Source organism: Geobacillus sp. WSUCF1 (genome assembly GCF_000422025.1).
GTDB classification, from domain to species: Bacteria; Bacillota; Bacilli; order Bacillales; family Anoxybacillaceae; genus Geobacillus; species Geobacillus zalihae.
This window is the reverse complement of record NZ_ATCO01000060.1, coordinates 1-52,986: the sequence shown is the minus strand read 5'-3', so window position 1 is coordinate 52,986 and position 52,986 is coordinate 1. Positions and strand designations below refer to the sequence as shown.

46 protein-coding genes, 4 pseudogenes and 2 riboswitches are annotated in these 52,986 nt (G+C 51.9%); of the genes and pseudogenes, 13 read left to right on the top strand and 37 right to left on the bottom strand.

The window, feature by feature from the left end; translation table 11 throughout:
* On the bottom strand, positions 1-515 hold a 515-nt coding region (locus I656_RS09430), incomplete at its 3' end, for a DedA family protein (RefSeq protein WP_020754730.1).
* A gap of 10 nt (positions 516-525) precedes the next feature.
* Positions 526-1,254, bottom strand: a complete 729-nt coding sequence (locus I656_RS09435) for a polysaccharide deacetylase family protein (RefSeq protein ID WP_033005337.1) — start codon at positions 1,252-1,254, stop codon at positions 526-528.
* 248 nt (positions 1,255-1,502) lie between these two features.
* On the opposite strand from I656_RS09435, the gene I656_RS09440 reads away from it, so the two are divergent.
* On the top strand, positions 1,503-2,603 hold the full coding sequence (locus tag I656_RS09440; protein WP_033005342.1) for an undecaprenyldiphospho-muramoylpentapeptide beta-N-acetylglucosaminyltransferase: 1,101 nt from the start codon (positions 1,503-1,505) through the stop codon (positions 2,601-2,603).
* A gap of 302 nt (positions 2,604-2,905) precedes the next feature.
* Here I656_RS09440 and I656_RS09445 read toward each other — a convergent pair whose 3' ends face one another.
* The 8 genes from I656_RS09445 to I656_RS09470 all read right to left on the bottom strand — a co-directional run bounded on the left by I656_RS09445 (position 2,906) and on the right by I656_RS09470 (position 10,980).
* Entirely contained in the window at positions 2,906-3,727 is an 822-nt protein-coding gene (locus tag I656_RS09445) for an undecaprenyl-diphosphate phosphatase (RefSeq protein ID WP_033005334.1), read from the bottom strand.
* A 164-nt stretch (positions 3,728-3,891) separates the two neighbouring features.
* Positions 3,892-4,833: an ROK family protein gene (locus I656_RS09450; protein ID WP_020754725.1), complete on the bottom strand. Its 942-nt coding sequence runs from the start codon at positions 4,831-4,833 to the stop codon at positions 3,892-3,894.
* 153 nt (positions 4,834-4,986) lie between these two features.
* On the bottom strand, positions 4,987-5,490 hold the full coding sequence (locus tag I656_RS09455; RefSeq protein WP_020754724.1) for a spore coat protein: 504 nt from the start codon (positions 5,488-5,490) through the stop codon (positions 4,987-4,989).
* Positions 5,483-5,659, bottom strand: coding sequence for a hypothetical protein (locus I656_RS18610; protein ID WP_155824518.1), 177 nt, complete (start codon positions 5,657-5,659; stop codon positions 5,483-5,485). The genes I656_RS09455 and I656_RS18610 overlap by 8 nt, the downstream gene beginning before the upstream one ends.
* Positions 5,622-6,605, bottom strand: a complete 984-nt coding sequence (locus I656_RS09460; protein WP_014194671.1) for a sporulation protein — start codon at positions 6,603-6,605, stop codon at positions 5,622-5,624. The genes I656_RS18610 and I656_RS09460 overlap by 38 nt, the downstream gene beginning before the upstream one ends.
* A gap of 67 nt (positions 6,606-6,672) precedes the next feature.
* Positions 6,673-7,311, bottom strand: coding sequence for a sporulation membrane protein YtaF (gene ytaF, locus I656_RS0115305; protein WP_011229724.1), 639 nt, complete (start codon positions 7,309-7,311; stop codon positions 6,673-6,675).
* Between the two features lie 105 nt (positions 7,312-7,416).
* Positions 7,417-9,252, bottom strand: a complete 1,836-nt coding sequence (locus I656_RS09465; protein ID WP_020754720.1) for an APC family permease — start codon at positions 9,250-9,252, stop codon at positions 7,417-7,419.
* A gap of 100 nt (positions 9,253-9,352) precedes the next feature.
* A riboswitch (cyclic di-AMP (ydaO/yuaA leader) is annotated at positions 9,353-9,492 on the bottom strand.
* Between the two features lie 150 nt (positions 9,493-9,642).
* Positions 9,643-10,980, bottom strand: a complete 1,338-nt coding sequence (locus tag I656_RS09470) for a TrkH family potassium uptake protein (RefSeq protein WP_014194669.1) — start codon at positions 10,978-10,980, stop codon at positions 9,643-9,645.
* Positions 10,981-11,430: 450 nt separating this feature from the next.
* On the opposite strand from I656_RS09470, the gene I656_RS09475 reads away from it, so the two are divergent.
* Positions 11,431-13,386, top strand: a complete 1,956-nt coding sequence (locus tag I656_RS09475) for an LTA synthase family protein (protein ID WP_014194666.1) — start codon at positions 11,431-11,433, stop codon at positions 13,384-13,386.
* A gap of 17 nt (positions 13,387-13,403) precedes the next feature.
* Here the strand turns inward: I656_RS09475 and I656_RS09480 are convergent, their stop codons facing one another.
* From I656_RS09480 to I656_RS19100, 9 genes and pseudogenes are all read right to left on the bottom strand, one after another.
* Entirely contained in the window at positions 13,404-14,732 is a 1,329-nt protein-coding gene (locus I656_RS09480) for a S8 family serine peptidase (protein WP_020754717.1), read from the bottom strand.
* A 129-nt stretch (positions 14,733-14,861) separates the two neighbouring features.
* Positions 14,862-15,545: an N-acetylmuramoyl-L-alanine amidase gene (locus I656_RS09485; protein ID WP_033005333.1), complete on the bottom strand. Its 684-nt coding sequence runs from the start codon at positions 15,543-15,545 to the stop codon at positions 14,862-14,864.
* 210 nt (positions 15,546-15,755) lie between these two features.
* On the bottom strand, positions 15,756-16,901 hold the full coding sequence (locus tag I656_RS09490; protein ID WP_020754715.1) for an ABC transporter permease: 1,146 nt from the start codon (positions 16,899-16,901) through the stop codon (positions 15,756-15,758).
* 1 nt (position 16,902) lies between these two features.
* Positions 16,903-18,015: an ABC transporter permease gene (locus tag I656_RS09495; RefSeq protein WP_304412324.1), complete on the bottom strand. Its 1,113-nt coding sequence runs from the start codon at positions 18,013-18,015 to the stop codon at positions 16,903-16,905.
* A 28-nt stretch (positions 18,016-18,043) separates the two neighbouring features.
* Complete coding sequence (locus I656_RS09500; protein WP_020754713.1) at positions 18,044-18,979, bottom strand: ABC transporter ATP-binding protein; 936 nt, start codon at positions 18,977-18,979, stop codon at positions 18,044-18,046.
* 102 nt (positions 18,980-19,081) lie between these two features.
* The gene (locus tag I656_RS09505) at positions 19,082-20,188 is read right to left on the bottom strand and encodes a sensor histidine kinase (protein ID WP_014194660.1); all 1,107 of its coding nucleotides are present in this window, start codon (positions 20,186-20,188) and stop codon (positions 19,082-19,084) included.
* A 9-nt stretch (positions 20,189-20,197) separates the two neighbouring features.
* Entirely contained in the window at positions 20,198-20,863 is a 666-nt protein-coding gene (locus I656_RS09510) for a response regulator transcription factor (protein WP_011229715.1), read from the bottom strand.
* 68 nt (positions 20,864-20,931) lie between these two features.
* Positions 20,932-21,387: a helix-turn-helix domain-containing protein gene (locus I656_RS19875; protein ID WP_369770202.1), complete on the bottom strand. Its 456-nt coding sequence runs from the start codon at positions 21,385-21,387 to the stop codon at positions 20,932-20,934.
* Positions 21,370-21,447, bottom strand: a pseudogene (locus tag I656_RS19100) (transposase); the annotation flags it as partial. The gene I656_RS19875 and the pseudogene I656_RS19100, both read right to left, overlap by 18 nt.
* Positions 21,448-22,027: 580 nt before the next feature.
* Positions 22,028-22,218, top strand: a riboswitch (cobalamin riboswitch).
* Between the two features lie 138 nt (positions 22,219-22,356).
* On the opposite strand from I656_RS19100, the gene metE reads away from it, so the two are divergent.
* From metE to I656_RS09530, 3 genes are all read left to right on the top strand, one after another.
* Positions 22,357-24,633 (top strand): 5-methyltetrahydropteroyltriglutamate--homocysteine S-methyltransferase, encoded by a 2,277-nt coding sequence (metE, locus tag I656_RS09520; protein WP_014194657.1) that lies wholly within the window; start codon positions 22,357-22,359, stop codon positions 24,631-24,633.
* A complete protein-coding gene (locus I656_RS09525) occupies positions 24,624-25,064 on the top strand; it encodes an acyl-CoA thioesterase (RefSeq protein ID WP_014194656.1) in 441 nt (146 codons plus the stop codon). Before metE ends, I656_RS09525 begins: the two co-directional genes overlap by 10 nt.
* 255 nt (positions 25,065-25,319) lie before the next feature.
* Positions 25,320-25,784, top strand: a complete 465-nt coding sequence (locus tag I656_RS09530) for a DinB family protein (protein WP_014194655.1) — start codon at positions 25,320-25,322, stop codon at positions 25,782-25,784.
* A 103-nt stretch (positions 25,785-25,887) separates the two neighbouring features.
* Here the strand turns inward: I656_RS09530 and I656_RS09535 are convergent, their stop codons facing one another.
* Both I656_RS09535 and I656_RS09540 read right to left on the bottom strand, forming a co-directional pair.
* Positions 25,888-26,937 (bottom strand): NAD(P)/FAD-dependent oxidoreductase, encoded by a 1,050-nt coding sequence (locus I656_RS09535; RefSeq protein ID WP_020754705.1) that lies wholly within the window; start codon positions 26,935-26,937, stop codon positions 25,888-25,890.
* A gap of 235 nt (positions 26,938-27,172) precedes the next feature.
* On the bottom strand, positions 27,173-27,877 hold the full coding sequence (locus I656_RS09540; RefSeq protein WP_033005329.1) for a DsbA family oxidoreductase: 705 nt from the start codon (positions 27,875-27,877) through the stop codon (positions 27,173-27,175).
* Positions 27,878-28,016: 139 nt separating this feature from the next.
* Here I656_RS09540 and I656_RS09545 point away from each other — a divergent pair, with 139 nt between their 5' ends.
* Positions 28,017-28,418: a DoxX family protein gene (locus tag I656_RS09545; RefSeq protein ID WP_033005326.1), complete on the top strand. Its 402-nt coding sequence runs from the start codon at positions 28,017-28,019 to the stop codon at positions 28,416-28,418.
* A 50-nt stretch (positions 28,419-28,468) separates the two neighbouring features.
* On the opposite strand, the gene I656_RS09550 is transcribed toward I656_RS09545, so the two are convergent.
* The 7 genes and pseudogenes from I656_RS09550 to I656_RS0115295 form a co-directional block, all read right to left on the bottom strand.
* Positions 28,469-29,689, bottom strand: a complete 1,221-nt coding sequence (locus I656_RS09550) for an iron-containing alcohol dehydrogenase (protein WP_020754702.1) — start codon at positions 29,687-29,689, stop codon at positions 28,469-28,471.
* A gap of 16 nt (positions 29,690-29,705) precedes the next feature.
* Positions 29,706-30,221, bottom strand: a pseudogene (locus I656_RS09555) (aldehyde dehydrogenase); the annotation flags it as partial.
* Between the two features lie 91 nt (positions 30,222-30,312).
* The gene (locus I656_RS0115300) at positions 30,313-30,567 is read right to left on the bottom strand and encodes a hypothetical protein (RefSeq protein ID WP_033005325.1); all 255 of its coding nucleotides are present in this window, start codon (positions 30,565-30,567) and stop codon (positions 30,313-30,315) included.
* Positions 30,568-30,887: 320 nt separating this feature from the next.
* Positions 30,888-32,147 carry a group II intron reverse transcriptase/maturase gene (gene ltrA, locus I656_RS09560; protein WP_020754699.1) on the bottom strand — a complete coding sequence of 420 codons (1,260 nt, stop codon included), beginning with the start codon at positions 32,145-32,147 and terminating at the stop codon, positions 30,888-30,890.
* Positions 32,148-32,743: 596 nt separating this feature from the next.
* On the bottom strand, positions 32,744-33,904 hold the full coding sequence (locus I656_RS09565; protein ID WP_033005322.1) for an acyl-CoA dehydrogenase family protein: 1,161 nt from the start codon (positions 33,902-33,904) through the stop codon (positions 32,744-32,746).
* Positions 33,876-35,939, bottom strand: a complete 2,064-nt coding sequence (locus tag I656_RS09570) for a sigma-54-dependent Fis family transcriptional regulator (protein WP_033005319.1) — start codon at positions 35,937-35,939, stop codon at positions 33,876-33,878. Before I656_RS09570 ends, I656_RS09565 begins: the two co-directional genes overlap by 29 nt.
* Before the next feature lie 75 nt (positions 35,940-36,014).
* Positions 36,015-36,428 carry a hypothetical protein gene (locus tag I656_RS0115295; protein ID WP_235048610.1) on the bottom strand — a complete coding sequence of 138 codons (414 nt, stop codon included), beginning with the start codon at positions 36,426-36,428 and terminating at the stop codon, positions 36,015-36,017.
* A gap of 27 nt (positions 36,429-36,455) precedes the next feature.
* On the opposite strand from I656_RS0115295, the gene I656_RS09575 reads away from it, so the two are divergent.
* The 4 genes from I656_RS09575 to I656_RS09590 all read left to right on the top strand — a co-directional run bounded on the left by I656_RS09575 (position 36,456) and on the right by I656_RS09590 (position 40,247).
* On the top strand, positions 36,456-37,247 hold the full coding sequence (locus I656_RS09575; protein ID WP_033005316.1) for an ABC transporter ATP-binding protein: 792 nt from the start codon (positions 36,456-36,458) through the stop codon (positions 37,245-37,247).
* 6 nt (positions 37,248-37,253) lie between these two features.
* Entirely contained in the window at positions 37,254-38,183 is a 930-nt protein-coding gene (locus tag I656_RS09580) for an iron-hydroxamate ABC transporter substrate-binding protein (protein WP_020754694.1), read from the top strand.
* A 70-nt stretch (positions 38,184-38,253) separates the two neighbouring features.
* Entirely contained in the window at positions 38,254-39,261 is a 1,008-nt protein-coding gene (locus I656_RS09585) for an iron ABC transporter permease (protein ID WP_020754693.1), read from the top strand.
* Complete coding sequence (locus I656_RS09590) at positions 39,258-40,247, top strand: iron ABC transporter permease (protein ID WP_033005315.1); 990 nt, start codon at positions 39,258-39,260, stop codon at positions 40,245-40,247. Before I656_RS09585 ends, I656_RS09590 begins: the two co-directional genes overlap by 4 nt.
* 69 nt (positions 40,248-40,316) lie before the next feature.
* On the opposite strand, the gene I656_RS09595 is transcribed toward I656_RS09590, so the two are convergent.
* The 5 genes and pseudogenes from I656_RS09595 to I656_RS0115285 all read right to left on the bottom strand — a co-directional run bounded on the left by I656_RS09595 (position 40,317) and on the right by I656_RS0115285 (position 46,754).
* Positions 40,317-40,925 (bottom strand): DedA family protein, encoded by a 609-nt coding sequence (locus I656_RS09595; protein ID WP_020754691.1) that lies wholly within the window; start codon positions 40,923-40,925, stop codon positions 40,317-40,319.
* Positions 40,926-41,162: 237 nt separating this feature from the next.
* Positions 41,163-42,400: pseudogene (locus I656_RS0115290) on the bottom strand (Glu/Leu/Phe/Val dehydrogenase).
* Positions 42,401-42,426: 26 nt separating this feature from the next.
* Positions 42,427-43,626: an ornithine--oxo-acid transaminase gene (locus I656_RS09600; RefSeq protein ID WP_033005314.1), complete on the bottom strand. Its 1,200-nt coding sequence runs from the start codon at positions 43,624-43,626 to the stop codon at positions 42,427-42,429.
* Positions 43,627-43,696: 70 nt separating this feature from the next.
* Positions 43,697-45,244, bottom strand: coding sequence for an L-glutamate gamma-semialdehyde dehydrogenase (pruA, locus tag I656_RS09605; protein ID WP_020754687.1), 1,548 nt, complete (start codon positions 45,242-45,244; stop codon positions 43,697-43,699).
* Between the two features lie 96 nt (positions 45,245-45,340).
* Positions 45,341-46,754 (bottom strand): annotated as a pseudogene (locus I656_RS0115285) (amino acid permease).
* A 234-nt stretch (positions 46,755-46,988) separates the two neighbouring features.
* Here I656_RS0115285 and I656_RS09610 point away from each other — a divergent pair.
* Genes I656_RS09610 through I656_RS09620 form a run of 3 tightly spaced genes read left to right on the top strand, consistent with a single transcriptional unit; the run spans position 46,989 to position 49,708 of the window.
* Positions 46,989-48,362 (top strand): sigma-54-dependent Fis family transcriptional regulator, encoded by a 1,374-nt coding sequence (locus tag I656_RS09610; protein WP_033005340.1) that lies wholly within the window; start codon positions 46,989-46,991, stop codon positions 48,360-48,362.
* Positions 48,363-48,411: 49 nt separating this feature from the next.
* On the top strand, positions 48,412-49,182 hold the full coding sequence (locus I656_RS09615; RefSeq protein ID WP_033005313.1) for a TatD family hydrolase: 771 nt from the start codon (positions 48,412-48,414) through the stop codon (positions 49,180-49,182).
* 40 nt (positions 49,183-49,222) lie between these two features.
* Positions 49,223-49,708 carry a DinB family protein gene (locus tag I656_RS09620; protein ID WP_033005311.1) on the top strand — a complete coding sequence of 162 codons (486 nt, stop codon included), beginning with the start codon at positions 49,223-49,225 and terminating at the stop codon, positions 49,706-49,708.
* Between the two features lie 64 nt (positions 49,709-49,772).
* Here the strand turns inward: I656_RS09620 and I656_RS09625 are convergent, their stop codons facing one another.
* From I656_RS09625 to I656_RS09640, 4 genes are all read right to left on the bottom strand, one after another.
* On the bottom strand, positions 49,773-50,675 hold the full coding sequence (locus tag I656_RS09625; protein WP_020754681.1) for a DUF817 domain-containing protein: 903 nt from the start codon (positions 50,673-50,675) through the stop codon (positions 49,773-49,775).
* 16 nt (positions 50,676-50,691) lie between these two features.
* Positions 50,692-50,916, bottom strand: coding sequence for a helix-turn-helix transcriptional regulator (locus I656_RS09630; RefSeq protein WP_013144000.1), 225 nt, complete (start codon positions 50,914-50,916; stop codon positions 50,692-50,694).
* A gap of 10 nt (positions 50,917-50,926) precedes the next feature.
* Positions 50,927-51,406 (bottom strand): DUF2975 domain-containing protein, encoded by a 480-nt coding sequence (locus tag I656_RS09635; protein WP_020754679.1) that lies wholly within the window; start codon positions 51,404-51,406, stop codon positions 50,927-50,929.
* 245 nt (positions 51,407-51,651) lie between these two features.
* The gene (locus I656_RS09640; protein ID WP_020754677.1) at positions 51,652-52,698 is read right to left on the bottom strand and encodes an NAD(P)-dependent alcohol dehydrogenase; all 1,047 of its coding nucleotides are present in this window, start codon (positions 52,696-52,698) and stop codon (positions 51,652-51,654) included.
* Positions 52,699-52,986 lie beyond the last annotated feature (288 nt).

Sequence of the window (52,986 nt, the reverse complement as noted above, 5' to 3'; positions counted from 1 at the left end):
AGCGGAAAAGAAATCAGGGGGATATGGATGCGCTGGCCGAGCCAAAGCCCCGCCGCGGTCAACGGAACGGCCCAACCTGCCGTTCCAAGCGCCGACAGCAACAAAAACGGCCCGAACGGAAACCGGCTCACTCCCGCCATATACGGGCAAATTTGCCGCACCCCGGGAGCATAGCAGCCGAACAAAATCCCCCATTTGCCATAGCGGCCAAACCAGCGGCGAGCCCGCTCCCAACGTTCAGCCGTAATTCCGACGCACTTGCCGTACTTTTGCACAAACGGCGCCCCCCACCACCGGCCGGCGCCGTATGCCGTCACCATGCCGGCCATCGCCCCGCCCCAGCATGAAGCGAGCGACGGTCCAAGCAGCAACTGCTCCTTGGCCACCATCACGCCGACCAAAAAGAGCAAGCTTTCCTCCGGCGCCGGAATGCCGACAATGCCGCAAAACAAAAAGAAAAACAGCATCACATATCCATATGACTGGACATACGGCAACCATACGCTTGTATCCATAGCTCCCCCGCTACATCGCCGAGATTTGTGTATTAGTTTGCACATTTCGCAGTTCCGTAATCGTCACCCAACGCATCTTTTTCGCTGCTTCATCCTTAAACAGCAGCTCGAGCGCTGACAACATTTGCTCTGGCGCGCGTTTGTCAGCACCTAACGCATCCCCATTGTCATGAAGCACAATCACCGCCCCGCCGCGGATGGACGAACGCAAGCGGTGGAACAATTCCATTGTACCAATTTTTTCGTTCCAATCGCCAAGAATATGCGACCATAGCACCGTTGTATACCGCTTTTGCACGATCGGCGTCCAAGCGTTAAAATGCCCCCACGGCGGGCGGTAATACACCGGGCGTTGGCCCGTCGCCCGCTCAATCGCCTTAGCGGCGCGGCGCACCCCCCAATCCAACCAAAGCGGCGGCAACAGCCAATTGCTGATGTGGCGGTAATTATGAATCCCAATTTCATGGCCTTCTTCGGCCATCCGCCGCACAATATCCGGATAGCGCTCGACTTTGCGGCCGACAACGAAAAACGTCGCCTTCACGCCATATTTCTTTAATAAATCAAGCAACTTTGGCGTATAATACGGGTCGGGGCCATCATCAAACGTCAGCGCCAGACAATCGGATGCCGTTCCCTCCCGAAACAAACGCACCCGCTTTTTGCGAATGATGATCGTCGGTACAATCCCATAAATGGCAATTCCCACAATGAAACAAACGAACAACCAAGCCCACATGGCATTCACCTCTTGATTGTACTTTACCAATATTTCTTCTCTCTGAAAATAGAAAAATGAATTTTCTATATTCGAGATCATCACGATGTAGGTGTTTTATCATATAACAAACAAATGAGAAATCGAAAAGAAAATCATGAAAATTTCATGCAGACCGTCCAGTTTTCTTACTATACGAAAAACGCCACCGCTTGGTTTCCTCCCGAAGCTAGGTGGAATCTGCTATAATACATAACGATACACGAGCGATTAAAAAAAAGACAGGTGATCCGCATTGCGAAAAAAAAATCATCTTAACCGGCGGCGGCACAGCCGGCCACGTGATGGTCAACGTCGCCCTCATCCCGAAATTGAAAGAGCTGGGATGGGATATCGTTTACATCGGATCTCATCAAGGGATTGAACGGGAGATCATCGGCCGCATCGACGGCGTCCCGTACTATTCGGTTTCGACTGGAAAACTGCGCCGCTATTTTGACTGGAAAAACTTTAAAGATCCATTCAACGTGCTGAAAGGCGTTTGGCAGGCGTACCGCCTGATCCAAAAAGAAAAACCGGACGTCGTCTTCTCAAAAGGCGGATTCGTCTCCGTTCCCGTCATTCTCGGCGCTTGGCTGAACGGTGTGCCGTCGGTGATCCATGAATCTGACTTAACCCCCGGGCTTGCAAACAAAATCGCCATGCCGTTTGCGACAAAAATCTGCCTCACCTTCCCGGAAACGAAGCAATACGTCAATGCCGATAAAGCTGTCTACGTGGGCGCCGTCGTCCGCGAAGAGTTGAAGGATGGCAACGCCGAACAAGGGAGGAAGATGTGCCAGTTCGACGGAAAAAAACCGGTCTTGCTGGCGATGGGCGGCAGCTTAGGCTCGAAAAAAATTAACGACGCCTTGCGCGCCAACCTATCGACGCTTCTTGCCGAATTTGACATCATCCACATTTGCGGCAAAGGGAACATCGACCGAAGCCTCGCAGGCCAAAAAGGATACAAACAGTTCGAATACGTCAACGAAGAGCTGCCCCACTTACTCGCCTTAGCCGACATCGTCGTCTCCCGCGCCGGGGCGAACGCCATTTTCGAACTGCTCTCCTTGCGCAAGCCGATGCTGCTCATCCCGCTCTCGAAAGCGGCAAGCCGCGGCGACCAAATCCTTAACGCCCGTTCGTTTGAAAAAGCCGGCTATGCGGAAGTGCTGATGGAAGAGGACTTGACGAACGAATCGCTGCAAGCCGCCATTCACCGCCTATACGAAAACAAAGACCGCTACCGAAAAAACATGGAGAAAGCCGGCGCAAGCGATCCGCTGCAAACGTTGCTTGCAATCATTCAAGACACCGCCCGCCGGTAAAAACAGGCGATGCCCGATGCGGCCAACCACGGCCGTTTTTCGGCATCGCCTCGTTTTGTTTTCATCACCACACAACGAGCCTTCTCTCCTTTACACCGGCTCAAGCCGATAACGGTTGATACGGAACACATGGTCGCACAAGAGATCGATATCTTCTTGATGTTGTACTGGAATTGTGATGCTGGCTCAGTCTTAGCACTCAGCTAGCACTACGGGTTATTTTTATTCAAATTTTTTCGTTTGCCATTTCCTTCCCCCAACCAGAAAACCGCCCGGCGGAACAACCCCGCCAGGCGGCACGACTAGAAGTATAAGAAATAAATGACAATGGCCAGCACGATCCGATACACGGCAAACGGCACGAGGCGGATGCGGTTGATGAGCTCAAGGAAAAAGCGAATCGCGAGCAAGGCGAAGACAAAGGCGCTCAAAAAGCCGGCGATGAAAAACGGAATATCGGCGGTGGTGACGTATTGCCAGTTTTTCAACAGCGACAGCCCGCTCGCCCCAGCCATGATCGGAACAGCCATAATGAACGTGAAATCGGCGGCGGCGCGATGGCTCATGCCGACAAGCACCCCGCCAGAAATCGTCGAGCCGGAGCGGGAAAAGCCGGGCCACAAGGATAAACATTGCATCAAACCAACAAAAAACGCCTGCTTGTACGTAATTTGGTCGACCGTCTGCGTCCGCGCGGCTTTTTTGGCGAATTTGTCGGCGGCGATCATAAGCAACGCGCCGAGCACAAGGCCGATCAGCACCGTTTTTGTCGAAAACAAATGTTCATCGATGTAATCTTCAAACAAGACGCCGAGCACCCCGGCTGGAAGCAGGCCGACGATGACGTGAAGAAGCGTCAGCCGCGGATGTCCGCCCGGATGGCGGCCGCGGAAACCAAGCAAATCGAGAAATCGGTCTTTAAACACCACAACAGCGGCCAAAATCGAGCCGAGCTGGATAACGACTTTAAACGTATTCGCCGCGTACTTGCCTAAAAACTCGGTCGATTTCAACCAAAGATCGTCCACAATGATCATATGCCCGGTCGAAGACACAGGGGCAAACTCGGTCAGCCCCTCGACCATCCCTAAAATAACCGCCTTCAACAGCTCGATCCAGTGCATTCGTTCCATCCTTTCTGCGCGGGGTCGTCCTTTTTATACATATGGGCCGGGCGGGCGAAATAACACCCTGCTTCGGCCGTGCCTGCTCTATTGTACTACAAATCATTCGTTTCTACTACCCGCACGTTTTTGGATGGGTGTGATGCCGGGAAGAGCGTCAGTCATCAGTCAGCGGGCGGAAATAGGCCTGCCCCCAGCTCCCCGCGCCGTTCTAGGTAGTGGTACAAAGCGCCGAGCAAGTTCGCATCGTTTTTGAAGCGGCACGCCTCCACAACGGGGCGGACTTTCGCGATCGAAACAACCGACAGCAGCGCAGAAAGCCGCTTGTTGATTTCACTGATGAAATCAGAACGGCTGCTAATGCCCCCGCCGACAATGATTTTTTCCGGATCGTACGCATACTGCAAATTAAAAATGCCTTGCGCCAAGGAGAAGTAAAATCGATCGATCGCCTTTTGCGCGGCTTCATCGCCGCCCTTTGCCAACGCAAATACTTTTTCTCCGTCCAGCTCCCTCTCCGGCATCCCCTTTTCCTCAGCCGCCATCCGGATCAACGCGCTTGTCGCCGCCAGTTCACTCCATGTTTTGCATTCGATCCTTCCGTTCTCATAGCGGACATCCATCAACATATAGCCAAATTCCCCGCCGTGCAAATGCGCCCCTTTATGGATGCGTCCGTCTTTCACGATCGCCCCTCCAATGCCGGTGCCGACAATGACAAAGGCGATGTCGCGGCAGCCCCGTCCCGCCCCTTTCCATAATTCACCGAGCGCCGCGCAATTCGCGTCATTTTCCATCTCCACCGGCAGGCCCGTCGCCCCGCCGAATACGTCTTTAAAGTTGGGACCGTGAATACAAGGCAAGGCGCTGCTTCCGCCGATGACGCCGATGTCGCTATCCACGCTTCCTGCGGAACTGATCGCAATGCCGGAAAGTGGATAGTTGGCCTGCGCCTGGCGGACGACGTTAAGCAAGTCATCGCGAAATTGATGAAAGTCATGCCGCTCCGAACGGTAACGCCCCTTTTCGAAAAAGTCGCCATGCTCGTTCATGACGGCATGTTTGACATATGTGCCGCCAATATCAAAAACGATATAGTAACGCACCGATGACGCCTCCTTCGTTTTTTATCTTTCCTCTCTTCTAGCTCCATTAGGCTTAGCTGTTTCTCCGCTTTTATGTATTCGCCGTCGGTCCATCCGCTCCTCCCCGCTGCAAGGAAAGAGGCCGCCCCGTTAGGCGGGGGCGGCTCGCCATCATCATCGTTCATATCCCATTGACAACGCCTTTTGCGCATTGCGAACATCGTTGTGAAGGAGCTGGACGAGATCGTACGCTGGATAATCACTTCGTTCATACATATAGTTGAACGCTTTTTCGTGCGTGTCAATGGCTTTAAGCAGATGTTTGACAAACGTTTTGCGCAGCACCGGCGTCGCCGCCTCGGTAATGGCAGCAGCATAATTGCGCACTGCCGTTTTTGAAAAGCCAAGCAAGTCGCCAGCGTGCAAGGCGCGGTCGCCATCATCATGGTCGCGGCTTTCTTCCATCATAGGTGCCGCCGGAATGAAGGCAAGCAGCTCGCGCAAATTCGTTTCCAGCCCTCGAATCGTCTCAAGGTACAATCCTTTTAATTCAGGACAGTCGATTTTGCCGACCGCCTTTTTCATTTTTATGAGCCCGTTTGCTTGAAAAGCGATCAGTTCATGCAACTCCAACGTTTCATGCCAAGCCAAATGGCGATGACCGTACGTATCATTCATTTTGTTTCCTCCTTGTTTTATTTTTCCATTTATTGTATATGCCCACTAAGGAGAAACGGTCACCGTTGTACAAGACATCCGCATCAGCAAAAAAGCGCTTCGCGAAATGCGAAGCACCTTCCATATCATCATTACAGCCAATCCCCGCCATCAAATCCATCGCCGCCATCAAACCAATCATCCACGTCCAACCCGTCAGCGACATCATCGATCACATCGTCAAGCAACTCTTCCGCCACCATTCCCGCCAACATCCCGGCCGCAAATCCTCCAATGGCGCCAGCCCACCCATGTCCGCCATGATGCGAATGATGGACGGGTGGATAATGGCCAACTGGATGGCTATAAATAGGCGAATGCGGCGTTGCCAACGGATGCCCGCTCAGCTGGCCGAACGCCCCGGCCGCCCACACCGCCTCTTCGATGGCTTCCCGAAGCAGACGGGCTGCCGTCGCCGAATCGCGAAGCTGTTCGTGAGTGATCAACAGCTCCCGTTTCATTTCGCGTTCCCCGCCAAAGCCGTGGCGGACGTCGATCTCCATATACAAACGCACCCCTTCTCCCTCGACAAGGGCAAAAAACTCGACTTCTTGGACGATCCCTTGAAATTCGCTCGTCGGGAAGAACGAAAATTCCTGGCCATGCGGCGTAATGCTTCCGGATGTCGCTTTCTCCCGGAATCCCAGGGCGGCCAAAGCGGAAAACACTTGCTCCAAGGCCGTCGGCGGCAAAATGTGAATGGCGTCTTGGTCATATGCATCCGCCCCATCGGCAATATCGAGCCGGGTGACGAACGTATAACGGACCGTTGGGCGGCTGATCGGCAAATGGAGCGGCAGTGCGTACGAAAACGGGAGCACTTTCCGCTCACCGGGCTGAATCGTAAACGAGGAAGCGACCGGGATCACCGCTGCGGTTCGGCGATATGCCTTTCCTTCCGCGTGCACCTCCAATTGCAATACGACATCTAGGTTCCGAATGTGTTGGGCGACCGAACCACCTTCCAGCAAAAATTCCCCTTCCAACGTTTCACCAAGGCGCACATGAGGGCGATGCAGCACGAGATCCACTTTGGCAGCGCCAATGCCGAATTTCGATAAAAACTTTTTCCACATCGGACCTCTCTCCTTTTTCATCAACCTATTTTCACATTTGAATTACGAACGAGCCGCCAAAATGGTGTCACCGAAATAATTTGATCAACCCTAGGACAATCAACACAACCCCAGGCAGCATTGTCGCCTTTTTCATGATTCCCGTTTTCGACACCATGTACCCCAACGATAAGCCGACTCGGATGAACATGAGAGTAAATACGCCAACCAACAGGGAAAACGAAAGCGGCGGGAAATGCAAAAGCGACGAACTGATCCCGGCGCCAAATGAATCCATCGACAAAGCGATCCCGATCAACAACGCTTCTTTTTGGCTGATCGTGCCTGAACGATCAAGATCCCCAAGTTCAGGCCGTTTCAATACTTGAACAGCGCCGCTGAATCGGTTAGCCTCCCCTGTTCCATCACATTCCATAGAGGAATCGCTTCCGTCTCCCTTTGGCTTATAGACGTTATAAATCGCCCAACCGCCAAGCGCCATGAGAATGACTGAAGCAAGCCCTCTCTCGACTTGCAACGGCAAAACAAGCGCCAACAGACGGCCGATGTTCATGGACACAAACACCATCATTCCAGACATGCATGCAATAAGCGCCAACGAAAAGCAGGAAAAACGGACACCACCCATTCCATACGTAATGCCTACGCTCAAGCTGTCCATGCTCACGCTGAAAGCGAGCAAAATCATGGACACCCATAACCACATATGAATCCCCCCTGCCGTACAATATGCAATTCCGTACGGAGAGGGGACTTTCTTGCCATTCGACACGCATCGATTTCCGGGGAAATGTTTCCCCTTTTCTCGACATTATTCCCGCAAATGATACGGCAGCGTCGCAATGACAACATCTTTTTTCATGATCAAGAAAAAGCGCAAGATGATGGCTGTTTGGTTATGCAAAAATGTATGCCACCATTTTTTCACGATAAATTGCGGCAAGAGCACCGTCACCGGCGCGCGGTCTGCTTCTTTTTCCGCTTTCGTGATGTATTCTAACAATGGCGACAAAATGGTTCGGTACGGTGAATAGATGACTTTCAACGGAATGTCCGGATAAAACTTCTCCCACTTTTGCCGCAGCTTTTGTTCGTCTTTTTCGTCGAAAGTAATCGACAGTGCCGTAATGTCGTCGGAAATGCTGCGAGCGTACTGAACGGATTGGGCGACCACTTTGCTGACGCCGGAAATGGGAATAATGACTTTTGGTTTCAACAGTTTCTCGCGCTGTTGCCACTCCCGTTCGTCAAGCCGCAATTGCTCGCCAAGTTTTTTGTAATGCTCGTGAATTCGGATGAACATCCAGACAAACAACGGAATCGCCACGATAACGATCCACGCTCCTTGCGTAAATTTAGCGACCATCGTGACGAGCGTGACGATCCCGGTGACCACCGCTCCCGTTCCGACGGTGAGCAGCACGCCGAACTTCCGTCCTTCTTCCCGTTTCCATAATTTTTTAATCAACCCGCTCTGACCGATGGTAAAGGAAAGAAAGACGCCAACCGCATAAAGCGGGATGAGCGAATGAGTTTTGGCATGAAACGCGATGATCAATACGATCGCCAGCACGCTCAACAACATGATGCCATTGGAAAACACGAGGCGATCGCCCCGGGCCGCCAAGCTTCTCGGCAAAAAACCGTCCTTCGCCATAATCGACGTCAGCTGCGGAAATCCGGCAAAACTCGTATTCGCCGCGAGCACTAAAATGACCATCGTGGCCAGCTGAAACAAGTAAAACACAAGACCATTCCCAAATACATGACGCCCGATTTGCGAAATGACCGTTTGATGCTCGGTCGGAGTAACGCCGAATCCCGCCGCCAACACGGTGATGCCTAAAAACATCACGCCAAGCAATGCGGACATCCATCCCATCGTAATGGCAGCGTTTTTTGAACTGTCCGGCCGGAACGCCGGCACGCCGTTGCTGATGGCTTCGACCCCGGTCATCGCCGAACATCCCGACGAAAAGGCGCGCAGCAAAATAAACAAACTGTAACCGGACGCAAACATGTGAGCTGAGGAAGCATGCTCATGCATCGTAAACCCATGCCATCCTTCATGCCACAACTGCCACCCGCCGACAGCGATCATCACGAGAACGAAGCCAATGAACACATACGTCGGGTAGGCGAAAACTGTTGCGGATTCGGTAATGCCACGCAAATTGAGCACCATCAAAAACAAGACAAGGGCGACAGCGAGCTCCACTTTCCACGGCAGCAACCCCGGAAACGCCGATGTCAGCGCGGCGACGCCGGAACTGATGCTGACAGCGACCGTCAAAATATAATCGATCATGAGCGCCGCCCCGGCCACTAAACTAATTTTCGTCCCCAAGTGGTCGCGGGCAACGACATACGCTCCGCCGCCAGATGGAAACGCATAAATGATTTGCCGATACGACAACGTTACTAACAACAGCAGTACTAAAATCGCCACCGCGATCGGCAGCGAATAGAAAAAGACGCTTGTCCCTAATAAAGCAAGCACAAGCAGAATTTCTTCCGTCGCGTAAGCCACCGATGACAGGGCATCGGAAGAAAAAACGGCCAATGCCTTCCATTTGGGTAATTTTTCATGCTTCAACCGTTTCGTTTCCATCGGTTTCCCAATCAACAAACGTTTTAACGAAGCCATGCTTCCGTTCCTCCCAAAAGCATAAGAGTTGACTCATCGATTCAAAAGAAAAAACCGCTGAGGACGCACTCAACGGCTACAAATGTTCTAAAGCCATACTCGTCCCTCCCCAAAGCGCTTGCGAGGTTAGCTGTCGGGTTCGGGCTTGGAGAGATGCCCGTCCTTTCGGATTCACCCCTAGCAACGAGCGTTGCAACGATTGGGTCCCCCGCTCCATGCCGGATTCAGCGCATCGAATCAAGTGATTGTTGCTTCCATATGTTACCCCTTTTCTTGTCCCTCCGCCAACCTTGAAAAAGGAGGAAAACAGCGAGTTTTTAGGCTTTTGGGCTTATTTTTTCTTTATTATTTCCCCTTCGCTCACGCTCCCGACATTTTTCTGTTTTTCACTCATCCAATCATCATTTTCCCTTTCGGATAGCGGAACGGATCGGGCTGACGGCGCAGCGTGACCGCGTACGCGATCGTCAACGGGCCGACGCGGCCGGCAAACATCGTCAAGGCAATGATCACCTTTCCGAGCGGAGACAACTCCGGAGTCAGTCCCATCGACAGCCCGACGGTTCCAAACGCCGACGTCGCTTCGAATAAAATCATGAGAAAGTCTTTTCCGCGCTCGGTGATCGTCAGCACCATCGTCACAAACATGACGATAAACAGCCCGCTCATTGTCACGGTCAGCGACTTGTACACCGTATCGTACACGATCCGTTTCCGAAATAAAATGACATCCTCTTTCCCGCGGATTTGCGACCAAACCGCGCCGAGCAACGTCGTAAAGGTCGTTGTTTTGATTCCTCCGCCCGTCGAACCCGGGGAAGCGCCGACAAACATGAGAAACACGATCAAAAACAGCGTCGGTTGCGTCAAATCCGGGATGTTAAGCGTATTCGAGCCCGCCGTTCTCGGAGTGACCGCTTGGTAAAACGCGGACAAAAACTTGCCTGAGAGCGACAGCGGCCCCATCGTCTTCGGATTGTTCCACTCCAGCAGCAATATCAGCGCCATGCTGGCCAACACCAGCCATGCCGTCGTGATCACCACCACCTTCGTATGAAGAGACAGCCGCCGTGTTTGCCGGTACTCATACACTTCATTCATGACAATAAATCCGATGCCGCCCAGTATAATTAAAATCGGCACGACAAGGCTCACGACCGGATCTTCCACATAGCCGGTCAAACTGCGAAACTCGCCCATCAAGTCAAAGCCGGCGTTGTTAAAGTTGGAAATCGCATGAAAGAACCCAAAGTACACGGCTTTCCAAAACGGCATATCGAACGAGAAACGAATCGCCAACAGCAATCCGCCGATGCCCTCAATGACGACGGTAAAAACGAGAATGCGTTTCACGAGCCGAACAATCCCTTCGATGCTCAGCTGATTGAGCGCCTCTTGCAGCAACAACCGCTCTTTCAAGGAAATCCGCTTGCCGAGCAAAAAGGCAAACAACGTAGCAAATGTCATAAATCCAAGCCCGCCCACTTGGATCAGCGCTAAAATGACCAGCTGGCCGAACAACGTGAACGTCGTCCCCGTATCAACCACAACAAGTCCGGTCACGCACGTAGCAGATGTCGCCGTAAACAAGGCGTCTAAAAACGGAAGTCCTTTTCCGTCAACGGTCGCCGTCGGCAGCATCAACAAGAAAGCTCCAACCAAAATAATCAAGGCAAAGCCGGACACTAATACTTTCGGCGGATCGAAAAATTTACGGTTCGTATTCAAAGCCCCATCCCTTCCCCCTCGCTCACATAATCGCCTCTTTATAGTTGTGGATGATGCATAGAAAAAATATACCAAAAACAAGCTTGTTCGGGTACTCTAAACCATTTTCATCATAACATTCTTTCTGCATAATAAAATGGATAAAGGGCATGGCCACCGACTTCAAGAATGTGGATGCATTGAAACCTTTTCCGTCTCCGTTCGTCTATATGAATGGCAAATGGCAGTCCGACTGGGACCACACAGGCATTGAAGCGCGGAAGGGGGCTTGCACCAGTCCCATAAAAACATTCCATTGACTTTTGGCAACAGACGTATTATGCTACTTGACATGGAGACGTTCCGATGTAAAATCATGTAAGAATAAAACGTTTGTTGCTGTGGGCAACGGCTGTTGATATAAACATAGAAGCATCGTTAAGAATACGAGGCAAAGGAGGAGAAGAGGACGTGAAGGCAATTTGGGAAAAATGGTTGAAAAAATGTCGTTCTCTCCCTAACCAATACATTGGCTTTTTTATTTTTGCCGTGCTCTTATTTTGGTTGAAGACGTACGCCGCCTATTTAGCGGAATTTAACCTTGGCATCAGCAACTCCATGCAGGAGTTTTTATTGTTCATCAACCCGATCAGCTCGGCGGTATTCTTCCTTGGGTTGGCGCTGTTGGCCAAGGAAACGCGTGTGTACAAATGGCTCATTATTATTAATTTCGTTTTATCGTTCATTCTATACGCCAATATCGTTTATTATCGTTTTTTCAGCGATTTTATTACATTCCCGACGTTGACGCAAACGAAAAACTTCGGCGATCTCGGCAGAAGCATTTGGGAGTTGCTCCGCTGGTATGACGTGTTCTATTTCTTGGATACGATCATTTTGGCGGTGATCGTTTTCTCGAAGCGATTCTCGCTCCCGGAAGTGCAGGCCGGCCGATTCAAAAAAGGCGCCATTTTCGCTTCGGCCATTCTGATGTTCAGCATCAACTTGGCGCTCGCTGAGACCGACCGCCCGCAGCTCTTGACAAGAACGTTCGACCGTAACTATATCGTCAAATATTTAGGCGTGTACAACTATTTGATTTACGATGCATTCCAAAGCATGAAATCATCGACGCAGCGGGCGTTCGCAAACAAAAGCGACATCACGACTGTGCTGAACTATGTGCAGGCGACGTATGCCAAACCGAACCCGAAATATTTCGGCGTGGCGAAAGGGAAAAACGTCATTTACATTCATTTAGAGTCGCTGCAAAACTTTGTGATTAACTATAAGTTGAACGGTGAAGAAGTCACCCCGTTCTTAAACTCGCTCACCCGCGATCCGAACACATTCTATTTCGATAACTTCTTCCATCAAACGGGTCAAGGGAAAACATCGGACGCAGAGTTTATGCTCGAAAACTCGCTCTATGGCCTGCCGCAAGGGGCTGTCTTCACGACGAAAGGGCAAAATACGTACCATGCGGCTCCTGCCATTTTGCGCCAATACGGTTACACAAGCGCGGTTTTCCACGGCAACTACAAATCGTTCTGGAACCGCGATGAAATTTACAAATCGTTCGGGTTCGATCATTTCTTTGACGCCAGCTACTATGATATGAACGACGAGGACGTCTTGAACTACGGGTTGAAAGACAAACCGTTCTTCCGGGAGTCGATCCCGCTGTTGGAAACGTTGAAAGAGCCGTTCTATGTGAAATTTATTACACTGTCGAACCACTTCCCGTACCCGATCAGCGAGGAAGATGCCACAATCCCGCCGGCAACGACGGGAGACGACTCGGTCGACCGTTACTTCCAAACGGCCCGCTACTTGGATGAGGCCGTCAAAGAGTTCTTTGATTACTTGAAAAAATCCGGTCTGTACGACCGCTCGGTCATCATTTTGTACGGCGACCATTACGGCATTTCGGAAAATCATAACAAAGCCATGGCGCAAATTTTAGGAAAAGAAATTACGCCGTATGAACATGCGCAATTGCAGCGGGTGCCGCTGTTCATCCACGTGCCGGGCATAAAAGGCGGCGTCATTCACGAGTTTGGCGGCCAAATCGATTTGTTGCCGACTTTGCTGCATTTGCTTGGCATCGACACGAAAAATTACGTCCACTTCGGAACGGACTTGTTGTCGCCGGACCATCAAGAAATCATCCCGTTCCGCAACGGTGACTTCGTAACGCCAACCGTGACAGCGGTCAACGGCAAGTACTATGATACGAAAACGGGCGAGCCGCTTGAAGAAACGCCGGAGATTCAACGTCTCGAACAAATCATCCGCACGAAGCTCGACCTGTCGGATAAGGTTGTTTACGGCGATTTGCTCCGGTTCTATACACCGAAAGGCTTCAAGCCGGTCGATCCGTCAAAATATGATTACAATAACCGTGAAGAGGGAAGCGATCAATGATCGCCTCCCTCTTTTTTCTAGCGCTGCAGCAGTTGCTCAATGGCCCGCTTCGCATTCACGTAACCCGCCCCATATACGTTCGGGTCGCGCCCTTTCCACAAATCGGCGCCGTCTTTTAACGCCTGCTTGATTTCATCCGGCGTTGCATTTGGTTTGGCCTGAAGCATCAACGCGACAATGCCGGCGCAAATCGGCGTCGCCATCGATGTACCGGACATCGATATATAATGGTCACCGACCCGGCTTTGCTTATTCATCTTGTCAAGAAATGAACGCGGGGCGCGAAGCGATATAATGTTGACCCCGGGAACGACGAGATCCGGTTTTGTCACCCCATACTCGGTCGGCCCTCGGCTCGAAAACGACGCCACCTCATCGTCGGCGCGCGTTGCCGCCGTATCATGATCGTCAAGAGCACCGACGGTAATGATGCGGTCGCTAATGCCCGGGCTTGAAATCGTCCCATAATTCGGCCCTTCATTCCCTGCCGCCGCACAGACGACAATGCCCTGCTCCCACGCCCGCTCCGCGACTTGCACGAGCGGATCATCATTTTCTATCGGAAACGGCTGCGGCTCCCCTCCAAGCGATAAGGAAATAATATCGATTCGTTTCGATGGATGTCTTTCATTGTAATCGATGCACCATTCAATGCCGCGCATGATCGTTTCCAGCGTCCCGCTTCCTGAACGGTCGAGCACCTTAACGCCGATAAGGTTTGCCTCGTACGCCGGTCCAGCATACAGCCCATCGGACATGCGCCCGTTCCCAGCGGCATCACCAGCGCAGTGCGTACCGTGTCCGTTGTCATCATATGGCGTCGTACGCCCATTGACGAAATCTACAAAGGCAGCAATCCTCCCCTCCAAGTCCGGGTGCGGGTAAATCCCCGTGTCGACAATAGCGATCGTCACTCCCTTTCCACTCAACTCCGTCCCGTTGACCGCCACGCGTTTCGCATTGGCCGACGGCACTGCGTTGTTTAATAACGCTTTCACCGTACGGTTAAAATACACTTTCTTCACTTTTGGATGTTCAAGCAGTTGCTCAAGCGCCGCCGGCGTCACCCGTGCGCTGTAGAAGGGAACATGGCGAAAATGGTGGCGTACTTTCATACGGAAATGATCGCGTTCCGCCTTGGCCACTGCCTCCATCCCTTCAGCATTTTCGACTTCAATCAAGACGGAAAGCGTCCGCCATTTCCTCAGCCATCGCTCCACCCAACGATGGAAAATGCACGGCATGCGTGTCATCGGCTTGTACATATTGACAAGCGCATGGCGGAGAGGACGGTCCAGCCGCCCCGCGTGCCGGCGGGCTAACTGCACTATTGAATAGCCAAACATGTCTTTTCCCCCTTCCTTTGTTTCTCGCTATACTCATATGACGGCTGGACAAAGGAGGAGGCGGCCTTTCCACTAGGACGAACGAACGAAAAAACGCTCGCCTAGCTGAAAACTAGGCAAGCGTTCCCGTCATTCCTCGACTTGCTCAAGCACAATCCGCTTCGCTCTTCCTAAATAATGCTCCACTTGGCGCAGCACGTTTTCCCTTTCGGCAAAAACGACGACTTGCGTCCCATCAACAATCACGCGCGTTAATGCTGTTTTTCGCTTTTTCTGCAGGCCAAATGCTCGCGCGATTCCGTTTACATGCCCTCGTGCGACCGTTCGCAGAAACTGGGTGTCATTCAGTTTTTCTGCATCCTCTTCCCGGTCAATAAACCCGTTCTCCGTGAGCACGGCTGGCATCGCGGTCTCCCGCAGCACATGAAAATTCGCTTTCTTTTTCCCACGATCGCGAAATCCCGTAGCTTTGACGACTTCTTCATGAATGGCATCACGAATGCGGGCTGTTGCCGAATCGTCATCGAGCCGATTATAAATATAATCTTCATACCCCGTGCCGCCGCCAGCATTCACGTGAATCGCGACGTATACATCCGCCCCCCATTGATTGGCACGGTCCGTCCGCTCATCAAGTGACACCGTTTCATCTTTTGTTCGGCTTAGCTGCACGGAAACTCCTTCATACTCATTTTGCAACAGACGATTGATTTCGAGAGCGATAAACAACGTAATGTCTTTTTCCAACAACCCGTTGCCGACCGCGCCGGCATCGTTCCCACCGTGACCTGGATCGAGAAAAATTTTAACCATCTTTCTTCTCCTTTCACATCCTTCGTCGTTTCGGAATATGGCACTGTTAGCATAAGCGTGGCACTCCAAAATGCCATAGATACTTCCCCAAGGCCAACAAATAAGGCGCAGTCAAAAAAACGACTGCACCTGACATTCCCGCTGATCGACTTGTTCGATATGATGAAAGCCCCCCACACAGCCATACAAGAAAACATAGACCGCTAGGCATTATACAAACTGTCCACTCTGTTGGCTTCGACTGAACTTGTAAACAGCCAGAAGGAAAAAGGTCAGCGCAAAGGCGAGAAGAATCAACAGATGCCAATACAAACTTCCGAAAGAGCGCCCCTCCTGCAGCTTTACCAAACAATCGAGCGCCCACCGCTGCGGTATAAAATACGCCGCTTTTTGCAAAAATTTCGGCATCAGCTCGACCGGCCAAAAACAGCCGGCCAGCATACATGTCGGCACGGTAATCAATGGCTGCAGCGCCCCGGCGGAAGCAGAGCTGTTCGCAAACATCACGGTAATCAAAGACAAGCCGATCGCGGATAAAGAGAAAAGCAGGAGCACCAGGGCCATTTGCCACATCGGAATATGAGGATCAATATGAAAGATGTTCTTCATGGCCGCGATTGTCACGATGATTTGTGCCGCCATCATCAACAAATTCACCACGATATTCGATAACACATACGTTCTCGCCTGAATCGGCGTCGTCAATAAGCGGGAATAGGTGCGCTCTTCTTTTTCTTTGATGATGATCTCCGTCAAATTTCCCGCTGACATCAACATAATCATGACCAAATAACCGATCGTTTGATACGTGACCCCTTTTTGTTTGGCTGTGTCGGACAGCGAGTGAACGGACAGGCGGAACGGCGCTTGTTGATACCGTTCATACATCTTCCAAAAGAGATCGCGATCCCCATTGGCCAATCGCCCCAATGTCGCCAAATGATCGATGTATTCATGCAAGTACGACTTGATGAACATCGTGATTTCCGCTCCCTTGAGCGAGACAAGTTCGATCGGCCGGGGCTGGCCGTGCTGAACGCTTTCGGAAAACCCTTGGGGGAAAATCAGCACGCCATCCACCTTTTGCGAGGTGATTTGGTCGTCCACCGCTGATAACTTCACGCTTTTCACGGAGAGATGATCAAGGCTTTTCAGAAAACGGATCGTATCATCGGAAATCCGCCCATGATCCTCATTGACCACCCCGATGCGCACATCCTTGGCCGGGGAGCTTCCGTAAGCAAACAAGGACAACAGAATCGCGGCCAAAGGGGTGCCGAAATAGAGCAAAAAATTGATTTTCCGACGAAACGTTCGCTTTAACGTATATCTCACCAACCAGATGACGTCATTCACCTTATAATCCCTCCCGTCTCGCCATCGACACGACAGCGATCATCAAAAACAACGCCGCTATACCGATATTCAGCAGCATAGTAGGAACGACGCTTGACAAATCGTTCGCATACACGATTTTGAAAATCGTGTCATTCATCCAAGAAAGCGGAGACAAATGGGCATACCATGCTGTTTCATCGATCGGAAAATAAGCGCCGCCGAAAAAGGAAGACAGCTGAATGATCACCATCGCAATCGTTCGCGCCGCTCCTTCCGTCCTTGCCATATAGCTCATCCCTAGACCAAAGCTGATGGCCAATACCACCTCGGTCAACATAAGCAACCATACGAGGCTTACGTGATGCCCCCAATCGGCATGAAACACCCATTGGCTGAACAACATGACGACCGCAACACAAAGAAAATTCGCCGCCACGTTCCCGGTCAGCTTTCCAATAAAAATCTCGCTTTTGCGAACAGGAGCAGCCAAAAGGCGATCAGCCGTCTTCCGCGTCCGCTCCCCCCGCAGCAACGAACTGCCCGGCAATGCGCTGTATAAAGCAATCATCGTTGTCATCGCCACCGCATAATAATCCATGGCTCCCGGTTTGCGCTTGGAATGCAGCGACCGTTCTTGAATATACTCATCATGCACACTTTTATTTGATGGAACAAAACCGGGCTTCACCTCTGAAACGGCCATCGCCAGCTCGTATCGGCCGACAAACGCGGCCATCACCCCCTCAACAAGACTTCCTTTGATCTTGTTGCGTTCATTGGTGTACAACTCCACTCCACGCGGGCCGATCTCGATGTATCCATCCGCTTTTCCTTCCTGCACCGCTTTCGTTCCTTTTATCCGGTCGGATGCCTTTTGAAAATCGATGTGGGCTTTCTTCCCTGCTTGGATCATCGTTTGAATATACGGCGACAACGGCCCTGCTTTTTGATCGTTGTACAAGACGTGTACATCACCGACGGAAATCGTCCAGTGAAACGTGTTGGAAAGGGCTGTTCCTAAGATGAACATCAGTACGATCGGAAACAGCAGCATAAAAAATAGCGTCCGGACATCACGAAAATCGCTTTTGATTTCCTTGGCTGCAATGCGAAAAATATTCAAAAGAAGCACCTCCCTCGCATGATGGCACTCCAAACAGCTAATCCCGCAAATTTCTCCCCGTCAGCGCCAGAAAGACCGTTTCCAAGTTCGGTGATTTGTCTTCAAGCGAACGGATTTCGACACCGTCATTGATCAGGCATTGCACAATTTCGTTTAAATTATTGACACTGATATCCGAACTGATTTTGATCATATTTTCTTCACATTGCACCGCCTTGACCCCGGGAATGTCTTGAAGATGCTGCTTGTTGAGCCGATCCATCCCCCTGATTTCCAGCCAAATATCTTTTGTATCGGTGATAATCGCTTCCAGCTGCTCCTTTGTCCCCTCTGCGATGATCTTTCCATGATCAATGATGGCGATCCGTGTGCAAATCTCCTCCACTTCCTCCATATAGTGGCTTGTATAAATGATCGTGCATCCCATCTCATTGAGCTTTTTCACCGAAGCCAAAATATAATTTCGCGACTGCGGATCGATGCCGACTGTTGGTTCGTCCATAATGATGAGCTTCGGCCGATGGGCAAGAGCGCAGGCGATATTGAGCCTCCGTTTCATTCCCCCTGAGAAATGTTTCGGATAACTTTTGCGCTTATCGCTTAAACCGACAAACTCGAGCGCCTCTTCAACCCGCTGGCGCAACTCCGCGCCGCGCAGTCCATACAACCCGGCAAAAAATTCAACATTCTCATACGCCGTCAAATTTTCATAGATGGCGATTTCTTGAGGCACGATGCCGATCTGTCGTTTGGCAAACTGGCGATGCTTGGCGATGTCCTTGCCGAGAATCTTGATTTCTCCTGCATTCGGGCGCAGCAACCCAGCAATCATATTGATAGTTGTGCTTTTTCCCGCGCCATTGGCTCCGAGGAAGCCAAAAATTTCTCCTTCGGCAACCGTAAGAGACATATGATCGACAGCGATGAAGTCACCAAATTTTTTGGTCACTTGTTTGATCTCTAAAATGTTCATCGTTCCACCTTCTTTCCATGCTTGGTGTTATTGATTATAGAAAAAAAGATGAACTCCTGTAAGTGCAGGAATTCATCTCGTTGACATGAGAAAATTCACGATTTACTCATGAATCGGAAGCAACGTCGTGACAGAGAAACCGTTCGTTCCATCGACAATGACCGTGCCATGAACAGAGGCCGCCCGTTCCTCCATGCCGATGATCCCGAGTCCTTTCTTGATCTTGGCCGCACCTTTCCCGTTATCTTTCACTTCCACCTTGATGACTCGATTCAACACGTGAATTTCAACGGCAATGGCCGTGGCCTCAGCGTATTTGCTCGCATTCGTCAACGCTTCGGCAATGTTCTCATAAATCACTTTCCATTGGATTGGTGTAATCACATCCAAATCCCCTTTGCATACGAGCGGAACCGGGAGATGATGTTGGGCGGAAAATTCCTCAATGAATAATTTCACCCGATTCAGCCCGATTTGCTCGAGCGGTGGCTTGATCTGTTTTAATGTCATCCGGATTTGTTCCATGCCTTCTTTGGAAATATGGATGGCGTTTTCCAACAGTTGTTTCGCCTTGTCGCGGTCCCCATCCATCAACCGTTTGGCCGCCTCCATCTGAATGAGCGCTCCAGCGAGCGAGTGGCCGATTTGGTCATGGATGCGCTGCGACAGACGGTTCCGTTCTTCCAACTGCAACGTATATTCCGACTGCTTGATGTATTGATGATATTCGCTGATCCTTCTTGTCAGCCGATGCAAATCGTTGCGCATTTGATCCAAACGATCTTCTTGTTGTTCCATCCGCTCGATGTGCCGCTTGACTGCCGTCACGCTGACAAAACTGAACAATGCCACAAAGCCGTATAATTTCCCCGCCGATGGATCAAGCCAAATCATCGGCGTCAACAACACCGCCCCGATCCCCCAAACTCGGTGGATATACACGGAGGCCAGCTCATACCCATTGAGAGGCAGCAACAACGCCCATAACGGCTCCACAAAGGCGGCGGCTAGAACGAGAAGAGCAACGGAACCAAACGCCGCTCCCCTTTTCCAACTCATATGGCGAACGATCAGGGCAAACAGCTGAAGACAAAAATAGATCAGAGAGACTAGAACAAAGCCCGCTCCCGTTCTCTGTTTCGATGAAATGTAATCGAATGCCGCATAGCCCCATACAATCAGCTTGTAAATGATCAGCAGCGATTCCATAACATCCCCTCAGCCGACTTTTCCCGTCAGATAATAAACGGCAATTTGCGTTCGATGTTGCAGTCCGGTTTTGTCCAAAATCGATGTGATGTAATTGGCCACCGTTCCCTCGGAGAGAAATAGCTGTTTGGCAATCTCTTTATTCGAAAGCCCCTTCGCAATGAGCGCCATAATGTCCAACTCTCGTTCCGTAAACAGGCTTTTATCGATTTTCGGGGCTGCTTCTGTTTCTTCTTTTAAGTTGGACTTAATTTTGTCCATCACAATCTCCTGCATCACCACTTGGCCGTGATAAACCGCTTTGATCGCTTCGCGGATTCGTTCCGGATCGGTATTTTTCAAAAAATATCCTTTTGCACCGTATTGAATGGCGTCTAGAATGTATTCATCATCATCAAACGTCGTCAAGATGAGCGGCTTTGTCTTCGTCTGCTCGCATAGAAGCTTTGTCGCTTCCACTCCATTCATGTTCGGCATGCGCACATCCAATAACGCGACATCAACTTCATGATGTCGACAATATTCCACTGCCTCTTTCCCATCGCCTACAGTCGCGGCGACATCAAACTCGTCATACGTGCTTAAGATGATCCGCAGCCCTTCGCGGACAAAGGGATTGTCATCGGCGATGAGCACTTTTATGCGCGGAACATGGGACGAAGAGTGATGTTCCATCTTTACCCACCCCTTTTCATCATGACGCCTGTCCACTACCTCGCGTGCATGATTTTCATGGTTTACTTTCATCTTTCCAAAACCGGAGGAACTATTCTTTCAACGTGGACCATTCGTGCACACAAACATATGCCTTCAAGGCGGCCTTCTGTCCAGCGAGTGAGAAAATGATTGTACACAAATCGGCAACATCCTATGATGCTCCGGATATACGGTTCCTGTTCTTTTGTCGGATAGAGACGGACGGAACAGGCTTGGCGCATTCCAATCGTCAAGAAAATTATACCATATTGCGCTTCCTCCCACTCCTTTAAGGGGGAGAGGAGCACAAGATTTCTGTAATGAATAAGGGCGATTTTTTCCGTTGCCACAGAGGAAATGAACCAAAGCAAGAGCAGGCCGAACCGAGTCGACGCTGGGATGCGTCCGGTGTTGCCAAGAGTAGCTGTCGGATCAAGACATGGGAACAGAGCCAAGCTCGATCGAATAGGCAAAACGGAAGGCAGGTCGAGGTGCCCATTCACCAACGGAGCGATCATCCTGTACCGAAACAGTGCGATGTCGTGTCTCATCGACTTATCCATCTGGATCTCCTCCTCGTCTTTCCCACCATCCATATACATTTGAATGTCAATGACAAAGTCGTGAAACTTGATCAAATTTCCTCCCCATCTTTGAAACAAATGGAAATTTCCGCCCGAAACGGCTCCTCACCACAACATGTACTTGACAAGCAATACAGCTTCCTGCACAAAGATTTGAAAAAATCACTGATTTGTTGATTTTCCCTTACAAGCGTAAATGGGGTATGTTCAGAAAAAATCATGTACAACTTTTGGTGAAGAGCCTCCGAAACAATTCACAAAAAATTTAGCACACTCTTCAGAAAAGAGGGAAAAGGCTTTCTGAAAGAATGTACAAGAAACGGTGTTTTGTTTTCGCAGAAAAATTCCATGGGCAGCGCACTTTGCCCTCCACCCGGGGATGAAAATCACACGTCAGTCCTGCATTTTCACAAAAAACATATTTTTACATAAAATACTAATATTAACTCAAAAAATATCCCTGCTTACTATGCCGTTATGCCTCTTAAAACCCCTTCACAAAAACATTTCGGTTGAAAAAAACAAAAAATTCTTTTATTCTAAATTTTATACAACCAAATAATCAGTTCACGCAACAGGTGGTTCACACATGTGGTGAACCTTAAAAGGGAAGTTTGGTGAAAATCCAACACGGTCGCGCCACTGTGATGCAGAGCTGTTTATCACAATCCACTGTTTCATTTGAAATGGGAAGGAGATAAACAGCGATGAAGCTAAGTCAGGAGACCTGCCTGTTGTATGCACTTTCGACCTACGCGTCATAGGGAGGAGTGAGGACATATGATATTGAGGCACTTCACGTATCTCAATACAAGCTAGTTATACCCTCCTTCCGTTGGAAGAGGGTTTTTTGCTTGATTGGGATCAAATAACTGGAGGTGCTTCCACATGTTCATCCGCAGTTCAAATGTAGGGTATCCACGCATTGGGGAGAAAAGAGAATGGAAAAAGACGTTAGAATCGTTTTGGAATGGGCAGATCACCAAAGAACAATGCACCAAAATGATGGAAGCGATTCGACTTGATTCGATTCGTAAACAGATGGAGAAAGGAATCGATCTCATTCCAATTGGAGATTTTTCTTTATACGATCACGTATTAGATACAGCATTCATGTTTGGATATATTCCAGAGCAATTTCAACAAATAGACGATACACTTGAGCAATATTTTGCGATGGCACGCGGGACAAATGGGCAACATGCGCTTGAAATGACGAAATGGTTTAATACAAATTACCATTACATCGTGCCTGAAATTGGACAAACAAAGCCAAGATTAGTGGAGAATCGCCTATTGAAAGAATACAACCTTGTAAAAGAAACATTCGATTTAGAAACAAAACCTGTGTTGCTTGGACCGATTACGTTTCTTTTGCTTTCTAAGCAATACGATCGACACGAGTGGCGCAAACATCTCGCACGATTAGTTCCTGTTTATGTAGAATTATTCAAACAACTAAGCGAAGCGGGCGTGTCATTCGTCCAAATCGATGAACCGATTCTCGTCCAAGATATAGACGATGACATCGTCGATGCATTTCGTGATGTATATGAAGTTTTTCATCGCGGTGTACCAAATATAAACCTTATTTTACAAACATATTTTGATAGCGTGTCGCATTATCGTGAAATCGTTGCTTTACCTGTCGCAGGCATTGGGCTTGACTTTGTACATGATAATGGCGAAAACATGAAAAACATAAACACCTATGGATTTCCGAAAGATAAAATATTAGTTGCTGGGATTGTAGATGGCCGCAATGTATGGAAAAGTTCGCTTGCCCAAAAAGCGACGCTCCTTCACCATCTAGCAAACGTTGCTGAACAACTGATCATTCAACCGTCTTGCAGCTTACTGCACGTCCCTGTCACGACAAAACACGAACATTCACTGCCGCCGGAGCTCGCTGGGGCTTTATCATTTGCCGATGAAAAATTAGATGAAATACGTATGCTGACAGAATATATGAAAGGAAACACAACAATCGACAAGCTAATCCAATACGACGAACAAACAAACAGTAATTTAGCCAAGTTCCGCAAACAACAAGAACAAATAAACGAGATCACAGCCGTTCCGGTAAGCCGAACACCTTACAGCAAACGACGAAAGATACAACAATCACATTTGCAACTCCCGCTGTTGCCGACAACGACAATCGGCAGCTTCCCGCAGACGAGCGACGTGCGTCAAGCTCGGATGAAGTGGAAAAAAGGGGAATGGAACGATCATCAATATAAGTCCTTTATAAAGAAAGAAATCGCAAAATGGATCGACATTCAAGAGCAACTGCAGCTCGACGTGCTTGTCCATGGGGAATTTGAGCGCACAGATATGGTAGAATTTTTCGGTGAAAAGCTGCAAGGCATGGCATGCACGACAAACGGCTGGGTACAATCGTATGGATCACGTTGTGTTCGCCCGCCCATTATTTTTAGCCATGTGTCCTACCAACAACCGATGACCGTAGAAGAAACGGTATATGCCCAGTCGCTGACCCATAAACCTGTCAAAGGCATGCTGACAGGCCCTGTAACCATGTTAAACTGGTCGTTCGTTCGCGACGACATTCCACGAAAACATGTGCTGACACAGCTCGCCTTGGCCATTCGTGAAGAAGTGTTGCGCTTGGAAGCGAAAGGCATACGCATCATTCAAGTCGATGAACCAGCATTGCGGGAAGGATTGCCATTGAAAAAGGAAAAACACGCATCCTATTGGGAAGATGCCGTTATGGCGTTTCGTCTTGCTACCTCATCAGTGAAAGAGGAAACGCAAATTCATACCCATATGTGCTATTCACAGTTTGAACAGATGATGCATGTCATCGATAAACTTGATGCCGACGTCATTTCCATTGAATCATCGCGAAGCCATGGTGAGCTTATTGCTGCATTTGAAACATATGAGTACAAAAAAGAAATCGGCTTAGGGGTTTATGACATTCACAGCCCACGCATTCCGACAAAAAAAGAAATAAGCGAACAAATCGAGCGAGCGCTTCGCGTCCTTCGTCCAGAACAATTTTGGGTCAATCCCGATTGCGGATTAAAAACGCGAAAAGAAAAGGAAGCAATTGCCGCACTCAAAGCGATGGTGGAAGCCGCGCGCGAATACCGGGAGCGACTTTTGGCTTGCGGAGGGAAACCGTCATGGAAGTAAACGTCGAGCAATCAAAAACGATTCAAATGCGGCTCGTTTTGCCTTCTGATACGAACCATCTTGGCACGATTTTTGGCGGCACCGTTTTAGCGTATATTGATGAAATTGCAGCAATATCCGCCATGCGCCATGCACGAAAAGCGGTCGTCACCGTTTCGATCGACAAAGTTGATTTCATTTCGTCCGCGAAAGTAGGCGATATTTTAAAACTTGAAGCATTCGTCTACTCGACTGGACGCACATCCATGAAGGTATTCGTCAAAGTCGAAACAGAAGATTTATTTACAGGCGAACATCACTTGACCACTACATGCTTTTTGACGATGGTCGCCATCGATCAAAACAAAAAACCGACGCCTGTTCCAAAAGTCATCATTAGCGAACAGGAGGAACAAATCGTACAACTGTATCAGCAAAACAATAAGGTATAAATATTTATACCCCAGACTGTTGAAAAACGATTTTGTCAAGGACAAAATCGTTTTTCTTTTTGGCTCTTCACCACAACATGTACTTGACAAGCAATACGGTTTCCTGCACAAAGATGTGCAAAAATCACTGATTTGTTGATTTTCCCTCACAAGCGTAAATAGGGTATGTTCAGAAAAAATCAAGTACAACTTTTGGTGAAGAGCCTTTATGGTAAAATAGAAAATAGAAGTCCATAACCAAAGGGAGGAATGGCCATGTCCCGCGCACAACAATGGGTGCAATATTTCCTTTCGCACCGCCGTGTCACGCTGGAACTGATCCACAAAATCGACGAAGCGCATTATGATTACAAACCGACGCCGACCTCGATGACAGCGAAGCAGCTGGCGACGCATATGCTGTTCAGCTTCTACAATTTCGCTAATACGGCAAAACACGGCGATCCATCGCTGTTCCGGCAAAAAATCGAGGAGCCGGAGACGAATTTGGCCAAGCTGGCGGAAACATATACGGAAAAAACGAGGCAGCTCATCGAATCGATGAGCGATGACGACTTCGACCGGACGCTCGATTTAACATCGATTTTCGGCATTCAAATTCCAGCCAAGCAGTTGTTGCAAATGGCAATGGATCACGAAATTCATCATAAAGGCCAGCTGTTCGTCTACGTCCGCGGCATGGGGCATACGGACTTACCGCTTTTTGTCAAACGCGGTTAAAACTAACGAAGGGGGATCCCAGACAGAAACGGGACACCCCTTTCTTATTTTTGTCTGCCAAACCTGAAAAAGAAATTCATTGCAAGGTATTTCACCCTGCTCCCTATACCCCCTTGATCAACTGCTCGATGATCGCTTGATTTTTCTCTTGAAACCGCTCGTTATGAGAGGAGACCATGGCAAATCGTTCCGCTGATGGATCAATGAACCGCTTGGCACTGTTGACTGCATTGGCGGCGTCTTGGAAAGCTCCGGCGATCAGATGAAGTTTGCCGTCATACTTTAAAATGTCGCCCGCCGCATACAGCCCCGGCACCGAAGTCTCGCTGTTCGCATTGCCCGCGATATAGTAGTCATCCACCATTTCGATATGCAAAGGGCTGTTTTTCAGAAGCGAAGTGTCAATTTCATAACCATGGCTGACGATCACCTCATCCACGGGCAGATGGACGACCTCACCGGTCGCATGGTTGGTCAGCTCGACCTGCTCAATGGCATGATGGCGGGCATCAGCAATCAGTTTCGTAATCGATGTATGAAAATAACAAACCGCCCCGCTGTGAAGCAGCTGTGAAACTTGCGCTTCATGGCCTTTGAACTCTTCGTTTCGGTAGGTGACATAAACGGTTTTGGCGATCGGCACGAGCTCGTTTGCCCAATCGACCGCCGAATTGCCGCCGCCGGAAATGATCACGGTTTTCCCTTTAAATCGCTGGAGCGATTTGACGGTATAATGCAAATTCGTCACCTCAAATGTTTCCGCCCCTTCGATGTCCAGCTTTTTCGGTTTGATGATGCCGCTTCCGACTGCTACAATGACCGTTTTGGACCAATGTTGCGCTCCTGAAGCGGTTTGCAGCAAAAATGTGCCGTCCGGTTGGCGTAGGATGGCCGTGACTTTTTCATTCAAAACGATTGTTGGGTCAAATAACAGCGCCTGCTTGATCAATTGGTTCATCAATTGTTCTCCTGTAATGGGCGCATGCCCTCCGACATCCCAAATAAACTTTTCCGGGTAGACATGCAACTTGCCGCCCAACTGCGGCTGGTACTCGATCAACTTCGTCTTCATTTGACGCAGCCCGCTGTAAAACGATGCATACAATCCCGCTGGTCCGCCGCCGATAATGGTGACATCGTACAAATCGGCCATCACTGTTCCCTCCGCATCTGATTTAAAAACGATTTTCATTATCATTAAATGTACCATACTTCCTAATCGGATGACAACTTCATCATCAAAGAGGGTGTCCCCAACGCAACGGGACACCCTTTCTTTCTTGCAAGAAGGCAGGAACAAATCACTGCGGCGACACGATCTATCTATTGAATCTCTCAAAGAGAGACGATCTTTTGAGACCGCCTCTACCCAACCATTCCATATCGATTCAATTGAATCGGCAATCATCGTCTCCACACGCCCGCCCCTCTTCACCGAGAAGCTGCAGCGGCCGCGATTGTTCTTCCTCCCATACCTTCTCCAGCGCCCGCCGGAACACGTCAACCGGCTGGGCGCCGGAAATCGCATACTTCCCGTTGAAAACAAAAAACGGCACACCGCGGATGCCCAACGCCGCCGCTTCTTCCTCATCGCGGCGCACCTCTTGTGTGTAGCGGCCGCTGGCCAACACTTCTTCCGCTTCCGTCCGCTCAAGCCCGGCCGCTTCGGCGATCGCAAGCAGCACATTGCGGTCGCTGATTCGCTTCGACTCCGTGAAATACGCATAAAACAGCCGTTCCACCATGTCGTTCAGCTTCCCTTTTTCCTTGGCGTATTGCGCCAACCGGTGGGCGTCAAACGTGTTCGTCGGCTTCATCGTCTCAAAGCGGAACGTCAAGCCGACCGCCTCCGCCTGCCGGCCGATATCGGCGTTCGCCCGCTTCGCTTCTTCAAGCGAAATGCCGTATTTGTTGGCGATGATTTCGTGAATCGTCAACGGGGTCTCGTTTGGTGCGTTTGGATCGAGTTCAAAGCTGCGGAATACGATTTCAACGTTTTCCCGGTGCGGAAATGGCTCAAGCGCCTGTTCCAAGCGACGTTTGCCGATATAGCAAAACGGGCAGACAAAATCGGACCATACTTCAATTTTCATGGCCATCCTCCTCTACTTTTGACGCGCTTCCCCTCCATTGTAGCCCATCGCTGGTCAAATGGCGAATGAAAGGCATGGGGGCGGACCCGCCCGCATACATTGTACTACCATGCTGTTGGGACAAGGAGGACAAAAACCGATGCATTCTCACGAACTAGGCGCTTTTCTATTGCGGATTGTCACCGGATTCATCTTTTTCGCCCATGGGTGGGTGAAATGGCAACGGGGGCTTGAGGCGGCAACGGATTCGTTTGTTGCTATGGGCCTTCCCGGCTGGCTCGCCTACATCGTGACGATGGTGGAGCTTGCCGGCGGCTGGGCGATGATGCTTGGCCTTGGCACACGGCCGATTGCGGCGGTGTTTGTCATTATCATGGCCGGAGCCATCGCCACCGCCAAAGCCGACGCCGGTTTGCTTGGCAACGGACGGGAAACGGGCTATGAATTCAACCTCGCCTTGCTTGCAATGTCCGTATATTTGTGGCTGAACGGCAGCCGGCTTTGGTCGTTAGATGCGGTCATCGGACGGCCGCGGGGCTGAACAGCCGGCACGAAAACAGGTGTCCCGCATACCGAACGGGACACCTGTTTCTACTTGCCTTGTCCTTTTTCCACTGTCAGCTTGACGACGCGCTCACCGATGGCTTGAATCAATTCCGGCGGCATCGGGAAGCTGACTGCGGCCGGATCGGAGGCAACCGCCGGGATGGTGGCGGCAAATTGCTCCGCCGTGATCGGGTAGTCAGCAAAATCCCTTGGCAAGCCAATGTCGTCGCGCAGCTGGCGGATTCGTTCAATGGACTTCGCCAACAGCACATCGTCTCCTTGGCCGTGATCGTGAATGCCAAGCGCTTGAGCGAGCAGCTTCGCTTTCGGCAAATACAACTCCGGAATCGCTTCCATCACGACCGGCAGAAAGACAGCGTTCGCCAATCCGTGGGGAATGCGGAACATCGCTCCGTACGCATGGGCGAAATTGTGCACCGGAATAGCGTTTAAGGCAAAGCTGAACGCGGTGATGCCGAGCAGGCTCGCCTGCAGCATCTCCAAGCGGGCGCGGATGTTTCCGCCGTCGCGGACCGCTATCGGCAAGTAGTCGCGGATCAGGCGGATCGCCTGCAAGGCGCACGCATCGGTCATGGCGGTCGCCATCGGCGAGGCGAGCGCTTCAATGGCATGGGTGAGCGCGTCCATGCCGGTAAACGCCGTCACCTTCGGGGGAAGCCCTACCGTTAAATCAGGATCCAAAACGGCCACATCAGCATTGATAAACGGATTGATGATGTTCGTTTTCAAGCGCAGCTCTTCATTATAAATGACTGCGATCGGCGATACTTCCGACCCCGTGCCGGCCGTCGTCGGGATGGCGATGTGCGGAATCGGCATGAATTGCGCCTGCGGGAACGACTCGTACCGCAGCCCGCCTGGAATCGCCTCTTTAATGTCACGCAACCCTTTAAACAGGGCGTATTTCACCCCTTTGGCCGTATCGAGCACGCTGCCGCCGCCGACCGCCAACAAGGCGTCAGCTCCGATCTCGCGCGCATAGCGCACCGCTTCATTGACGCATTCGCTCTCCGCATCTTGGCGAATATCTAAAAAGATGCCGGCCAGCTCCGGTCCAACGCCGCGCGTTGTCAGCCGAAACAGATCGGCCACTTTCTCCACGACCCCAGCCTGCTCGAGTCCTCGGTCGGAAAGCAATAGCACCCGCTTAGCACCCAGCCCGCGGAACAAGTCCGGCACGAGCGCGCGGGCGTTCGATCCGGTGTAAATGGCGGTGCGCAGCCAAAAGTTCGCTAACGTCGTCATGTTCCTTCGTCCCCCTTTACTTTTTCATCATAGCGTGCAGGCGGGAAAACAGCACTTGATACCATTTCCGCTTTTCAAGCTCCGGCACCATTGATGTGTGCACATGCTTCAGCTGCGTGTAAGCATCAAGCGAATATTTGCCCATCTCGCGCCCGATGCCGCTTTGCTTGTAGCCGCCAAACGGCGCGTCATTGCGCAGCATATGCCAGTCATTGATCCAGACGACCCCAGCCTGCAGACGCCCGGCGATGGCGTACGCCTTGTTGACGTCGCGCGTCCAGACGCCGGCCGCCAGCCCGTAGATCGTATCGTTGGCCATCGCCACTGCCTCTTCCACGTCATGATAGCGGATGATCGACAACACTGGACCGAAAATCTCTTCTTGGGCGATTTTCATGTCATTCGTGACATTCGAAAAAATCGTCGGCGCGACAAAATGGCCGCCTTCACAGCCGGGCACTTCGACTTCATGACCTCCGCATACAATGGTCGCACCTTCTTGCTTGCCGGCTTCAATATAGACATCTATCGATTTCCATTGGCGTCGAACAGCCGGTCATCATTGCCGGTTGGCGTCTGCCTGTTCAACGTATAGAAAGCCGTTTTTCGGCCTAGCCTCCCTCTCACCCGACATGTTCGCTTTCTTCGAGTCCAAACAGCTCGTCAAACGGTTTCTCCTGCGCTTTTTTCAACACTTCCATCCTCGCTGCCAGTTGGCGGGCGGTGAAATTCATGATGTCGGCATGGTGATCGGGGCCGAACATCGAATCGTGGGCCGCCGCTTCCAACCGCTTGGCCTTTTGGTAAAGCCGAAATGGAAACGAATCTTCCTGCAGCCCGCGGCTGCCTGTTGTAACCAACGGCTCGGCCCGCCGCACGGTCACCACTCCTTTTCTATTTTTTCTCGAACTCACTGGATATGATGCTTCTCCATCGATGATCATGGGGCAAGTTCATTTATGTAAGGGCTTACAAGAAAGGCCTTGTTACGAAAGGTAGGTCGTCATCTAAGAGGAAGATTGCACAAATGACTGGAGCGTTATGAATAGTCACTCATTTTCTCTCATTCTAGCAATCTTCTTTTCCTTTCGTCAACGAAAAGCGAATGACATTTTCCGACAATAATCGAGTAGGAGAGGGTGACTAACCCTCGTCCTCTCACACCACCGTACGTACCGTTCGGTATACGGCGGTTCCATTAAGTCTGACGCAGAGATTCATATCGTTGATAAAGACTCTTCAGCCCTTGGCTCTCCCAATAGGAGTTGCCAAGGGCTTTATGCAGGATGGGACTGGCGGCCACTCTCCAATATTTCTTCCGAGTGTTTCCCCATTCATATGCTTTCTGCTTGGGCACTCCTAAACTTTGCAGTTTTCGGACTCTGGTTCTCGGAAGTTTCCACTCTTTCCATTGGCACATGCGCAGCCTTCGTCGAATCCATCCATCTAGTTCTTTGAACACACTTGGGGTCTCTGCTAGCGAAAAGTATCCACACCATCCCAGAATGTATTGATTGAGCTGTTCGATTCGTTCGGGCATGGGAATCGGTTTCGATCGGCTCGTCATGGTGCGTATCCTTTGCTTCATGCGCCGAATGCTTTCCTTTGCAATTCGGATTTTTGGCTCCTTACTTGGGGTGAAGCTAAAACCGAGGAATTTTCTCCTCCACGGACGATCCACTGCCGATTTGGTTTCGTTGACTTTCAGCCGAAGTTTCTTTTCGATGAATGCCGTGATCGATTTCATCACCCGTTCCCCGGCCTTCTTCGTCCTTACGTAGATATTGCAGTCATCCGCATACCGTACAAACTTGTGCCCTCGTTTTTCCAATTCTTTGTCCAGCTCATCCAGGAGAATGTTGGACAGGAGTGGACTGAGCGGCCCTCCTTGTGGAGTCCCCTCTTGTGTTTCCATGACCACCCCGTTGATCATGACCCCTGCCTGTAGATACTTCCGTATCAACTTTAGGAGGATTTTGTCTGGAATTCGTTTCGCTAATATCCCCATCAGTTTGTCATGGTTGACTCGATCAAAGAACTTTTCCAAGTCGATATCTACCACCCATGTATATCCTTCCTGAATATACTGCTTCGCCTTTTTCACCGCGTCGTGTCCTCTTCGACCGGGACGAAACCCGTAGCTGTGTTCCGAAAAGGATGGGTCAAAGATCGGCGTGAGCACTTGGGCGATGGCCTGTTGGATGAACCGGTCTGTCACGGTCGGGATTCCTAGTAACCTGACTCCTCCGTTCGGTTTCGGGATTTCGACCCGTCGGACCGGGCAAGGTTCGTAGGTCCCTTCTTCTAAAGCGTGCCGTATCGCGTCCCAATGTTCCACGAGGTGTCTTCGCAGGTCTTTGACGGACATTCCATCGGTTCCATGGGACCCTTTATTCTTTTCCACTTGTTTGAGTGCTCGCAGGAGATTCTCCCGTGACAATACCTGTTTCATCCACATTCCGATTCTTCCTCTCTACGTGAACGGTCCGTTCTATTTGTGCCATCTTCTTCTCCACCCTCTTGAGGTTCCCCATGGACTTCACCATTTCCCCCTCAAGCAGGCCCTTTCGGGTTATCTGCTTCATCAAAGAAGATGAACGCCTAGTGGCCGTTCTCCTTCATGGTTCGGTCCTTCCCCTTCTATCTTAAGCTAGACGGGTACTATGACCTCTGCTGACTTCTGTCCGTTCAGCGTTGGATCGCTCCAACGGTTGCCAAGCGCACTTGGCTTCCCGGACAGACCTCCCCGGGTAAGAGTGCAGTCTTTCCTTCCATCCATCTGCTTCATTTACTCGGTATCACCTTCGGCAGAAAGGGCTTCGTTTTGTCGTGCAAACTCACCCAATGATACCCAGCCTCCTATGAAGTTCGTGTTCCTCAGACCGGAAGTTTGCCGCCCGCTTCCTTCAGATTCTGCGTCGCCGCAGACACCCTTGCGTTAAGCTAACTGCTACTTCTGCCTTCGCAGTTCGGGACTTTCACCCTATAGACTGCACCCATGCCGGGCGCACACGGTGAAAAAACACCGCCTGCTGTCAGCAGACGGCGTTTCGGTCAGACCCGCACTTTTCCGTATTCTTTCCGCAGTTCGCTCGCAATGATGTTGCGCTGGATTTCCGAGGTGCCTTCGTAAATTTTCGTAATGCGGGCATCGCGGAAGTAACGTTCGATCGGGTAATCTTTCATGTAGCCGAGGCCGCCGTGGATTTGCACGGCCATGTCAGCGATTTTGTTGTACACCTCCGAGCCGAACAGTTTGGCGATGGCCGCTTCTTTGACGACGCGCATCTTTTGGTCGACCATCCAGGCGACGCGGTAAACGGTTGAGCGCAGCACTTCGATCAACATGCTCATTTCCGCCAGCATATGCTGGATCGCTTGCTGCTCGATGATCGGCTTGCCGAACTGCTCACGCTGTTCGGCGTATTCCATGCAGTATTCCAAGAGGCGGATGCACGAACCGAGGTTGCGGGCGGCGAGACCCGCGCGGCCGTTGGCGAGGATTTTGAGAGCGTTGACATATCCCTCGCCTTCTTTTCCGAGCACGTTTTCGACCGGCACTTCCAAGTTGTCAAAAAACAGCTCGGCTGAATGCGATCCGCGCAGTCCCATTTTCCGCTCGACATTACCGACGATAAAGCCGGGGAAATCTTTTTCCACAATAAACGAGGTAATGCCTTTCGGGCCTTTTGACGGATCGGTGACCGCCATCACCGTAAACACGTGGGCGTCGACAGCATTCGTAATGTAATGCTTCGAGCCGTTAATGATGTAGCGGTCGCCTTTGCGGACGGCGGTCGTTTTAATCGCGGCGGCGTTCGAGCCGGCGCTCGGCTCGGTTAAGGCAAAGGCGCCGATCCATTCGCCCGTCGCCATCTTTGGCAAATAGCGCTGCTTTTGTTCTTCCGTGCCGAGCTCCACAATGCCGACCGTGCCAATGCCTGTATGGGCGCCAATTAGCGTCGTATAGCCGTTATGCGTTTTGCCGAGTTCCTCGTAAATAGCGCATTTGCCGACCATCGACAAGCCAAGGCCGCCGTATTCTTCTGGGATGCTTAAGCCGAACAGCCCCATGGCTTTCGATTTTTCAATAATATCTTCTGGAATGTGGTCGTTTTCTTCAATGTCCATGGCCACCGGTTCCACGACTTCTTTCACAAATTTGCGGACGTTTTCTTTTAAAAATTCAATCTCGGCTGGCAACGTAAAATCCATCTTCTTCCCCTCCCCGTGATTCGATTCCATATTTTTGCGCCTTGCGCACAAGGGTCGACGCATCGACACCCAACAGCTTCGCCGCCCGCCGATACGTGCGCGCATGATGAAGCGCTTTGATGATGAGCTGGCGCTCGACGTCCGCCACCGCTTGTTTGAGCGGAACGACCTCGCTGACTGACACCGGATCGGCAGCCGTCGGCGGCTCAAGATGAAGCCATTTGGCCACGTGATCTTCGTCGACGACGGGCGCGGCAGACGTTACAAACATGCGCTCAATGGCGTTGACGAGCTCGCGGACGTTGCCAGGCCAATGGTAGTCCATCATCATCGCAAGCGCCCTGTCGGTGAACACGAGCTGTTTTTGATACTTTTTAGCAAACCGCTTTCGATAATGGTCGACCAACAGCGGGATGTCTTCCTTCCGGTCGCGCAGCGGCGGAATGGCGATCGGCATGACGTTCAGCCGGTAAAACAAATCAGCTCTGAACCGCCCGGCGGCGACCAGCTCTTCAAGCGGTTTGTTCGTTGCGGCGATGATGCGGACATCGATCCGTTTGGGCGCCTCAGCCCCCAAGCGCATAATTTCCATCGACTGAAGCACACGAAGGAGTTTTACTTGCAGGTGGAGCGGGATTTCGCTAATTTCATCGAGAAAAATCGTCCCGCCATCCGCCTGTTCAAAGTAACCCTTTTTTCCTTTTTTCGCCGCACCGGTGAACGCCCCGGGCTCATAGCCGAACAGCTCGGACTCCATCAGCGTCTCCGGAATCGCCCCGCAGTTTACCTTCACAAACGGACGGCCGCTGCGCGCGCTCTGCTTCCAGATGAAGTTCGCTAACTCTTCCTTTCCGACGCCCGACTCTCCGGTTAAAAGCACGGTGACATCCACGGCCGCCGCCTGGCGGGCAATGGCGATCACATGCGCCATCGCCGGCGCCCGGTAAATAAGGTCAGCGCCTTCCTGCCGGCTTAACGTATGAAGGAGCCGTTTTGTCTCCTCAAGTTCGGCGCGAAGCTGCTCCATCTCGGTCATGTCTTTGACGTACACGACAACCCGATCGCCCCGGCCGCCTTCCTCGATGATCGGCACGGCGGAGACGATCAGCGTATTGCCGGTTTCCGCGCCTTGATGGAGCATGGAGCACGGCTGGCAGCGGTCAAGCGCCTGGCGCACAACTTGGTCGAGCGGAGCGGGGATGCGCCCTTGTCCCGCATCCGGGAACAGCGCGGCCCATTTTTGATTTTGCCGGGTGATCGCCCCATTGCGATCCGCGATGGCGATGCCGTCGGTTGCTGCATCCATCACCGTCTGCAGCTCATTGGCAATGCGCTTCACCGTCTCAAGCTCGCTCGAGATGAATTCAATCTCGGAAATGTCTTGAAATACTCCGACCGCCCCCACAACTTTTCCATCGTCGACGATCGGCGACCGGTTCGTAATATAGACGCGCTTGCCGACGCGGTACTTTTCCGTACACCCTTGGCCGGTGCGCACGACATCGAGCAGGCCGGACGGCACGACGACATCGGTCAACAACCGCCCGAGCGCTTCTTCCTTCGTCGTCCGCGCCATCCGTTCCGCGGCCGGATTGATCGAGGTAATGCGCCCTTTTGCATCGATCGACAAAATGCCGTTATGGGCGGCGTTGAACATAGCCTCCAGCTGTTTTAAGCGAAGACGGGACGCCTTTGCCTGCGCCGCCAAATACTGCTCTTTTGTCAATAGACCGGCCAGGCGGCCGCTCTCATCAACAACGGCGCGGAGCAGACTGCCGCCAAACGCGACCTCCTCAAGGCGCGCATGGACCGGAAGTGGCTGCGGCGGCCGCATCACCTCACGAACCGTTTTGCGCCCCTGCACGAGGCCAAACAGCACGTCCTCGGCCGCCACCACCCCGACCATTTCTCCTTCACTGTCGCATGCGATGGCCCCGGCCATCCCTTGCTTGGCCAACGTGCGGGCCGCCTGCTCAAGGGAATCGCTTTCCCAAACAGCAGCGGTTGTTTTCCACATGATGTCTTCTATCGTCATCCCCCATCCCCCTGTCTCGCCTTCACTTTGTTTGGAAAAGCAAACTGCGTGCCAACAAATCAAGCGTCTAATTATTCAGAAAAATGAATCTCCATTCTCCATCGTATCAAACCTTCCGTTGCAAAACAACAACGACTTGTTGCAAAAACGCAACAAACCTGCAGAATGTGTTGTGTTTTTGCCATTCAGACAGCCGGAATCGTTGCGTTTTCGCAACAGCATGGCGCTAGACAACTGCGGGGCAAAGGGCCGGGCTTTCTGAGGCCGCACCGGCCGTATGTCGGTCAGGTTGCAGCGTGGGATGCAGCGATAGGCCTGCGAAATATAGTCCGGGGTTCTCTTAACAGCGGGGCTGTGGCGGCCGCATACCTTGTCCATCCTGTTCTCCTTCTTTTTTCCATCATAAAACTTGTTTTTTCGATGAGAAAATTCATTGTCTTTTTTAAGAATTTCGTTATAATAAAGATTGTTAATGATAGTGATTTTCATTTTCTTAGTCCAAAAGGAGGTGGCCGCATGGTTCGCTTGTATGCCGAGGAGCTCACCGTCCGCTATGACGACCGGACGATTTTCGAACGTTTGTCCGTCCGCATTCCCGATCGGCAAATCACCGCCATCATCGGGCCGAACGGGTGCGGCAAGTCAACGCTGCTCAAGACGTTGACGCGCATCATTTCCCCGCAATCGGGCGCGGTCATTTTAGACGGCCAAGCGATTTCCCAGCAACCGACGAAAGAGCTGGCGAAAAAAATGGCCATTTTGCCGCAGACGCCGGAAGCGACAAGCGGACTGACCGTCGGGGAACTCGTCTCGTACGGCCGCTTTCCGTATCAAAAAGGATTCGGACGGCTGACAAAGCGGGATTATGAAGCGATTGACTGGGCGCTTGACGTCACCAAAACGGCCGACTTAAAGCACCGGCCGGTCGATGCGCTCTCGGGCGGACAGCGGCAGCGCGTCTGGATCGCCATGGCGCTCGCCCAAGAGACCGACATCATCTTTTTAGACGAGCCGACGACGTATTTGGACATCGCCCATCAGCTTGAGGTGCTCGAGCTGCTTGAACGGCTGAACCAAGAAGAAGGGCGGACGATCGTCATGGTGCTTCATGACATCAACCAGGCGGCCCGCTTTGCCGACTATATCATCGCCATGAAAGCAGGAGCCATCATCAAGTCCGGGCGGAGCGAAGACGTTATCTGCCGCGAAGTGCTCCGTGACGTGTTTGGCATCGACGCCGACATCGGCCGCGACCCGCGGACGAACAAACCAATTTGCTTCACTTATCAATTGCTCAAGGAGGCTTAATTCATCATGAGGAAAACATGGCTTGCACTGCTGCTGATGTTCGCGCTTGTGCTAAGCGCATGCGGCAACACCAATAACGGAAAAAAAGAGGACAACGCGTCATCTTCCAAAAATGAAAAGGAGACGGTCACCTTCCAATCGGAAAACGGCCCAGTCGAAATTCCCGCCCATCCGAAACGAATTGTCGCTCTATGGGGAGCTCCTTATATCGTGGCGTTTGGAGTGCCGGTGGTCGGAGCGGATGCCTGGTCCAAAGCAAGTCCCGTTCTGCAGGACAAGCTGAAAGATGCCGAAACGGTCAGCGAAGATGATATTGAAAAAATCATTTCATTAAAACCGGACTTAATTGTCGGATTATCGACAACGAAAAATATCGACAAATTGAACAAAATCGCGCCGACGATCACCTTTACATATGAAAAATACAACTACCGCGATTTAATCTTGCAATACGCCAAGCTCGTCAATAAAGAAGACGAAGCAAAAAAATGGATTAAAGACTTCCAACAACGGGCACAGGAAGCTGGAAAGCAAATTCGGGCGAAAATCGGCGAAAACGCGACGGTGACCGTTGCCGAGAATTTCGGCAAACAGCTGTACGTGTATGGACAAAACTGGGGACGCGGCACGGAAATTTTATATCAAGAAATGAAACTGAAAATGCCGAAAGCGGTTGAAGAGCACGCGCTAAAACCAGGGTATTACGCCGTTTCGCTTGAAGCGCTGCCGCAATTTGTCGGCGACTATCTCATCTTCTGCAAGTACACGGAAGGCGACAGCGACACTTCTTTCATGGAAACGAACACATTCAAAAACATCCCTGCGGTGAAAAACGGCCGCATGTTTGTCGCGGATTCAAAAGCATTCTACTTTAACGACCCGATCACACTCGAGTACCAGCTCGATTTCTTTAAAAAGCACTTTTTAGGTCAATGACCTTGACGACGGGGCGTCCAACCATGGATGTCCCGTCTGTTTCGTATACACAACAAGGAGGAGAGAGACGATGGAAGAGATGCAGCGCCGTTTGCCGTTTCGCTACACCTTTCCGCTATCCGTCCTCATCTTGGCCGCCGTTTGGTTCAGCTCCATGGCCATCGGCGTAGCGGACACCACTTGGCGTGACGTATGGCAAGCCCTGTTTTCCGATCAGGAGGGCAAGACGTTTGATCTCATCCGAGAATTGCGCATTCCGCGCGAGACAGCGGCAGCAGCTGTCGGCGCTGGCCTCGCCGTCGCCGGAGCGATCATGCAAGGAATGACGCGCAATCCGCTCGCTGATCCGGGGCTTCTTGGCCTCACGGCGGGAGCGAACGCGGCGCTGGCCGCCACCCTTGCCTTTTTCCCTTCAGCCGGCTATATCGCCATCACCTTCGCTTGCTTGGCCGGTTCTGCTGCAGGGGCGGGGATGGTCTTTGGCATCGGCGCCGCCCGCAAAGGAGGGTTTTCACCGCTTCGCATCGTCTTGGCCGGTTCAGCGGTCTCGGCGCTTTTGTTCGCCATCGCCGAAGGAATTGGGCTTTATTTCCATATTTCCAAAGACGTGTCAATGTGGACGTCAGGCGGAGTCGCTGGTGTCTCCTGGAAACAGCTGACGGTGATGATCCCGCTCGTTCTTATTGGTTTAGGCATCGCCGTTGCGTTTTCACGCCAATTGACCATTTTGAGTCTAAGCGAAGATGTGGCTGTCGGGGTTGGGCAGAAAACGTCCGTCGTCAAGGCTTGGTTGTTTTTCGTCGTGTTTTTGTTGACGGGGGCCTCGGTGTCCATTGCCGGCAACATCACCTTTATCGGCCTGATGATTCCCCACCTCGTAAGGGCAATCGCCGGGGCCGATTATCGCTTTGTCATCCCTCTGTCCGCCGCCATTGGCGCTAGCGCCATGGTCATGGCTGACACGGCCGCGCGCACGATTTACGCGCCGTTTGAAACACCGGTAGCCGCCATCATTGCGGTCATCGGCCTGCCCTTTTTCCTATTCGTCGTGCGGAGAAAAGGGAGGGGATGGGAATGAGAACACGCATGACATCGGTGTTAGGATGGCTCGCTTTGCTCATTCTTGCCACGGTTGCAGTGGCGTTGGGCACAGGCGAAGCGCCGCTCTCATACGGCCGCATCATCCCGACGCTGATCGGCAACGGTTCGATGCAAGAAGAGTTCATCTTGTTTTCGCTTCGCTTGCCGCGCATCGTGATCACCTTGCTAGCGGGGATGGCGCTTGCTTTGTCGGGTGCGATTTTGCAAAGCATTACCCGCAATGACTTGGCCGACCCAGGCGTGCTCGGAATCAACGCTGGGGCTGGAGCGGGCGTGGCCTTATTCTTTTTATTTTTCCCGATCGACGCCGGCACCTTTGTGTACGCCATTCCGCTTGTTGCGTTCGTGAGTGGCTTGTTGACGGCCGCCGTCATTTATGCCATTTCCTATAACAGAACAGCAGGACTCCAGCCTGTGTCATTTGTGCTCACAGGCGTCGGGGTGTCGATGGCGCTCTCCGGGCTGATGATCGTGCTCATTTCTTCCACCGACCGGACAAAAGTCGATTTCATTGCCAAATGGCTCGCCGGCAACATCTGGGGGGATGATTGGCCATTTATTTGGGCCGTGCTGCCGTGGCTGGCGGCCGGCGCATTGGCGGCATTGTACCGAGCCAAGAGCCTCAATATTTTACATTTGGGCGACGCCGTCTCAATTGGCGTCGGCGTCCACGTCCGCCGCGAGCGGCTCGTGCTGATGGCAGCGGCCGTCGCCGTCGCTTCCACCGCCGTCTCCGTAACCGGGGGCATCTCCTTTATCGGCTTAATGGCGCCGCATATCGCCAAGTTGATCGTTGGCCCGCGGCATGAGCGTGTCATTCCGGCCTCCATGCTTATTGGCGGATGGTTGCTGCTTGCGGCTGACACGATCGGGCGCAACGTTCTCGCCGAGCCGCTTCCGGCCGGCGTCATCGTCTCCTTGATCGGCGCCCCATATTTCATTTACTTGTTGCTAAAACGCTGACCGATCCGCTTCCGATCAACGGCGGCAGCGGTCATTTTCACAATCAAGGCCGCAAAAAAGGCGCCGGCATCAAGACATCCGGCGTCTTTTCCATAGGCGGACAGCGGCAACGGTGATGATCAGGCCGATGATGACATACACTACCTCGGCATACATTCCAATCACCTCGGACACTTTCCCCCACGACTGGCCAAGCGCTGCGCCGATCGAAACGAGCGCCGTATTCCAAATCAATGTGCCGAGCACGGACAGCCAGACAAACAGTCCGATATTCATCTTCGCCATGCCCGCCGGGATGGAAATCAAGCTGCGCACCAACGGAATCATGCGGCCAAGAAAGACGGCCCATACCCCATAACGGTGAAACGTCCGGTTCGCCTTGGCGATGTCTTCCGGCTTCACCCGCAGCCATCTCCCCCAACGGTCGACGATCCGCTCGAGCCGTTCAACCGACAACAGCCGGCCAATTCCGTACAGCACCAATGCCCCGGCAACCGAACCGGCGGTCGCCGCCGCAATGACGCCGGGCACCGTCAAAGACGTGTACGTCGTCATAAACCCGCCAAACGGCAAAATGACTTCCGACGGAATCGGTGGAAAAATGTTTTCCAGCGCGATGATCAGAAAAATGCCGATATAGCCGAATTGTTCCATTACATTCGTGATCCACGCCTGCATGGCGCCATTCTCTCCCTTCCGCCCGGCTCATTGTATGTATGCATGTCTCTTTCCTCATTAATGTATGTATATGATATGGTAGTACAAAAAAAGATCCTTTGCAAAAAAGAAAAGCAGCTTGCTTTCGCTCTCCCTTCGATATCACCGGCTTCATCGGCGTCCCGCAAACGAAAGGCCGCCCACCCCCAAGCAGATGAGGATGGACGGCGCGCCCCCCTTGCAACAACCCTTCCATGATTATACCCAACCACGATAGCGAGCTGCTTCTGCTGTTTGGCGCAGCCCGATCATGTACGCCGCCATGCGCATATCCACACGGCGCGATTCCGCCAATTCATAGACGCGATGAAACGCGCTCGTCAATTTCTCTTTCAACTTCTCGACGACTTCCTCTTCCGTCCAATAATAGCCTTGGTTGTTTTGCACCCATTCAAAATAGGAAACCGTCACCCCGCCAGCGCTCGCCAGCACATCAGGCACCAATAGCACGCCCCGCTCCGTCAAGATTTTGGTCGCTTCCAGCGTCGTCGGGCCGTTGGCCGCCTCGACCACAATTTTAGCGCGAATATTCGCGGCATTGTCACGCGTAATTTGATTCGCTACCGCGGCCGGAACTAAAATATCACACTCTTTTTCCAGCAGCTCTTGATTGGTGATGACATTCTCAAACAGCGTTGTCACCGTGCCAAAACTGTCGCGGCGATCCAACAAATACGGAATATCCAGTCCGTTCGGGTCATACAACGCGCCATACGCATCGGAAATGCCAATGACGCGAGCTCCAGCTTCATGCAAAAACTTGGCCAAAAAGCTGCCTGCATTGCCGAATCCTTGAATAATGACCCGCGCCCCCTGCAACTCAATTCCCGCTTTTTTCGCTGCTTCTTCGATGCAAATCGTGACACCGAGCGCCGTCGCTTTTTCCCGACCTTGGGAGCCGCCGAGCACAAGCGGCTTGCCGGTGATAAAGCCAGGCGAGTCAAATTCGCGGATGCGGCTATACTCATCCATCATCACGCCATGATTTGCGAGTTGGTAAACACGTCCGGCGCCGGGATATCTTTGGATGGCCCCACGATCTGGCTGATCGCCCGCACATAGCCGCGGCTGAGCCGCTCCAGCTCACCCATCGACATGTTCCGCGGGTCGCAGACGATGCCACCTTTGCCGCCGCCATACGGCAAACCGACAATTCCGGCTTTGATCGTCATCCACATCGACAGCGCCTTCACTTCTTCCTCGGTGACATCCGGATGAAAACGAATGCCTCCCTTGGTCGGCCCTACGGCATCGCTATGCTGGGCGCGGTAGCCGGTAAACACTTTCACCGTTCCGTCATCCATACGGACGGGAATGCGTACGGTAAGGACGCGCAATGGTTCTTTGAGCAGCTCATACATCTCCTCACCGTAGCCGAGTTTGGCCAGCGCCGCTTTGATCACACGCTGGGTGGAGAGAAACATATTTTCTTCCATCGTCTCATTCGCCTCTTTGACTCGATTTATGGACGGGACAAGACATTGGCAATCCGTTCAAACGCCCAATCCAATTCCTCTTTCGTAATGATGAGCGGCGGTGCGAAACGAATGACCGTCTCATGCGTTTCCTTGCAAAGCAATCCTTGCTCTTTCAGCGCTTCGCAATACGGACGCGCCGGCACATGCAGCTCGACGCCGATAAATAAGCCGCGGCCGCGGATTTCTTTCATATCGGCGTTTCGGATTTGTTTTAGTTTCGAAAGGAAGTATTCGCCAAGCTCAAGCGACCGCTCCGCCAGCCGCTCTTCTTCGATCACCTCAAGCGCCGCGATCGACACCGCGCAGGCGAGCGGATTGCCGCCAAACGTCGATCCGTGCGAGCCGGGTTCAAACACCGACAAAATGTCGCGGTTGGCGACGACGCACGAAATCGGGAACACCCCGCCGCCCAATGCTTTCCCTAAAATATACATGTCAGGCACAACATCTTCCCAGTCGCAAGCAAACAACTTCCCCGTCCGTCCTAGCCCGGTTTGGATTTCATCGGCGATGAACAACACGTTGTGTTCTTTGCACACGTCATAGGCCGCTTTTAAAAAGCCTTGCGGCGGGATGCGGATGCCGGCTTCCCCTTGGATTGGTTCAAGGAGAAACGCTGCCGTATTTGGGGTCAGCGCCGCTTTTAGCGCTTCAATATCGCCGTACGGAATGATTTTCACCCCGGGCAACAGCGGACCAAAACCGCGTTTATAGGCCGGTTCGGACGACAACGACACCGCGGCGAGCGTCCGGCCATGGAAATTGCCTTCACAAACGACGATTTCCGCCTGATTGTCAGGGACGCCTTTCACGTCATACGCCCAGCGGCGCGCCGCCTTGAGCGCCGTTTCCACCGCCTCGGCGCCCGTGTTCATCGGCAGCACCATCTCTTTTTTCGTCAACCGGCACACTTTTTCGTACCACGGGCCGAGCTGGTCGTTATGGAACGCGCGCGATGTGAGCGTCACCCGATCGGCTTGCTTTTTCAACGCTTCAATAATCTTCGGATGGCGATGGCCTTGGTTGACAGCGGAATAAGCGCTTAACATGTCCATATAGCGGTTGCCCTCTGGGTCTTTCACCCATACCCCTTCCGCTTCCGAAATGACAATCGGCAATGGATGATAATTTCGCGCCCCGTATCGCTCCGTCTGTTCAATCAGCTGTTCGGACTTCGTAGCCATCATCAACCGCTCCTTTCCTTATCTGCGTTTCTTCGCTATAAAAGGGCGGACGCCGCCGCCCTTTTTTGGTTTAAAACATTTCCGACACCGTTTTCGCTTGCATATGGAGGATCAAATAGTCCGGGCCGCCCGCTTTCGAGTCAGTACCTGACATGTTGAAGCCGCCAAACGGCTGATACCCGACGATCGCCCCTGTGCAGCCGCGGTTGAAGTACAAGTTGCCGACATGGAACTCGTGCCGCGCTTTTTCAAGATTCGCCCGATTGCGCGAGATGACGGCTCCTGTCAGACCGTATTCGGTGTTGTTCGCAATCTCAAGCGCATGGTCAAAGTCGCGCGCTTTCGCAAACGCCACGACCGGTCCGAAAATTTCCTCCTGCATGATGCGCGCGTTCGGGTCAACATCCGCAAACACGGTCGGCTGGATGAAGAACCCTTTCGAGTCGTCTCCTTCCCCGCCGGTCATGAGACGGCCTTCCTGCTTGCCGATTTCGATGTACTCCATAATTTTGTTGTACGCCCCTTGGTCGATGACAGGCCCCATAAACGTCGCTTGCTCCGCCGGATCGCCGACGTTGAGCTGCTTCGTCAGCTCGACAACGCGATTCAACACTTGGTCATACACATCTTCGACGATAATGGCGCGCGAGCACGCCGAGCATTTTTGCCCAGAGTAGCCAAACGCCGACGCCACGATCGATTGCGCCGCCAGTTCGAGGTCCGCTTCTTTATCGACAATGATGCCGTCTTTGCCGCCCATTTCCGCGATGACGCGCTTTAGCCAAATTTGCCCTGGGTGCACTTTCGCCGCCCGCTCATAAATGCGGATGCCGACATCCCGCGATCCGGTGAAGCTGATAAATCGTGTGCGCGGATGGTCGACGAGATAATCCCCGACTTCGGCTCCGCTGCCCGGAATATAGTTCAACACACCAGCCGGAAGCCCCGCTTCTTCCAACACTTCCACAAATTTATACGCCACGACCGGCGTCGCGCTCGCCGGTTTCAACAGCACCGTATTGCCCGTGACAAGCGAAGCGACCGTCGTTCCGGCCATAATGGCAAACGGGAAGTTCCACGGCGAAATGACAACCCCGACGCCAAGCGGAATGTAGAAAAACCGGTTCGTTTCCCCCGGACGGCTCTCAACCGGAATGCCGTCTTTCAGCTTCAGCATTTGCCGTCCGTAATATTCCATAAAGTCGATCGCTTCCGCGGTATCGGCGTCCGCTTCACGCCACGGTTTGCCCGCTTCTTTCACCAGCCAAGCGGAAAACTCGTGCTTGCGCCGGCGCACGATCGCCGCCGCCCGGAACAAAATATCGGCCCGCGCTTCCGGGCTCGTCCGGCTCCAAGTGCGGAACGCCTCATCAGCGGTTTTCATCGCCCGCTCCGCGAGCTCCTTGTTCGCTTTCGCCACCCGGCCGATGACTTCCGTTTTGTTCGCCGGATTGATCGAAATGATTTTGTCCTCCGTCATCACCCGCTCGCCGCCGATCACAAGCGGATAATCGCGCCCAAGCTCCGATTCCACTTTTTTGAGCGCTGCTAAAAACGCCTCGCGGTTTGCTTCCACGGTAAAATCTGTGAGCGGTTCGTGTCTGTACGGCTGCACCATTTCGTCATCCTCCTTTTTAAAGGCAAAAAAATTTTTCGTTATAAAACGGTTTCATAGTTATATTATGCAAATGATTATGGCTTTTTTCAATGATTTTTACTTGGCGGCCTTGAGCTCACCTTTTTCTGCGGCTAGGAGCTGAACCCGTTTTTTCGCCACAAGGTGGTAGTACCCATAACACGCAAGGAGAAACGGAATGCCGCAGTAAAGAGCGATCCGTTGATCTGGAATAAACGCCAGCCCGATGATCGTCGCCATATTCAACGCAAACGCCGCGAGCGGCACGAACGGATACAACGGCGTCCGGTATTTCAGATCGCGCACATCGCCGCCTTCACGCAAAAACGCTTTTCGTCCGAAATAGCTGGACAGCGCGATGGAAGCCCACACCGTGACGGCGCCAAAACCGGCGATCGCCGTCAGCCAAACATACACTGTATCTTCGGCGTAAATGCTGCACAAAAGCGACAAGCAGCCGATGGCAATGCTGGCAATAAGCGCGTTGATCGGCACGCCGCGTTTCGATAGCTTGCTGAAAAACGGACTGACCATGCCTTGGCGCGACATCGACCAGAGGACGCGCGACGTCGCGTATAACCCCGAGTTGGCCACCGACAGCACCGCCGTAATGATGACAAAATTCATGATATCGGCTGCATACGGAATGCCAAATGTTGTCAAACACCTCAACAAACGGGCTTTCCACAACGCCGGCTTTCTCCCACGGAAACAAGCCAGCCAGCACAAAAATGGCCAAAATGAAGAAAATTAAAATGCGCCATATGGTGTTGCGCAGCGCAACCGGCACCGTTTTTTCCGGCTCGCGGCTTTCCCCCGCCGCCACGCCGACCAATTCCGTCCCTTGGAACGAAAAGTTCACGAGGATCATCGTCGTAAAGATGGCCCAAAACCCGTTTGGAAACAATCCGCCATGATCAGTAAAATTCGAGAAAAACGGAGCGGGCTGTCCATTTTTCATCTGAATGACGCCAAACATGGCCGCCAGACCGAGAACAATAAAGGCGATGACCGTCAACACCTTAATGCTCGAAAACCAAAACTCCACCTCGCCAAATCCTTTGACAGACAAGGCGTTGATCAAAAACAAGAGCAAAGCGAAGACCGCACAAAACACCCACGTCGGTACATCGGGAAACCACCGCTTCATGAGGATGCTGACGGTGAGAAGCTCGATGCCGACTGTCACCGACCAGTTCAGCCATGACAGCCAGCCGATGCAATACCCTACCGCCGGCGAGATGAATTTTGTCGCATACGTCTGATACGACCCGGCATCAGGAATCCTCACGGCCAATTCTCCCAACGAAAGCATGGTCAAATACATGACCAATCCGCCAAAAAGATACGCAACGACGGCCCCGCCTGGCCCCGCCTCATGAATCGTATAACCCGATCCTAAAAACAAACCGGTGCCGATCACTCCACCTAGCGCGATCATAAATAAATGCCTGCTTTTTAGCTCTCGTTTCAGTTCTTGCACGGGTTGCATCCGAAAACTCTCCCCTCTCTATGATCGATTTCGCAACCGCTTACATTTTTATCAAACAAACAGAACCCCCTTTTATGCAAAATTATTTTTCAATTTTTCGTGTATCACAACTTTATTATGAAGTTGTTTTTTTCTATTTTCAATATATTTAGCAAAAATTTTTTTCACATCTTTCTTTCCCTTCCCGTCTCCCATCCACCTTATGCTATAATACAAAAAAGAGAGGTGCTGATCGTGAACCGGGATATGGAAACGCTTTTATCGATGTATGAGCAAATTCTCGAACTGATCGACCTTGGCGTCCATGCCGTCGATCAACATGGGAAAACCGTCATTTACAACCGGAAAATGCGGGACATCGAGGGTATGAACATCGAGGACGTGCTCGATAAAAACATTTTGGACGTCTTCCGCTTCAACCCGGAGCAGCCGAGCACATTGCTTGAAGCGCTGCGCACCGGTGAAAGCATTCTGAACAAGCAGCAAACGTATTTCAATAATAAAGGACAAGCCGTGACAACGGTCAATCAAACACACCCGCTGCAAAAAGACGGGCGCATCATCGGCGCCGTGGAAATCGCCAAAGACATCACGAAGTTCCGCAAACTGATCCAAGAACACCACCAACGCAAGGAAGCCAGCCGCACGTTTGCCGATATCATCAGCCAAAGCGAAGCGATGCAAAAGGCCATCCGCCTTGCGCGTCATGCCGCCCGCTCGGAAGCGCCTGTGCTGCTCATTGGGGAGAAAGGGACAGGAAAAGACTTGCTCGCTTCCTGCATTCACCATGAAAGCGAACGGCGGGCCAAGCCGTTTTTTGCGCAAACGTGCCTGTCGCTTCCGGATGATTGGATGGAAACGATGCTGTTTGGCAGCGAAGAAGGCGGCGAGATCCAGCCCGGTTTGTTTGAACAAGCGGACGGCGGCACTGTGCTGCTTGACGATATCGACTCGTTAAGCCTGCCGCTTCAACAAAAACTTGCCCGTTTCCTGCAAGAAAAACAGTTTGTCCGCGCCCATGGCCAAAAACCGGTTCGTGCGGACGTTCGCCTTATCGCCTCGACAAGCGGAGACCCGATCGATGCCGTCCAAGCAGGGGAATTGCTCAAATCGCTTTACTACCAAATTGCCGTCCACTGCATCGTCCTGCCGCCGTTGCGCGAACGGAAAGAGGACATTTTGCCGCTCGCTATCCATTTCATCCGTCAAGGCAACGAGCGCTATGGCCTACATGTCGAAGGACTCGGCGATGACGTGCAAGAGGCGTTTCTTGCTTACAGCTGGCCCGGCAACGTGCGCGAACTGGAGGCCGTCATGTTGGAAACGATGGCGACGATGGAACAAGAACAAACCATCACCCTCGCCCATCTGCCTGCCCCTTTTCGAGCCAAGCTGGCGCCCGACGAAACGAAAACGGACTTTTTGTTCGATACGGAAGATATGTTGCCGCTTGACAAATACATGGAAGAAGTCGAAATTTACTACATCCGCAAGGCGCTGCAGCATCACGGCTTCAACATCACAAAAACGGCCAAAGCGCTCGGCTTAAGCCGACAAAACTTGCAATACCGCATCCGCAAGTACCAGATTGATAAGGAATGGGGATAAGCTGCAGTTGGCGATCGTACGGCCAAAAGGACAGGGGAGGTCGCTGTGGATGATCGACGCTCATCTTCATCTCGATCAGTACACGGACATCGAGGAACAAATCAACCGTTGGCAAGAAGCGGGCATCATCGGCGTCGTCGCCGTCTCCACCGATTTGCGCTCAAGCCACCGAACGCTCGAGTTGAAACAGCGATTCCCTTCCTTCGTCTACGCCGCCATCGGTTTTCATCCCGAGCAACCGCTGCCAAGCGCAGCCGATTGGAACGAATGGACAGAGCTTGTCAAACAAGAGCGGCCGCTGCTCGCCGCCATCGGCGAAGTCGGGCTGCCATACTATTCAGCGGAAGCATGCGCCAAGCTGCCCGCGTATCAAGAACGATTAACCGAAATCGCGGCCATCGCCGCGGATGCCTCCTTGCCGCTCGTTCTTCACGCCGTCTACGACCGCGCCCAAACCGCCTTGGCCATCTTGCAGCAAGCTGGCGTCCGACAAGCCCATTTCCACTGGCTGAAGGCCGAGCCTGCCGTGGTCAAACAAATCATCGAGTACGGCTACTACATCTCCGTCACGCCGGAAGTGTGCTACCGCGAGCGCGACAAGCAGCTGTTATCCCTCGTTCCCATCGAGCAGCTGCTCCTTGAAACGGATGGCCCATGGCCGTTTGCAGGCCCGTTTGCCGGAAAACTGACGACCCCGTTATGGCTATTGGACTCCGCGCGAGCCGTGGCGGCACACTATGGCCGAGATATCGAACAAGTCAAAGCCGTCATCACTGCGAACACGAAACAGCTTTACGGTGCGGCCGACCGTGTAGTATGATGAAACCAATTCCAAATCCATACCGAAATGAGGGGAAATGATGGATCATCATGAGCGAGTGCGCCAACAGCTGATCAAAAGCGTTTCCGGGCTGTCGGACGAACAGCTGAACACCCGGGCGGCGGACGGAAGTTGGACGATTGCCCAAGTGCTCGAACACCTGTACTTAATCGAAACATCGATCGCAGCCATGATCGCCCATACAGTAAAGCATGGCGAGAGCCAGCCGGTTGAGGAAAAACCGATCCACTTGACCGTTGACCGTTCCAAAAAAGTGGAGGCGCCTGATTTCGCCCGCCCGGACAACCGCTTTTTCACTCGACACGAACTGGAAGAAAAATTGCATCAATCGCGGCAGCGGTTGCGCCAAATCACGGAGCAAGCCAATCCGGCTGACTTGGAAGCCAAATCGTTCCCGCATCCCATTTTTGGGCCACTGAATTTGAAGCAATGGGTGGAATTTGTCGGCTACCATGAACAGCGCCACCTCGCGCAAATTGAAGAAATCAAGGCACAGCTTCCGTGAGGAGCGGGCGGCTCATCAAGGAAAAAGCCGAGCAACGACCAGCCAAATCCCCGCCCTGCTCGGCTTACAACGATTTTCCATCTTCATGTGAACGCTCCACTGCCCCTGTCACAGCCATTGTTTTCACTTGCTTTAACGTCGCCACGATGAGAAAACTGACAATAACGAGCAAACACCACGAACTCACCTTCCCAAGATGAACAAGGCTCCACGCCTTCGCCTGGTTTGGATATTGCCAAGCGCCAAAAAAGGTGGCGATGTTTTCCGCGATCCAGATGAAAAACCCGATCAGCAAAAACGACAAAACAAGCGGCATCCGGTAGCGGACTCCCCCGACCTCATACGTCACCCATGACCGCCAAAAGACAAGCATGACGAGGCTTGAGAGCCACCAACGAACGTCCACCCAATAATGGTGGGTGAAAAAATTCAAGTAAATCGCCGAAGCGAGAGGAACGACCATCCAAAACGGCGGCCATTGCACCAACTCCACCTTCAGCCTTCGCCACGCCTGGCAAAGATAGCTGGCGACGCTCGCATACATAAAACCGCTGTACAAGGGCACGCCAAAGATTTTCGTATACCCCTCTTCCGGATACGACCACGAACCCATGCGCACTTTAAACAGCTCGAGCGCAAGTCCAATGACGTGGAACAAGGTGATCACTTTGAGTTCATCCCGCGTTTCCATCCCTGACCGCACCATCCACCATTGCATGAGCAGGCAAATAACAAGCAGCCAATCATACCGCGGCAATAGCGGAAGCGGCGCGATCTTCGTCAGCGCCAATGAGGCAAAAATGACCACTGGAAACACGCAAGATTGCGCCTGCGCCCAACCGAAGCGAACAAGCTGCACAAACGCTTTGATGAGCCGCGATGTTCTGCCAAACTGGCGCCCCCGGACGATCATGAGGCAAAGCAGTGGGTATTCGTTCACCGCTGCCTCGTGTTTTTCCCCTTTCAAGCCGTCTCCTCCCTACTCACGGATTTGACTCCCCTTCATCACTTCGATACTCCAAAATGTCCCCGGGCTGGCAATCGAGCGCCTTGCAAATGGCTTCGAGCGTCGAGAAACGGATCGCCTTCGCCTTCCCGTTTTTCAAGATCGACAAATTCGCCATCGTGATCCCGACTCTCTCCGACAGCTCGGTGACGCTCATCTTCCGCTTCGCCAACATGACATCAAGATTCACGATAATCGGCATGTCATCCACCTCAAATGGTCAACTCATTTTCTTGTTTGATTTCAATCGCCTGCTGCAGCAGCTTTTGCAAAACCGCGGCGAACACAGCGATGACAAGCGACGCAAACGGCACAATCAGACCGACGAAAATGACACCCGGAGCGTCGTCTTTCTCGGCGAACAAGTAAAACAGCGGCAAGACAAGCAAATGCAGCCCGCTGATGGCGACGGCGCAATGTTTGATCGTCTTTAACGCTTTCACCGACGCCTCGGAAAACGCGTCGTTTCGGTCAATATACACTAACAACCGGAACGCCTGATACAAAGCGAAGTAGAACGGCAGCGCGGACGCCTCAAACACAACATAAACAAAATACTTGATCGAAGGGAATGTCGGCACGAGCTTGGCAGCCACCTTCGCAAGCGCAGGCACCAAAAATACGCACAATGCCAAAACCGGAAGGCCGATCAACACTAAAGACGCCTTCAAAAACAACGTTTCCCGTTTCATCGAAACACCTCACTGACTCGTTTTCGACTTTATTGTAATGAATGTCTTATCGTTTATCAATAAATAATTGTTGATTTAAATTAAATTTTTTCTGCAAAACAACAAAAAGAAAAGGCGTCCCCACATGGGAACGCCCGACCATACCTATTGAGACAACAGGCACACCGTATTCACTTCCACGCCGCCTTTTCCTATATTTTGGTCTATCCAAACGTGTTTACCGAAACAACCGCACTCCCCGCGATTTACTCGTTTTTCATCGTGTGAATATCAATGACAAACCGATACCGGACATCCGAGGCCAGAACGCGCTCCCATGCTTGATCGATCTCGTCGGCGGAAATGACCTCAATCTCCGGAGCGATGCCGTGTTCCGCGCAAAACTCCAGCATCTCCTGCGTTTCGCGAATGCCTCCGATCATCGACCCAGCGAACGACCGGCGCTGCGGGATGAGCGAGAAAACGTTCAAAGACAGTGACTCAGCAGGTGCACCAACGTTGACCAGCGTTCCATCGAGCGCCAGCAGCGAAAGGTAATCGTCCAACTGAATCGGCGCACTGACCGTATTGATGATCAAATCAAAATAACCCGCGAGCTTCATAAACGTCTCGGGATCGCTTGTGGCATAGTAATGATCGGCCCCAAGGCGCAGCCCGTCTTCTTTTTTCTTCAACGTTTGCGATAACACCGTCACTTCCGCCCCCATGGCACGGGCGAATTTCACCGCCATATGACCCAGTCCGCCAAGCCCGACCACCGCCACCTTTTTCCCAGGGCCGGCCTGCCAATGGCGGAGCGGCGAATACGTCGTGATTCCTGCGCACAACAGCGGAGCGGCGACATCCAGGGTGATGCTGTCGGGAATGCGGAGGACAAAATCTTCATGAACGACGATGTGGGTGGAGTAGCCGCCTTGCGTATATTGTCCATATTTATCGATAGCCGCATATGTGCCGACCATGTCCGCACAGTACTGCTCCTCTCCCCTGCGGCACGGTTCACACTCACGGCACGAATCAACCATGCACCCGACGCCGACGCGGTCGCCGACCGAAAACTTCGTCACCGCTGAACCGACTTGCGCGACAACCCCTGCGATTTCATGACCAGGAACAAGCGGATATTGCACCGGCCCCCACTCGCCGCGGGCTGTATGAATGTCCGAATGGCAAATGCCTGCGTATTGAATCTCAATGAGAACATCATGGGGCTGAAGATCGCGACGCTCAATCACTGTTGGTTGGAACGATCCTTCCGGGCTAAAGACAGCACGTGCTTTGGCAGTAATCATTCCAAAACCTCCTCCTGAATATCAATCAACATCTGTTCATCATTATAAACACGATCCATCCGCTTTCAATAGTTAAAACAAAGAGATTTGTTGCAAATTCAACAAATCAGAAGGAACTGTCAATCATCTCGGGTGAGCAATGAATGCAACGAATGTGAACATCGACATTTTCAATGAAAGCGTTCATTAATCAACAAATCACCTTCAATTCACTATTGAAGATTCGCCATTCCATTTTATAATCATGTAACAGAAGTCGATGAACCATAGTGACATACTCCCACCACC

Bases quoted from the DNA above. Each gene is read 5' to 3' on its own strand.
- I656_RS09435 (WP_033005337.1), bottom strand. From the start codon at position 1,254: ATGTGGGCTTGGTTGTTCGTTTGTTTCATTGTGGGAATTGCCATTTAT.
- I656_RS09445 (WP_033005334.1), bottom strand. From the start codon at position 3,727: ATGCACTGGATCGAGCTGTTGAAGGCGGTTATTTTAGGGATGGTCGAG.
- I656_RS09455 (WP_020754724.1), bottom strand. From the start codon at position 5,490: ATGAATGATACGTACGGTCATCGCCATTTGGCTTGGCATGAAACGTTG.
- I656_RS18610 (WP_155824518.1), bottom strand. From the start codon at position 5,659: ATGGCGGCGATGGATTTGATGGCGGGGATTGGCTGTAATGATGATATG.
- I656_RS09460 (WP_014194671.1), bottom strand. From the start codon at position 6,605: ATGTGGAAAAAGTTTTTATCGAAATTCGGCATTGGCGCTGCCAAAGTG.
- ytaF (WP_011229724.1), bottom strand. From the start codon at position 7,311: ATGTGGTTATGGGTGTCCATGATTTTGCTCGCTTTCAGCGTGAGCATG.
- I656_RS09465 (WP_020754720.1), bottom strand. From the start codon at position 9,252: ATGGCTTCGTTAAAACGTTTGTTGATTGGGAAACCGATGGAAACGAAA.
- I656_RS09480 (WP_020754717.1), bottom strand. From the start codon at position 14,732: ATGTTTGGCTATTCAATAGTGCAGTTAGCCCGCCGGCACGCGGGGCGG.
- I656_RS09485 (WP_033005333.1), bottom strand. From the start codon at position 15,545: ATGGTTAAAATTTTTCTCGATCCAGGTCACGGTGGGAACGATGCCGGC.
- I656_RS09500 (WP_020754713.1), bottom strand. From the start codon at position 18,979: ATGAACATTTTAGAGATCAAACAAGTGACCAAAAAATTTGGTGACTTC.
- I656_RS09505 (WP_014194660.1), bottom strand. From the start codon at position 20,188: ATGGAATCGCTGCTGATCATTTACAAGCTGATTGTATGGGGCTATGCG.
- I656_RS09510 (WP_011229715.1), bottom strand. From the start codon at position 20,863: ATGGAACATCACTCTTCGTCCCATGTTCCGCGCATAAAAGTGCTCATC.
- metE (WP_014194657.1), top strand. From the start codon at position 22,357: ATGTTCATCCGCAGTTCAAATGTAGGGTATCCACGCATTGGGGAGAAA.
- I656_RS09525 (WP_014194656.1), top strand. From the start codon at position 24,624: ATGGAAGTAAACGTCGAGCAATCAAAAACGATTCAAATGCGGCTCGTT.
- I656_RS09530 (WP_014194655.1), top strand. From the start codon at position 25,320: ATGTCCCGCGCACAACAATGGGTGCAATATTTCCTTTCGCACCGCCGT.
- I656_RS09535 (WP_020754705.1), bottom strand. From the start codon at position 26,937: ATGGCCGATTTGTACGATGTCACCATTATCGGCGGCGGACCAGCGGGA.
- I656_RS09540 (WP_033005329.1), bottom strand. From the start codon at position 27,877: ATGAAAATTGAAGTATGGTCCGATTTTGTCTGCCCGTTTTGCTATATC.
- I656_RS09545 (WP_033005326.1), top strand. From the start codon at position 28,017: ATGCATTCTCACGAACTAGGCGCTTTTCTATTGCGGATTGTCACCGGA.
- I656_RS09550 (WP_020754702.1), bottom strand. From the start codon at position 29,689: ATGACGACGTTAGCGAACTTTTGGCTGCGCACCGCCATTTACACCGGA.
- ltrA (WP_020754699.1), bottom strand. From the start codon at position 32,147: ATGTGGATGAAACAGGTATTGTCACGGGAGAATCTCCTGCGAGCACTC.
- I656_RS09565 (WP_033005322.1), bottom strand. From the start codon at position 33,904: ATGGATTTTACGTTGCCAGCCGAGATTGAATTTTTAAAAGAAAACGTC.
- I656_RS09570 (WP_033005319.1), bottom strand. From the start codon at position 35,939: ATGACGATAGAAGACATCATGTGGAAAACAACCGCTGCTGTTTGGGAA.
- I656_RS0115295 (WP_235048610.1), bottom strand. From the start codon at position 36,428: ATGAAAATCACTATCATTAACAATCTTTATTATAACGAAATTCTTAAA.
- I656_RS09575 (WP_033005316.1), top strand. From the start codon at position 36,456: ATGGTTCGCTTGTATGCCGAGGAGCTCACCGTCCGCTATGACGACCGG.
- I656_RS09580 (WP_020754694.1), top strand. From the start codon at position 37,254: ATGAGGAAAACATGGCTTGCACTGCTGCTGATGTTCGCGCTTGTGCTA.
- I656_RS09585 (WP_020754693.1), top strand. From the start codon at position 38,254: ATGGAAGAGATGCAGCGCCGTTTGCCGTTTCGCTACACCTTTCCGCTA.
- I656_RS09590 (WP_033005315.1), top strand. From the start codon at position 39,258: ATGAGAACACGCATGACATCGGTGTTAGGATGGCTCGCTTTGCTCATT.
- I656_RS09595 (WP_020754691.1), bottom strand. From the start codon at position 40,925: ATGCAGGCGTGGATCACGAATGTAATGGAACAATTCGGCTATATCGGC.
- I656_RS09600 (WP_033005314.1), bottom strand. From the start codon at position 43,626: ATGGCTACGAAGTCCGAACAGCTGATTGAACAGACGGAGCGATACGGG.
- pruA (WP_020754687.1), bottom strand. From the start codon at position 45,244: ATGGTGCAGCCGTACAGACACGAACCGCTCACAGATTTTACCGTGGAA.
- I656_RS09615 (WP_033005313.1), top strand. From the start codon at position 48,412: ATGATCGACGCTCATCTTCATCTCGATCAGTACACGGACATCGAGGAA.
- I656_RS09620 (WP_033005311.1), top strand. From the start codon at position 49,223: ATGGATCATCATGAGCGAGTGCGCCAACAGCTGATCAAAAGCGTTTCC.
- I656_RS09630 (WP_013144000.1), bottom strand. From the start codon at position 50,916: ATGCCGATTATCGTGAATCTTGATGTCATGTTGGCGAAGCGGAAGATG.
- I656_RS09635 (WP_020754679.1), bottom strand. From the start codon at position 51,406: ATGAAACGGGAAACGTTGTTTTTGAAGGCGTCTTTAGTGTTGATCGGC.
- I656_RS09640 (WP_020754677.1), bottom strand. From the start codon at position 52,698: ATGATTACTGCCAAAGCACGTGCTGTCTTTAGCCCGGAAGGATCGTTC.